The organism is Paenibacillus sp. J31R30, from assembly GCF_059692115.1.
Genome location: NZ_JCAUAV010000002.1, coordinates 748,470 through 806,140, shown reverse-complemented (window position 1 = coordinate 806,140; position 57,671 = coordinate 748,470). Strand labels below are relative to the sequence as shown.

The 57,671-nt window shown below is 41.2% G+C and carries 32 protein-coding genes (2 of these 32 cut by a window edge); 4 read left to right on the top strand and 28 right to left on the bottom strand.

Annotated elements, in window-relative coordinates:
* From AC58QO_RS09460 to AC58QO_RS09435, 6 genes are all read right to left on the bottom strand, one after another.
* A protein-coding gene (locus AC58QO_RS09460; protein WP_497265041.1) for an S-layer homology domain-containing protein crosses the window boundary here: on the bottom strand, positions 1 to 7,093 show its 5' portion. It extends 143 nt beyond the left edge of the window; the window shows 7,093 of its 7,236 coding nt (coding positions 1–7,093); the start codon lies at positions 7,091 to 7,093; its stop codon lies off the left edge, out of view.
* Between the two features lie 214 nt (positions 7,094 to 7,307).
* Complete coding sequence (locus AC58QO_RS09455) at positions 7,308 to 8,837, bottom strand: ABC transporter substrate-binding protein (protein WP_497265040.1); 1,530 nt, start codon at positions 8,835 to 8,837, stop codon at positions 7,308 to 7,310.
* 56 nt (positions 8,838 to 8,893) lie between these two features.
* Positions 8,894 to 9,787: a carbohydrate ABC transporter permease gene (locus AC58QO_RS09450; RefSeq protein WP_497265039.1), complete on the bottom strand. Its 894-nt coding sequence runs from the start codon at positions 9,785 to 9,787 to the stop codon at positions 8,894 to 8,896.
* A 15-nt stretch (positions 9,788 to 9,802) separates the two neighbouring features.
* Positions 9,803 to 10,762: an ABC transporter permease subunit gene (locus tag AC58QO_RS09445; RefSeq protein WP_497265038.1), complete on the bottom strand. Its 960-nt coding sequence runs from the start codon at positions 10,760 to 10,762 to the stop codon at positions 9,803 to 9,805.
* A 168-nt stretch (positions 10,763 to 10,930) separates the two neighbouring features.
* Positions 10,931 to 13,222, bottom strand: a complete 2,292-nt coding sequence (locus tag AC58QO_RS09440; protein ID WP_497265037.1) for a helix-turn-helix domain-containing protein — start codon at positions 13,220 to 13,222, stop codon at positions 10,931 to 10,933.
* Positions 13,223 to 13,672: 450 nt separating this feature from the next.
* The gene (locus AC58QO_RS09435; protein ID WP_497265036.1) at positions 13,673 to 16,264 is read right to left on the bottom strand and encodes a glycoside hydrolase family 38 N-terminal domain-containing protein; all 2,592 of its coding nucleotides are present in this window, start codon (positions 16,262 to 16,264) and stop codon (positions 13,673 to 13,675) included.
* A 163-nt stretch (positions 16,265 to 16,427) separates the two neighbouring features.
* Between AC58QO_RS09435 and AC58QO_RS09430 the strand changes: the two genes are divergently transcribed.
* Positions 16,428 to 17,327: a helix-turn-helix domain-containing protein gene (locus AC58QO_RS09430; protein ID WP_497265035.1), complete on the top strand. Its 900-nt coding sequence runs from the start codon at positions 16,428 to 16,430 to the stop codon at positions 17,325 to 17,327.
* Positions 17,328 to 17,959: 632 nt separating this feature from the next.
* Here the strand turns inward: AC58QO_RS09430 and AC58QO_RS09425 are convergent.
* The 6 genes from AC58QO_RS09425 to AC58QO_RS09400 all read right to left on the bottom strand — a co-directional run bounded on the left by AC58QO_RS09425 (position 17,960) and on the right by AC58QO_RS09400 (position 33,335).
* A complete protein-coding gene (locus tag AC58QO_RS09425; RefSeq protein WP_497265034.1) occupies positions 17,960 to 19,330 on the bottom strand; it encodes an SGNH/GDSL hydrolase family protein in 1,371 nt (456 codons plus the stop codon).
* A 615-nt stretch (positions 19,331 to 19,945) separates the two neighbouring features.
* Positions 19,946 to 23,377, bottom strand: coding sequence for a heparinase II/III domain-containing protein (locus AC58QO_RS09420; RefSeq protein ID WP_497265033.1), 3,432 nt, complete (start codon positions 23,375 to 23,377; stop codon positions 19,946 to 19,948).
* A 68-nt stretch (positions 23,378 to 23,445) separates the two neighbouring features.
* Complete coding sequence (locus AC58QO_RS09415) at positions 23,446 to 24,930, bottom strand: ABC transporter substrate-binding protein (RefSeq protein WP_497265032.1); 1,485 nt, start codon at positions 24,928 to 24,930, stop codon at positions 23,446 to 23,448.
* 74 nt (positions 24,931 to 25,004) lie between these two features.
* A complete protein-coding gene (locus AC58QO_RS09410) occupies positions 25,005 to 25,898 on the bottom strand; it encodes a carbohydrate ABC transporter permease (RefSeq protein ID WP_497265031.1) in 894 nt (297 codons plus the stop codon).
* A 24-nt stretch (positions 25,899 to 25,922) separates the two neighbouring features.
* Complete coding sequence (locus AC58QO_RS09405; protein WP_497249105.1) at positions 25,923 to 26,843, bottom strand: ABC transporter permease; 921 nt, start codon at positions 26,841 to 26,843, stop codon at positions 25,923 to 25,925.
* A 699-nt stretch (positions 26,844 to 27,542) separates the two neighbouring features.
* Positions 27,543 to 33,335 carry an OmpL47-type beta-barrel domain-containing protein gene (locus AC58QO_RS09400; protein ID WP_497265030.1) on the bottom strand — a complete coding sequence of 1,931 codons (5,793 nt, stop codon included), beginning with the start codon at positions 33,333 to 33,335 and terminating at the stop codon, positions 27,543 to 27,545.
* A 363-nt stretch (positions 33,336 to 33,698) separates the two neighbouring features.
* Between AC58QO_RS09400 and AC58QO_RS09395 the strand changes: the two genes are divergently transcribed.
* Positions 33,699 to 36,074, top strand: a complete 2,376-nt coding sequence (locus AC58QO_RS09395) for an AraC family transcriptional regulator (protein ID WP_497265029.1) — start codon at positions 33,699 to 33,701, stop codon at positions 36,072 to 36,074.
* A 123-nt stretch (positions 36,075 to 36,197) separates the two neighbouring features.
* On the opposite strand, the gene AC58QO_RS09390 is transcribed toward AC58QO_RS09395, so the two are convergent.
* Both AC58QO_RS09390 and AC58QO_RS09385 read right to left on the bottom strand, forming a co-directional pair.
* Complete coding sequence (locus AC58QO_RS09390; protein ID WP_497265028.1) at positions 36,198 to 37,721, bottom strand: hypothetical protein; 1,524 nt, start codon at positions 37,719 to 37,721, stop codon at positions 36,198 to 36,200.
* A complete protein-coding gene (locus tag AC58QO_RS09385) occupies positions 37,721 to 38,857 on the bottom strand; it encodes a glycoside hydrolase family 88 protein (protein ID WP_497265026.1) in 1,137 nt (378 codons plus the stop codon). The genes AC58QO_RS09390 and AC58QO_RS09385 overlap by 1 nt, the downstream gene beginning before the upstream one ends.
* Positions 38,858 to 38,988: 131 nt before the next feature.
* On the opposite strand from AC58QO_RS09385, the gene AC58QO_RS09380 reads away from it, so the two are divergent.
* The gene (locus tag AC58QO_RS09380; protein ID WP_497265464.1) at positions 38,989 to 39,843 is read left to right on the top strand and encodes a helix-turn-helix domain-containing protein; all 855 of its coding nucleotides are present in this window, start codon (positions 38,989 to 38,991) and stop codon (positions 39,841 to 39,843) included.
* A 150-nt stretch (positions 39,844 to 39,993) separates the two neighbouring features.
* Here AC58QO_RS09380 and AC58QO_RS09375 read toward each other — a convergent pair whose 3' ends face one another.
* Both AC58QO_RS09375 and AC58QO_RS09370 read right to left on the bottom strand, forming a co-directional pair.
* The gene (locus tag AC58QO_RS09375; RefSeq protein ID WP_497265025.1) at positions 39,994 to 40,317 is read right to left on the bottom strand and encodes an L-rhamnose mutarotase; all 324 of its coding nucleotides are present in this window, start codon (positions 40,315 to 40,317) and stop codon (positions 39,994 to 39,996) included.
* Between the two features lie 44 nt (positions 40,318 to 40,361).
* A complete protein-coding gene (locus tag AC58QO_RS09370; protein ID WP_497265024.1) occupies positions 40,362 to 41,645 on the bottom strand; it encodes an alpha-L-fucosidase in 1,284 nt (427 codons plus the stop codon).
* A gap of 214 nt (positions 41,646 to 41,859) precedes the next feature.
* Here AC58QO_RS09370 and AC58QO_RS09365 point away from each other — a divergent pair, with 214 nt between their 5' ends.
* Positions 41,860 to 42,729, top strand: a complete 870-nt coding sequence (locus tag AC58QO_RS09365; RefSeq protein ID WP_497265462.1) for an AraC family transcriptional regulator — start codon at positions 41,860 to 41,862, stop codon at positions 42,727 to 42,729.
* Between the two features lie 151 nt (positions 42,730 to 42,880).
* Here the strand turns inward: AC58QO_RS09365 and AC58QO_RS09360 are convergent, their stop codons facing one another.
* The 12 genes from AC58QO_RS09360 to AC58QO_RS09305 form a co-directional block, all read right to left on the bottom strand.
* On the bottom strand, positions 42,881 to 43,231 hold the full coding sequence (locus AC58QO_RS09360) for a hypothetical protein (protein ID WP_497265023.1): 351 nt from the start codon (positions 43,229 to 43,231) through the stop codon (positions 42,881 to 42,883).
* A 208-nt stretch (positions 43,232 to 43,439) separates the two neighbouring features.
* The gene (locus AC58QO_RS09355) at positions 43,440 to 43,883 is read right to left on the bottom strand and encodes a hypothetical protein (protein WP_497265022.1); all 444 of its coding nucleotides are present in this window, start codon (positions 43,881 to 43,883) and stop codon (positions 43,440 to 43,442) included.
* Between the two features lie 82 nt (positions 43,884 to 43,965).
* Positions 43,966 to 45,342 carry an SGNH/GDSL hydrolase family protein gene (locus AC58QO_RS09350; protein ID WP_497265021.1) on the bottom strand — a complete coding sequence of 459 codons (1,377 nt, stop codon included), beginning with the start codon at positions 45,340 to 45,342 and terminating at the stop codon, positions 43,966 to 43,968.
* Complete coding sequence (locus AC58QO_RS09345) at positions 45,339 to 46,490, bottom strand: SGNH/GDSL hydrolase family protein (protein ID WP_497265020.1); 1,152 nt, start codon at positions 46,488 to 46,490, stop codon at positions 45,339 to 45,341. The genes AC58QO_RS09350 and AC58QO_RS09345 overlap by 4 nt, the downstream gene beginning before the upstream one ends.
* Before the next feature lie 33 nt (positions 46,491 to 46,523).
* A complete protein-coding gene (locus AC58QO_RS09340; protein ID WP_497265019.1) occupies positions 46,524 to 47,930 on the bottom strand; it encodes an alpha-L-fucosidase in 1,407 nt (468 codons plus the stop codon).
* Positions 47,931 to 48,033: 103 nt separating this feature from the next.
* A complete protein-coding gene (locus tag AC58QO_RS09335; protein ID WP_497265018.1) occupies positions 48,034 to 48,912 on the bottom strand; it encodes a carbohydrate ABC transporter permease in 879 nt (292 codons plus the stop codon).
* A 13-nt stretch (positions 48,913 to 48,925) separates the two neighbouring features.
* Entirely contained in the window at positions 48,926 to 49,780 is an 855-nt protein-coding gene (locus tag AC58QO_RS09330; protein ID WP_497265460.1) for an ABC transporter permease, read from the bottom strand.
* Between the two features lie 176 nt (positions 49,781 to 49,956).
* Entirely contained in the window at positions 49,957 to 51,588 is a 1,632-nt protein-coding gene (locus AC58QO_RS09325; protein ID WP_497265017.1) for an extracellular solute-binding protein, read from the bottom strand.
* Positions 51,589 to 51,802: 214 nt separating this feature from the next.
* Positions 51,803 to 54,166 carry an AraC family transcriptional regulator gene (locus AC58QO_RS09320; protein WP_497265016.1) on the bottom strand — a complete coding sequence of 788 codons (2,364 nt, stop codon included), beginning with the start codon at positions 54,164 to 54,166 and terminating at the stop codon, positions 51,803 to 51,805.
* A 315-nt stretch (positions 54,167 to 54,481) separates the two neighbouring features.
* Positions 54,482 to 54,727: a Ger(x)C family spore germination C-terminal domain-containing protein gene (locus AC58QO_RS09315; protein WP_497265458.1), complete on the bottom strand. Its 246-nt coding sequence runs from the start codon at positions 54,725 to 54,727 to the stop codon at positions 54,482 to 54,484.
* Positions 54,728 to 55,501, bottom strand: coding sequence for a Ger(x)C family spore germination protein (locus AC58QO_RS09310; protein WP_497265456.1), 774 nt, complete (start codon positions 55,499 to 55,501; stop codon positions 54,728 to 54,730).
* 622 nt (positions 55,502 to 56,123) lie between these two features.
* On the bottom strand, positions 56,124 to 57,671 hold the 3' portion of the coding sequence (locus AC58QO_RS09305) for a DUF8034 domain-containing protein (protein WP_497265015.1). Its footprint extends 348 nt past the window's final position; only the last 1,548 of its 1,896 coding nucleotides appear in the window; its start codon lies off the right edge, out of view; its stop codon occupies positions 56,124 to 56,126.

Here is a 57,671-nt window from a genome sequence, read left to right as displayed (position 1 = left end):
TACTTGCATCCTTGAACGTTAGCGTTCCAGATGCAATTACTTTATCCGCATGCAGCATAGCGTAAGCACGCATCATCATCGTGACCAATTCTTCGCGGCTGATCGAACTGTTCGGATCGAATGTGTTCGCATCTTTACCAGTTACAATGCCTGCTTGTACTGCTTTGGAAACATCATCTGCATACCAAGCTTTGCTCGATACGTCAGCAAACGTCAATGCGCTTGTATCCTTCAGGTTCAACGCATTAACGAGCATCGCTGTGAACTCCGCACGAGTAATCTCACGGCCAGGTTCGAATGTTGTTTCCGATGTGCCGTTTACAATATGTTTGGACGCCATTTCTTGAATAGCACCGTAAGCCCAATGCGTGGAAGCAACGTCAGTGAACGTTTTCGTGAACTCGAGAACGGCGTATTTACTGAAATGATGAATCTCAGCAACAAACTCGCCATTTTCAAATTTTCCACCAATAAATTCAAGCTCTCCATTATCACCAATGTAGTAAATGCCGCTTAAATTCGGTTTAGCTGTAGGACTTACTTTTAAACGAATTGTAATCGGTTTGTTGAATTTGCTTAAGCTCGTTTCAGCCCCGTCTTGCGAGACAAGCAACAATTTCAAATCAAAAACTTGACCGCCAGTTTTCACTTGATCTTGCTTGGAAATCTTGCTTTTCGCAAGCAAATCTTGAGCCGCAGCATCATTTAATGGTTCAACTTTGACGACAATTTTATTGTTCTTCTTGTCATCATTTGTTGCCGAATCTACCAATTGCTTGAGCAGATCTGATGGAACATTCATCGTGAGATTATCCGAAGAAATCGAAAGTTGTTTCTGACCTAGCAATTCAGCTGTGTTGGACGGAAGTACAATTTCCTTCACATCTTTGGTAACCTCGATCACGACTTTTTTATCATCCGTGGATTTCTTCAAATCATCTAGCGGTACGATGACTTGTTTTGGATCTTTAGGTTTATCTTTCGGTTTGTCAGATGGATCTGGTGTTGGAATAGGAACAATCGGAATCTGTTTAAATGTAACATTGATCGTATGATTGCTTGTTACGTTAGAGAAAGTGTACGTATTGTTTGTTAACGTCGCATCCGTACCGTCAACTGTGAACGTGTCGATCATATAACCGTTGTTCGCCGTAATCGTGAACGTCTTAGCCGTTCCTTCTGTCACAGCAACGCTGCCGCTTTGGATAATCGAACCGTTGCTACCAGCTGTTGCCGTGATCGTGTAGATCGTCGGCGGTACTGGCGAGAAGGTTACATGAATCGTATGATTGCTGGTTACATTAGTAAATGTATACGTATTGCCTGTTACCGTTTCACTCACTCCATCTACAGTTAAGGTATTAATCAAATAACCGCTATCTGGTGTGAAGGTAAATGTTGCGTAAGTTCCTTGTGTTACAGTTACATCACCGCTAATCGAACCGCCAATGCTTGCAGTTGCCGTAATTGTATAAACATTTGGAGGCAGTGGCTTGAATGTAACTTGGATCGTATGATCACTCGTAATGTTATCAAACGTGTAGGTGTTGCTTGTTACTGTAAAATTCGTACCGTCTACGATCAACGTATCAATCATATATTCGTTGTCTGGCGTAAATGTGAACGTCTGATCTGTTCCTTCGTTCACCGCAACGCTGCCGCTTGGGCTAATCGAACCGTTACTGCCCGCTGTTGCCGTAATCGTGTGAACAATTGGCTTGAACGTGACATTGATCGTATGATCGCTAGTTACATTGGTGAACGTGTACGTATTGTTCGTTACTGTCGTATCCGTACCGTCTACCGTGAACGTGTCGATCTTATAACCGTTGTTCGGCGTGATCGCGAACGTCTGAGGTGTTCCTTCTGTCACCTTAAGGCTGCCGCTTGGGCTAATCGAACCGTTGATTCCAGCACTAGACGTGATCGTATAAACAGGTGTCCATTGAGCATAATAGTTGGTTCCATTTGTTGTTATTTTATTGGTAGTATTAACTTTTGTACCGCCAGAAGTTGCTGTATACCAACCATTAAACTTATATCCAGTACGTACTGGATCTGTTGGTATATTGAATACAGAAAGCGCTGTCCCATCTATTCCTCCAGATGTGTTGAAATTAGGTGAAACATAAACGGTATTTGCACCCGTATTTGTGCCACCGTTTGCATTGAAATTAACGGCAAGTCCCCATACTGCAAACATATTTGAATAAATTGGAAGCAATATTGAGCCTGCGTTCATTTGCAAGGAACCAGATGGAACACCAGCTTTTGTTATCCATGGACTCCACCCAAGGAATGTTACACCTGTTTTTGTTGGATTTGTTGTTGCATTCGATAGTATTATCGTACCAGAATCTGCTGTGTACGAGCCCATTGCTGTAGCATAAGTACCTGTTATATTAACTGGCATTGAAGTACCTTCAGCCGGTGCATTAGATTTGTATTGGTAGAAATTAACCGTAACATTAGTCCATTGAGCATAAATTGCAGTATCTGATGTAATCACTTTTGTTGCGTTAACTGGATTTCCGCCCACTGCTTTATCATACCAACCCTTAAAGGTTGCATTTGATACTGTTGGATTAGTTGGCAAAGTTGCGCCAATTTGCGAACCGTTAGCAACTTTGGTTAAAATATTAGCATTTGAATTTTGTAAAACATACTGAACAGTCCATTGTCTAACTGCTGGAATGAGTGTTAATGCAGCAAAAGTTCTGTTAATCTCTGAAGTTTTAAAGTCAACAGTTGTTTGGTTAACATTGGGGTCACCGATTACTGCGTTTGCGAGAGCCAATGCTGTCTGATACTCTCCCCAGCTATATGGTGTATAACCTGTATTAGTTGTTGTGCCAGAACTGATTGCAGCAGACAATGCTGTTTTGCTTACTGTTTGATTTACTAATGCTGTTTTAGCATTAGTAACTGCGGTTGTAGCTGCAGTTACGCCTGACTGCAATACATAAGGGTCACTTTGCACTGCCCGAGCACTTTGTACAGCAGAAGCATAAGTTGCCCATGTTGCAGGTGTGTAATTGCTTGCTGTTAATGAGTCAAATGTTGTGATTGCTGTGTTAAGAGCTGTTTTGTCGATTCCTACAAGTTGAGTTCTTGCTTTTGCGTATTTTGCAGCTGCATGATCTGCATTTGTTTGGTCAAATGATGCATTTACGGCAGTTAGTTCATTTACAGCATTTTGGAATACTGACCAACTTTGACCTGTGTAATTATTCTGAATATAGTTTGAAGAAAGAGCAATTAAACCGCTAATATATGCTTGTGTATTAACATTTGCTACAAGGTTTCTTTCTGTTGCTTTAAGGTTTTGAATATCAAGATCTGCAGTAGCTTGTGTCAAACTTCCATTATTTAAGTCAGTAGTTGCAGTATCAAGCGCCGTTTGATATGGTGTGAAACTTACTGGTGTAAAATCACTTGCAGTATACTTTGATGTATAAGAATTAACAGCGTTTGTAAATGCAGTCATATCAGCACTTCCAGTAGGCGCTGTTGCTGCAACAAGTGCAGTCTGTGCAGTTGTTAAAGTATTTTTTGCATCTCTAACATCTTGTGCGGTTGAACTTGGATTGTAATCAACAAGCATAGCATTATCAAGAGCTGCTTGGAATGTATTAAAACTGTCTACCGTAAAACCATCTGGATTTTTAGTTTTAGCAGTTGTTATTGCTGTTTTAAGGGTTGTTTGTGTTGGTGCAGTACCTGATGCAATTAGCGCAGCAATAGAACTATTTAAATTTGCAAGGTCACTATCAATAATAGATTGTGTAACAGGATTTCTCCCCGCAGTTAGGCTACTATTGCTCATATCATTTACAATAGCTGTAAACTGACCACTAACTGTTGCCCAATTCGTATAGTCAGTAGATTTAAGCGTGTTGTTTGCGTAATTAAGTCTGTTTAGTAATGCAGCTCTGTTAACAGAAGTAGGCGCAGCCGCATCAGTACGTAATGTCATATTTCTTATTAGATACGACTGAGCACCCGTATTTGCATTATTTGTTACTATTGTTTGCAAAGTTGTAATAACATCACCAATATTAGACATTCTATTGGTAATTCCAGCCTGAAGGAGTTTTCCATTATAATAATAGTCAAAAGTCCCTGTTTGTGTATTAATAACAGCTTTTAGGTTATGCCATGTATTTGCTAAGTATTTTTGACTTAACTTAGTTAAAGCATTAGTACCAACATTTGAAGAGTAATAGGCAACATTTCCAGCTTGTTCATCCAAGTGGACAAATTGATTAAGAGCTGTGCCAGTAGTATAGTTCTGCGCAACAAGTAAATAATTAGTGGTGCTAGTGTTTGGTTGTTTAATATCTGCACTTACTTCAATAATATTGCTTCCAGCAGCATCAACAGGAAAGTTCAAACCCACATTTCCAGGACTACTAGCTGCTTTGTAGATTTGAATAGCTCTACCAGTGCCATCATTTACCACAGAAATAGAACCATTGGCGGAAGTTATAGTAACTAAGCTACCATCTGGATTATTGGAATATTGTGTTATTGCACCAAGCTGATATTTGCTCAAATCCAACTTAAAAATTGTATTTAAAGCATAATATGTCCATGGTGCTGAAACAATCACTGTTCCAGATGCGTTTTGCCACCCAACTGTAAAGGTATTAGCAGTTGTAGTTGTACTCATTACATTAATAAAGTTTGTATATACTGACGCACCATAAGTTGTTTGAATATTCGGAAAACTACCGACTGTCACAGCAGGAAACACTGCGTTACCACTAGCATTTGCTATAGCAGTTAAAGTTTGTCCGCCAATTATTACAGAAATTGTTTTATTAGCGAGAGAAGCACTGTTAATGTACAACTTTACTGAATCGCTGTTTGTTACACCTGCTAAAGATGAAGTAATGCCAACTGGATAAGATGGAGTAATATTTGTATCAGATGGGTCTTGTGTTACTGTTACAGAGCTTGTAGTTAATGCTTGAGGTTGATTAGAAATAACTGGGCTAGTAGTGCCAGATGTCACATATTGAGCTTGTACACCTGCCATTTGCTCAATTGCTATTGCCTCTGGTGGAAATTGTGATTCAGGAAGGCTATCAAAATTATTTGTTAATGTTGCAACACCTGATTCATAAATGCTCGCACTGTTGCTACCAGCAGCTTGAGTTGAATAGTTGTTATGAATTTTATTTTGAACATGCTTAGCCATATAAGAAGAAAAAACATTTACCATAACATTATTATATACATTATAGTAATCAGCAGCGTCATCTAAATATAGTGATGCAAACTCTTGTGCTTGATTTCTTATATAGTTATCACTAATAATGGTTTGTGCGTCCCAACCGCTGGTTCCGCTTGTTGCAGCTTGAGGACCATTTGCGTAAATGGCTCCACCGTCCATAGTGACTTGCATAACTTCATGAATATAGTTGTATTGAATGGTATTATTGCCAAATGGCGAAGCTTTGCCTGGATATGAAGTGGTACCATACCCAATGTGAAAACCAGAATATGGAAGATTGTATAATTCATTATGTGAGAAATCACTACTTTGAATAATTGCCGCACCGACTGCTGATGCGCCAAAATACTGTAATCCTATATCATGTATCGTGTTATTTTGAACTTTAATATCATGTTGTAAATATCTATAATCCCATGAAGTTTGGTCATAATAGCCTGGTACACCAACATTTCCTGTGCTATTGCCTACGATATTACTATTAAACTGTGGCAACATAAAGTTATGTGGGTCCGTATAATCTACGTCACCAATTTGAATGGCTTCTGAGGCTAAATTGTAAAAATGGTTGCCAATTATTTTGTTATATGAGTTTCCTTGGTATAAATACAGGGCAACATTACCGAAGTTATAAAATTTACATGACATAAAATTAACATCATTTGTTAATGTTAGTACGATATTACCGCCTGTTGCCTTGTCTGTCCATGCTGCATTTGGTAAATTACGAAGATAGTTATTCTGTCCGTCAGAGTGTCCGCCAGCTTGATTTGGACCTAACCATGTAGCATCACTAAAGTCAATACCTTGGAAAGTAATCCCAGTAACAGGAGTGTCAGGGTTACTACTTTGAATATTAACGAGCTTTTCTACTGTTGGTACAACTACATTAGCTGTCGACATATCTTCGCCAGCTTTTGGCGTATAATAAAATGTGTATGCACCTGGATGACTAGTTGTTCCGTATGTTGAGCCAACTGCGCCTGTTTTATCTAAGTACCACTCACCAGGATCGTCAAGTAATTCATAAGCATTTTCAACCCAAAGTGGAGCTGCAGCAACAGAAGTTGCGCCTTTGTTTGTTGCAAAAAACCACATTGGTTGTTGCATATTGATTTTTGCGTTAGGAGTACCTGTTGTAATACTACTAACACCTACACGTGGTCTAGTCCAGTTACTGCCTCTAAAAACCATTTCTATGTTATTTTGATTTACCCAACTTGCCATTGCACTAGGTCCAGTTATACCAACTGTTGTATCTGATTGTGAAGTTGGTTTAGTGAAAGTAAAACCAGCTAGTGCTGTTGTAGTAGCTGTTGAAGTAACTTGTGTTCGAGCGCGAATTGCAGAAGCACCGTTAACATATAGTTCACGAGTGTCCACAGGAGAACTAAAAGACGCTGAATAAATTGTATTTCCATTTACTGTTGCAAATGGAGTCCAACCTGTAAGTTTTTTTCCGCCACTAATGTTAACTGGACCATTATAGGATTGGTAAACAATGTGGTATCCATTTGTAGCTGAATCCGTTTGTGTAAAATTTAAAGCTTGTGACTGAACATATGTACCAGATGCTATATATACATGAATATCACCAGTCATGTTTGAGTTCATTGTTGCCACCATATTACGTGCAGCTTCAATCGTTTTAAGTGGTTGTGATACTGTGCCAGGATTAGCATCATTACCATTTGTCGAAACGTAGATTGAAGCCACTGGCGCAGCGTTGACAGTCTTTAATAAAACAGTTCCTGCAGGAACACCCCCAACAGCAAGGCAAAATGCTACCACAAGTGCTATGCATTTTGTAACAACATGATTCCGAGTCTTCCTTCCATTAAATACCATACTCATTCATTCTCCTCATACATAAAATTAATAATTTAAACAAATGTAAACGATTACAAAATGGTATGCTGACTCCAGTTGTATATCAATCCTACTTTATGGCGTTGATGCCAAAGTAATGGGGTCATATTCGTGGGTATCAAAGTCATTTTTTAAGCGGCCTCTGCCCATGGAACCCAGGACAAAGGCCGCTTAATTTATTATTATTTAAACTGCTCGCTTACTTCTTATTTGCCGCTGCCCAAGCATCTAATTGCTTCTGCTTCTCAGCAAGGATTTTATCCATACCTGCCGCTTTCAGCTCTTTATTCATAGTAGCCAGCGTAGTATCTACATCCATCATGCCGTAAGCCAAGCCGAGGAGATATTTATCAGTAACGGTTTTAGCCTGTGCAAGCTCTGCTTTGACTGGCTCTGCATCGAAGGAGAAGCCCATAATTTTGGAAGACTTCGCGCTTTTGTTTAGTTGATCTGTCTTCTGTGGAATATCCGCAGCAACCCCTGGCAGCAGGTAAGCGTTCAATTGGTCCCCAAGCATCCAGGCAACGTTCGTTGCGTATCCGGAATCCGGAATCAATTCGATTGAATTATCTCCCGTTTTCTTGTAGTTCTTGCCTTCAAGTCCATAAAGAACCATGTTGTACAACTGCTTGTCGGTGTTCATCAACTCCAGGAACATCATAGCCCGGTCCGGATTTTTGGACGTGCGGCTGATCGCTTGCATTGTGCCAGTTACGGAACCTGTGCTAACTAAAGGATCCGTCATAGTCGTAAACGCAGGGTCGTAATTATAGCGAGCTTTCGTTTCGGCTTCTACACCAGGCTTGTAAGTTGAAAGCCCGCTGCTAAGAATTTTGCCGCTTTTGGTAAGCTCAGTTGGGTCTTTCACCAAAGCCAGATCTTTATTGATATAGCCTTTCTCCGACCAGCTTTTCATCAATTTCACGTAGTTCACGAACGCCGGATGTTCGAATTGGTTGATGACTTTATAGTCGGAGCCTGCTGCTTCAATCGCTCCAGGTGATCCGTCTGAACCTAACGTTTCCAATTTCATATAATTCATTGTATCAATAACGGTGAGAGAATTCCCAGGGTTAAAAATGAATTTGTCTGCGCCTTCGCCAGCTTTCATTTTGGCTAAAGCTGGTTCCAGATCTTCCATCTTCTTAATCGCGTTGACGTCGATGCCATATTTATCGACCATATCTTTCCTGAAACTAGTGACGGACTGACGAGCTGCGATTTGGTAGTTAGGGAATCCGTACACTTTATTGTTGACTTTCATCGCGTTCCAGAAGCTAGGTGGAATTTGGGCATACGCTTTCGGCGCATATTTCGTCAGCAAGTCGTCCATCGGTAGGAAGGCGCCTTTGGCAACGTTGTCATAAAACTGGTAGCCTGCGGCAGTGAACATGATATCGAAGTCCTCGCCCGAAGCAATCATCAGCTTCGTCTTCTCCACATAAGCTGCAGCCTCAATAAACTGAATATCTAGCGTAGCATTAATTTTTTCTTTCAAAATTTTGTTAACCTCGGTCAATACCGCTTCTCCCTCTTTTTGAGCCGGAATACGGAGCACCCACTTGAGCTTAACCGGCGCTAGCGCTGCTGCAGTTGGCGTCGCTGCGACTTTAGTAGACGAAGACGGCGTAGTCGTCGCTTCATTCTTACTATCCTTCGCACAACCCACCAAGCTAGTAGCCGCTACCATTACTACTGTCATCATCGTCAGTGTTTTAAACATTTTCATTCAGAACAACTCCCCTGTTTTTTATGATATTGACATGCAAGATCAAGCCGTTGATATTACCCTTTGACTGCTCCGGCTGTAATGCCTCTGACAAAATATTTTTGAAAAAAAGGAAATACGAACATCATCGGACCCGCTGCAATGACGGCCATCGCCATTTTCGCACTGTCGGAAGGGAATTCCTGAGACCCGAGGCTTAACCCATTTTGTGCGTCTTTCATCATGATTTCGGCATTTTGCAAAATTTTATACAGCAAGAACTGCAACATAAATTTGCTCTCCGTGTCAATGTAGATCATCGAACGGGTCCACTCGTTCCAGTAGCCAAGCGTCATCATCAGGCCAATTGTTGCAAGCGCCGGCTTGGACATCGGGAGAACGATTTGCCAGAAAATGCGCATTTCACTGCATCCGTCGATACTCGCCGACTCCAGCACTTCCTGTGGCAAATCGAAGAAAAATGTGCGCAGTAGGATGATATTCCACGCGGAGATCAGACCCGGAAGAATGAGTATCCAGTAGGTGTCCTTAAGAAAATAATATTTAGTATAAACAATATAACTTGGAATCAGTCCCGCATTGAACAGCATCGAGAAGAATACCAGAAAGCCGATTACGCCAGCAAGTTTATACTCCTTACGGGAAAGTGCATAAGCGATCATCGCCGTTAGCAGCAATCCTACAACAGTTCCGACAACCGTGACGAACAACGTTGTACCATAGGAGGTAAGAATAAGCTTAGGCGATTGGAAAATAAATCGAAACGCGGCTGAACTCCAGATGCTTGGGAACAGACTGTACCCACGTTCCACGATACTTTTTGCATCGCTGACGGATATCACCACCACCAGCAGCATCGGGATAATGCAACTTAACGCCAATAGTGTAAATACGATGTGTGTAATCCAGTTGTTTAGGCGTAGTCCACGCTTTTTTACTGCTGTTTCCATTCTCTTTTCCCCTTTCTAGAACATGGCCCTGTCCCGGCCATATCTGTACCGGATGAAAAAGTTGGCGCCTAATACTAGTGCGAATCCGGCGATCGATTGAAATAAACCTGCTGCAGCGCCCATTCCTAAATCTGCTGCCCCGCGCAAAGCGCTGTATACATACGTATCCAGAACTGACGAGACATTCAGCAGCGACGGTGATTCCAAAGGTACCAGGAAGAACTGCCCGAAATCCGCATTGAAAATTCGACCCAACGCACCTAGGAAATTGATCAGTATAATGGGCCGCAAAGCTGGAATTGTAATTTTCATCGCCATCTGAAACCTACTCGCTCCGTCGATGGAAGCCGCTTCATAATACGCGGGATCTATCGATAAGATGTAAGCGTAATTGAGCAGCACTGCATAGCCCATCGTTTTCCAGAAGTGTAAAATAACATGAATCCAGAACCAGTATTGCGGCTCGAAATACCATTCCACGCCAGAAAATCCCAACTCATGCAAAATGATGTTCACGAGCCCTTTGCTGTTATCCAGCAGGGCAACCACAATATAAGTAACAATCGTCCAAGAAAGAAAATACGGCAAAAATATGGCGGTTTGATACACTTTCAATATTTTCCTGCTAACAACTTCATTTAACAGTATCGCCAGTAGGACACTTCCGCCAATTCCCGTAATAATAAAAACGGCGTTGTAGACAAGCGTGTTTTTGAGTGCTAACACGGCATCGGACGTTGAAAAAATAAACGTAAAGTTTTTAAGTCCGATCCAGGGGCTGCCAAAAATACCGTCGACAAAATTGTAGTTTTTAAAGGCAAGTACAGCGCCAGGCATCGGTATAAAATTAAATACAAGAAGAAGTACCAATGCCGGAAGCGCCAACAACGTAAAGTCTACATTTTTTCGCAGGGCACTCTTGCGAGACACCTTCTTCACGTTCGGCACCGTTTTGGATATTGCGGTCGTTTTCATTTGTTACACCTCCTCCTCGTCTTCTATGCTGTAGTTCTGCAAATTGATTATCTCGTCATGCGCTCAATCCTACTACTGTTCAATTCCATATTGTTGTTTTTACGACTGTACGATTTCAAGAAAACTGTCTATTCCCACAAAAAAAAGAAAAACAACACCTTTTGAGTGTCATTTCTCCAGTTTGTTCATGATTTCTATGTCTACGCGATAGGCTTTAGGCGTGGTGCCGAACCTGCGTTTAAACAGTTTATAGAAGCTGCTTTCATTGTTGAAGCCGGTTCTTTCCATAATCTCGGTGATACTGAGCTCCGTCGCAAGCAGCAACTCTGCTGACTTGTCCAGCCGGACATTATGAATAAAGTCCATGACAGACCAACCGACCGATTCCTTAAAGATCGTTCCCAGATATCCTTGGGAAAGCTTGAATTCTAACGCGATGCCTTTCAAGCTCAGATCTTCCGTAAAATGGTCCTGAACGTAGCGTTTAATCGATTCAACCAAGGCATCGTGCCGCGTCTCTACAAGCGGCTTCTGGTCCGCAATTTTCATAATATCCTCATAAAAATTGCTCTTGAGATCATCGATGGATTCAAAGTTAGCCATCCGAATGTAAAAATCTTTCATGGAGATTGGAATTTTCTCAATTCTCGTTTTATTTAGAATATCGAACGCCTTGCCCAGCGCTAAGGAAAAGCGGGTCATGGACAGCATGAAGCTTTCGATGTCTCCTTTGGACGACACTTCAATGAACTGATCGAACAGTGATTTGGCTTCATCCCCGTCTCCTGCGCGAATCGACTCCAAGATTCGTTCTTCCAGCTTCTCGTCATAGGTAACCGACATTTGCTCATGTAGATCCAACACAGCAGGATCAAGAATCGCTTCGCGGCTGTAAATCACGCTATATTTCACCAAAAGCGACGCCGTACGGTACGAATGAATGAGTGCTTCAACACCTTGCACATACCCACCGAGGAAGGCGGAGAGCGTAATGCCTGTAAACCCTTTAATTGTATGTTGAAGCAACTTAATTTTCTCTTCCCAGGAGATAGCTGGCTTTCCATCTGGTAGGAAGACAAGCAAGATAAACTGCCCTTCTCCAATATAGATGGCCTTTGCCGTTTGGCCAGAATCAAGAACCTCCTCGGCTACATTCATCATAATAAACCGATAAGCCTTTTTCCGGTCGGCGCCCATGGTCTCGAACTGCTCCCGCCGATCAATCTTCAGCAGAATTAGCATCATTTTGCGATCAAGCATATTGCCGAATACAGAAGAAAATTCGCCAGTCAGCTGATTAGCAATGGAGTTATTCTCCATCAACACCGCTTTAATGTAGTTTTCCAGCAAAATCGTGTCCGCTGACTGTTTATAGCTGTTATAGTCGTTCAGCAAGCCTTTATTTTTTTGAAACACATCCGAAAGAAGCTTGACCTCGTCGATGAGCGCTCCCTTATTCTCATCTTTCCCCCTAGGCCCGATGACTTCGCGAAACACTCGACCGAAGGGGAGGTAGATGCGATAAGCGATAAAGCCTGCGGCGGCGAGGGCAAAAAGCGCTATGGCCAGCGTAATCTGCAGCACGACTTTACGCACGAATTGCAGCGACTGGTACAGAAACTCATTGGATTCTTCTACCACAAGCACCCAGTTGGTTTCAGGCATCCAGAGATAGGTAATGATTTTTTGATCCTTCTGCGCTCCCGTCTCAAAACTGCCCGCTTCTTGATTCGTCTCCATAATTTTGTGAACCAGTTCGGTGTTAAGCACATCCAGATTGCGAATTTGCTGGGAATCGTCAATAAATGTTCGGCTCGTTTTATCAATAATGTAAGCTTTATTATTCTGCCCCTTAAGCTTGCTTAACGTGTCGCATAACCAAGCCGCGTCAATATTCACGCCCAATGCTCTGGATAATTTGTTGTCACTGTCAGTTTGAAAATAAAAATACGTAAAAACCGTGGCGCTAGTGTTATAAGCCTCCTGAGGAAGCACTCTGGGTATCGGTGTCAAGACTGCCGTGGTCCTGTAGTTTTGAATCGCATTCACAAAGAAAGAATCCTTCTGTACCATTGAACTAAGCGTTGAATAGTAATTTCCCGTGGTTCCGCTATAGAGTGTATCCGAATGAAAGATAGGATTGATTTCAAACGATTTTCTGATTAACTCCATGTACCCGAACATTTCGAAATACTCGAGATTCTTCTTCTCAAATAATGCTGCAAGAGCAGGATCGTCTAGCTGGCGGAACGTGAACGCTTTCACATCCTCATTCATTCGCTTGATGGTATTACTGATAATGTGTAGCTCCTTGCTATTCTCTTCATAGGTCCGCTTCGTAACGATGCCCTCAAAACTTTTGAATGCAGTAATGGAGAACCCCCCAAGCACGACTAGGAGCAGCAGTGAAAGCAAAACCACGATGTTAACGAACGTGCGACTGATACTCCACTTAAACATGTGATGCATCCTCCCCTTAACCCTTATGTACTAGCTTGCCAGCATGCTGGGCAGAATTGTCGAGTTTATTATACAATCATGGAATTGCACATGGCTATAAAATTCTCATAAACTCGGTCAGCATCAAAATCGTCAGCGCCTGACCGTAATGGGACATATTTCTGTCTTTAGCTGCAAACACATTACGTCAATTATTTGACGTTCTCCACTGTCCGGCTTCTGCCGACAATTTTGTCAGGAGTAATTTATTATAAAATAAAAAAAAAGATATCATTGATAAAATGATTATACATTTGAAATAATATTAGTGTTTACATCAGACATGTACGCCTATTACCTCCAAATCAATTTGATTTGACTGACTAAGGTGCAGGATAAATAAACGCAAATGGAACCGATAATAGCTATCAGTTCCTCTGCGTTCACAATGATGTTGTAACCCTTATTTTTTCACTTCATAACACGAATGTGGAACCACTGTCTTGCACCGATCGTTACATTCAGCTCACCGTTAGTAATTGCAAGATCTTGTTCATTTTCTTCCAAAATATTAGTCTTAAATGACCGAGCAAGCTCAAATCCTGGAATTTTCACTTTAGCTTCGGATGGAACGTCTTTCAAGTTTCTCAAACGAATAATGAATCCGTCATCATCCATTGCCGGTTTGATATACGTTGGTACAACGCCGTTGCCCGTTACTTCCAAAAGTTGACCTTCTTTTTCAGCGGAGCCATGCATGACCGGGAAAATTTGCACCGGTTGGGACGCTTCTACCCCTTTTTTCATCACTTCTTCAGCTTCAAATTTATGAAATGTCGATAACACGTATCTCACTTCGATGAGACCAGGCTGACTCGCTCTAAAGTTAGTATCCCAGTAATTGTTGAGCGGCCATGCTAATAGAATTGGATTCTCAATCCGCTGGATCGATTTCTGTTCTTTACCAAAATGGAAATCACCAATCTGCACTAATGGCGCATCCGGACAAGCCAATGTGATGCCATGCTTGTCATCATATATGGAAACGGTTTGATCAACGGTTACCCACTCTTTACAAACCGTTGGAAGCTGATCTTCGTCTAAGGCTGCGAAGGTGCCCGCACTGTCAAATACCGATTTCCAGTTCTCCTTTAATTGAAGAGGGAACGCAAAATAGATGGATTCAGGCTCACGGATATCAAGCTTATCAATGGCAGCGGACAATTCAATATCCGGACGGTTGGCAAAGAAAGTCATCCTTTGCTCTAAACGCTTAACTCCAGGCGCTGTCCACTCCATTGTTAAGGTAACGCCGGAGGAATGTCTTTCAACTTGGAAAGAAATTAATTTATCGGCTCCTCTTCGCACCGCTTTCCATTCATTATTCCAACAGCTAATATTGTTATTGCAATCATCCAGCACTCGGTCGTGAATGGTTGTTCGATCCAGCTTATTTCTCAATGGATCAGGAGACTCATGAACGAATTGGAACAATGTCCATTCACTGCTCTGATCGATCAGTTGCCAGCCGGTTGATTTGTCTATCAACTCGTGGATTCTGCCGATTTCTTTGTCAAACGTAATGCGATAATAAGGCGTATCAATTGAGTTATCCGTTATGTCGATATTGCTTGCAGTCTCTTCCACAGTAATTGGTGCGGGCAGCGGAAGCACCTTATAGCTAAATGGAGGCATCTTAATCAAACCATACGAAGGTGTCTTCCAATCGATATCGTAATTATTCTGGATAAAAGAGAATCTTGCGGCAGAAGTATGTCTGTCTCCGTGTAGATAATAATCTGGAATATGCAGGTCGCATACCTGCTCGACGTGTGTCGGATTCACTAACATGACTCCCTGAGGCGGTCCAGACTGGAGCGGATTGCCTGCAAGCTCTTCCAACTGCTGATTTAGCACGTAACCTGACAGACTATTTGCCTTATAAGCAAAATGCGCCTTGTGCATCCATTGAATTTTCGTAAACATTTCGTCAGGATGCGTAGTGGAAATGTTGGCTCCCCAGGTATGCTCATCATACAGTTGCGCTTGATCCCATGCCTCTTGAAAGAGGTGACGATTGCCTGAGAAGTTGTTATGTTGGACAGCCGAAAGGAACTCAGCATTCTTCAAGCTAACTTTGCTTCGACGATTTAATCTGGTTTCTTCCGCGGAACTTGCGGCTCCAAAATTCCAGAAATCCGTCCAATCCCCCCGATAGGTTAGAATCGTTTCCGCCGGCTGCTCTTTTAACCTTTGCAGCAGCATTTCAGGCGTCACCATTCTCATTCGCTGCTCATGTCCTTCCGCATTCCATTTGCGAATCATGGCGAGCAAAGTTTGGTCCGGAGGCGTATTATCGTAATGCGGTACATTCGTTGCCGATAAATAGATGAAATCATAAGGGTAACCCTCGCGCTCAATCCGAGTCATATAACGATCAAGTCCCTTTTTCATGAGCTCGGTGCTTTCCTCTTCCAATTGGCACCATTGCGTAAACAGTGAGTAATGCTCGCCATTGAATGTAAGTAATTCTCGGCCGTCAGGCGCAACCCACTTGAATGCTCTTGGCCTCTCTAATGGAAGACCGCCTAAATGGATGTTAATTCCTGTTGTATACAGTTCGACCCCCGCATCCAGCATGGCCTGTGCGATCGTCCAAGGCTGACCGTTAATATCATGATTAATCGCAGTACGGATCGGTACATGAAATTTGTCTCGCAGCTCTTTAACTGGATAAAGCAATCGCGCCAATTGCTCCGCGTTACATAACGGACTTGTGTGCATGCTTAAAGCCGAGATACAAATTTGACCATTGTTTAGGAACTTGCTGAATCGTTCCACTTGGCTGCTGCTAGTTGTTTCCAACCATCTCATCACTGGCAAGGTAGCTTCGCAAGTCCAGTAGAATCTGTTTTCTTCTGCATCGTGCTGGGTTTGCTCACAAAGATCAAGAACCTGATCGATATATGTGTTTTGCAGCTCCAAAAGCATAGGCTGTGTATGGGTATAGCCAATATCCAAATGACTGTGGTGATATACGAGAATTTCTTTAATCTTTGACATTTCCTTCTCCTCCGATTACTTGTTATGTTCTCACATGCCAATTCGAAAGACATCGCTTTCATATTTATAATCATAAGATTCAGAACACCAAATGTATTTGCAATAAGCTGACTATTTTTTTATAATTTAAGGACATTATTTCAATTAGGGTGATTTGAGAAAGATGACGATACCACAGTCTATTTACATCGATGGAACAGTCAATTTAAATTTGATGGCGCATACATTGCAAAGTAAAGACGCCGTTTTTCGCGTCCATTACTGGGGAGGGATTCGCGATCATGTCCATCCACCCATGCATCAACATTCGTTCTTTGAAATCTGTTATGTACTTGATGGCAATGCGACTTATACGGAATCTGGCGCCGACTATACGCTACAAAAAAACAGTATGTTCTTAACTAGGCCTTATACAAAACACAACATTCATACTGCCAGCTCATTTTTCTTTATTTTTGTCGCATTTGAAATCGTAGCCAATGAGTCATCCTCCGCGGCAGTGGAGATGTTCAGTCGACTGAGCAAAACAAACAACTTCTTCATTACTGATGGCTCTAACCTACCTGCCATCCGCATTTGGGAAGCTCTGCTGCAGCAATCCTTTCAAGAAGGCCCGCTTTTTCAAGAGAGTGTACTAGCACTTTCCTGCGCATTGTTAACCTCTTTTACTCACATTTTCACTGACAACAACGAACAACAAGATGCAAAGAAACAAAAGAGAGAGAAGCTTGGAGCTAAAATGCTCATTTCCCAATCCAAATTGTATATACACGATAACATTGCAAACCCAAGCTTATCATTAGTCGAAGTAGCCAATTTTTTGCACCTATCAGGACGCCATTTTTCACGTGTATTTAAAGAAGAGCTAGGACAATCTTTTACGGATTATGTTCGAAAGGAACGTGTAAGACAAGCTACCCTCCTGCTTACTTCGACGAAAAAATCGATTAAACAAATCTCGGAGGAAACAGGTTTTGAAAACGTTCATTATTTTACGAGAGTCTTTTCCGAGATTATGGAAATAACACCAAGAAGATTTATAGATAAATTCAACAAGAAGTAAGTGTCAGAGCTCGTTGTCATATTTTATAATTTTCTGCCATAACTCCGTTTAGTTATAGAATCTTAGACGTAAATTCGTTTTCCAGGTAATATCAGGACGATGTTATAATCTCCTCCTTGCACTCGAGATTTACTTTTGTACAAATACGCGAGCAAGAGCATGAATATTGGAGTTGGTTGCTCGTTGACTTACTTCGGAATCTGACTCGGGAATAAGGCCCTGCAATCAGAGAAGTAGGTAGATGCAATCGTGCTAATTGATCGGCCCAGATACGCTCCTCGCATTTCATTTACGATACACAAACAGAAGCAGTAAATAAAACAAGAGAAGGATCACGGCTGCATAGCAGTCGTGATCCTTCGGCAAACGTTTCGAAATTCCATTTTTTATGTCGTACGATACGCAACAGTTCCTGTGTTTATGGAATGGCAAATCTGGATAGGGCGTTCAGGCATTTCGAAATTCTCACCAAGCTGAATGAAATACCGGAATTCATAAAAGCCACCTAAGGTTGCTTTAAAATTCGTCTCCCAATAGTTAGAAAGCGGCCATGAATAGAGCGGTTCCTTGATTTTTCTATCCTTTTAATGCTCCCACCAACCAGATCAATGGTATGGTCGTCCATTTGTTCACTATCTAATCTTCTGAACTACTGCTATAAGTGCATCTCCCATTTGTTTATGTCCCACGGTAGTATTCGGATGAACCCAATTGTTAAAACGGGTCACTTGCACGGTTGAATAAATGTTCGCGTTTTCAATTGTGTAATCGAACCCATATACAGTATCTAAGCATTGCCCCATTGGACAAATATAAATATGTTTCGAAATTGCCGTATCGGTATCAAACTCGGACAGTAGCCTCTGTGCTTCCAGCTTCATATTTCGGTCATAATTTTCTTGGATTGCACCTGATCCTAATTGAATACCCCAAGCATCTTGACCTGCTCCAAGCGTTGGTAAATTAATAATCACTTTGATTTCACTATTATAAGCATGGATCGAATTTATTAACGTGTTCAAATTAGAAATAAATACATCGATATCAGTTACACCTGTTGTTAATTGGAAGTCATTGGCTCCGAGTAAAATAGAGACATGAGTAGGCGTACCATCAGGGAAAGCAGCAGAAAATCTTTGGATGTATTTCGAAAAATCGACTCCAAATGTACTAGGTTGCGGGTTCATTACCGCCCACTGGCTTCCATTCCATTGAACCCATTGCTGTCCTTCTGATTTCGAAGGGTCAACCATAACATCACCAACACTAGGCTCTGTATAATAACCATTTGCATCGTAGAGGTAACTCGAACCGTTCCAACCTCTTGCGATCTTTTGGAATCCTTGATAATCGTAATCGTTAGAATTTGTATAACAAACTTTCATCCAAAAATCCGTGTTACCCTTGTAGGCACTTCCACTAACCGTAGTAGGGAAAACAAATGGACTATCACCTGCTGTCGTTCCGATGTTAGACATATAATTCCTTAGTGTCCAACCACCCCGTCCTTCGCGATTAACAGGATCATCCATAGTATCATAAGTCCTTGTACCTTGAGTACTAATATTACTTAATTTTAAGAATTGCCTCAAATAGGAGCCATCCCTTGTAATGCTGTCACCGATTGCTAATAGACGTACCGCTGTAGAATTAGATTTATCAACTAACTCCACCGTGCAGGCTTTTGTAAATACGGTCTTTAAGGCTCTATCCATAACATTTATGATTAAAGTAAACGGAGTGCTTGGCACTGAGTACCCTGATGCTGAACTATCTGATTCCATTCTCCAAAATCCGTCATACTGTCTCCCATAGCTCCCGATTACGTCAATGATTATATTTTTATAATCATAAGACGAGTTTGCTAAGATTAAATTTTTGAAAAACAGATTCAATTGTTCCTTATTAAGGGTATCACCTTTAAGAATGTATATTTTTCTTGGTAAAATAACATCTAATCCATTAACCTTAATGCCTTGGATACCACGTTGCCTCTTTATCATTGTCATAGCTCTCCATTCACAAGCAGCTTCTGCATACCATAAATCCTGATCAAACCGGGAATTATCCCATTCCCGGGTTCTTAGCCACCACTTCTCCGCAGCATTGTAGCAGCCGTCAAACCACCAACCGTCAAGTAACGTACCGAACTTGTTAGCATACTCCTAAATAAATTTCATGTATCTTTGCATGAATTCGCTTTTATCGGAGAGATGTATGTCCCAACCTAAGGCTTCCCGAACTCTCTCATTTGAGTCCACCTCAGTAGGGAGATACATGATGAACTTCTTATCCGCTTCTTTCACACGAACGGCGAGTTCTAAAGTGAGATCTCGCCTCGAACAACAGCCTGGTACAAGACTTTCAAGATAACGATTATATGAGCAGTAATATCCCGTGTTCTGCCCTGGTGTAAAAAAGCCAATCGGCACCTGTATGTTTGAGTTGATTCATCGAATGTTTCGACGTCGAATCAATCAATTATGCGGTTAAAATCTTTTTCTTTATTGCCTGCTTTAGGCTGGGTATTGCTTAAAAAGTGCACCATGATGCCAAATGCTTCGCTTCATTCATCCACTTCGCGTTTCCGCTCATCACTTTATCTCTCCGTACTCATCTTAAAGTTCAACCCAATCACCACTTGTAAAACTGATCTCCGAACGAATAGAAGGCATTGTCATGATCGCATCGACATCCGTTCTTACCCAGATCTTCTTCTCATTGCCTTTTTCTCTAATCCTCATATTGACTTCAATCGGAAATACAACCTCTGCTCTTCCTGTTAGGAACTTATACGGAAAGCATACTTCCTTAAGCATTTGAGCGATTTCATCAAATGTAAAGCCCGGATGCCGGGAGATGTAGAGCTTGTACGTTCCTCCATCGCCTTTCATTAATCGATCGAACGGCAGATAGCGATTGCGATGTCCTTCTTGTTTTACAATGAAATGTTTCCCCTTATGCGGTTGTATGTCAGGCTCTCCTGGGTACAAAGATAAATCTCCTTCTATTCTTAGATAATATCCGGTCTCATCTTCACCTGTTCCAACTAGAACGGTATCCGTCCAACTTTTAAGTTCCAGCTTTAATTTATCCATGGAAAAGCTCGTTCCCGAATAAAAATCAACATTCGTTTCTTTTTCCGTTTCGGAAATTGTCTTTTCATTCACGATTAAAAACGAGCCATCCATCGTTATATCGCCGAATACAATTGGATCACGATTTTCTTTTTTACGATAAATCACCTGAATGTCGTTACCTTCCGTCTTGATCCTCACACCTGTACCACGATCGTTAGCGATGTCGTTGATTCTATCACATGATTGTACAAATGCTTCATTTTGAAACGGCTCCCACAATGCGATAAATGTGCTGTCTACTTCGGTACCATCCTTGCGGACAATGATTTTCGGCATCACATTTTCATTCCAATTCGCCATTGCATCTTGAAGGTTCGATAGCTCCTTGTTATATCGATGTCTTGGCGCCTCACACAACATGACTTCCCCATGAGCAGGCGCTACCCAATGCAGACGAAGGTTAGGTTTGGGCTCGACAGATACCGCCCTACCTCCTGCTCCTGGAAATTGTTCACCTTCTGGGAATGCTGCGGACATTGTCACCTGCCATGGACGATCATCTCGATACACGTTTACATTTCTAAATGCACCATAGTAATGACTTTTACTGTAAGGTGCGTCCATAGGTAACTGATGTTCCAAATTTGAACCTGCCGCCGAATGATTTCCAATTTCAGGTATTAACGGAATTCCGTTCTCATCGAGGTTATCCAAATGCTTATACGGTGTTAACGTCATATCTGCATGCTGAGTGTAATCAGCGCAGCCGTTCGCCATCCATTCATGACGATTACCTCCTGACACTTCGAATATATCGAGAAATAGGTTTTTCCCGTTAGTGATTGGAATCCCAACCACGGCACGTCGATATTTCGTGGTATCAGGATAAGCGATTTCGGGTGCTTCCGCCTGCATAACCATTGTGCTTCCCTTAGGCACATGCCAATTTAAGAGATTTCCTACTTTTTTACTGGCACTTTGATTTTTCCCATCCACGATAACCAAATTATGAGCGGTTGCTGTATAGATATAGCCACCCATATGAGAATAGCCAATATCCGATACCAACTCATCACCGTATGCCCATAAGGTAAAATTTAGCATATCCTCATGCGAGTGATTATATCGCCCCGAAAAATGAAGGTGTGCCTCGGCACAATCACCATCTGCTCCCGCCCCAACTATCGCATGTCCAAATTCAGGCAGAAGAAAAGGTTCAGAACAGTTCGGGCTATAAACCTTATCTATAGGTGCCGTTCCGCCTTGATGACCGACGTGATGATATTGGCTTACCTGACTTTCGGCCCAAGTATCATGTATGGTCATAACAGACCCGTCAGGATAAAGCATTCTGTGATTACACAGAAACATAATATTCTTGTAATTAGGAATTACATTTTCGGGATGAAAGGATTCGATACGAGTATGATCAAGATCAGACAAATAACCTTCTGGATCGGAATAGCCTTGAATGCGACTCATAGCCTCATCCATATCTCCTGCGACATCATGCAAATACGACACACTCTCTGGAAACATACCGTCCGCCATAAATAAGTAACCAAATGCAGCCTTTGCTTTTTCAATGACGAAATGAATAATTTCTGGACAGCCGATGGACAAACCAGCTGTAATAAATCCATCAAATTGCAACCCTATGGTATTATGGAAGAAGCGCCAAATATCGGTTCGATAGTACGCATCAAACTTTAACGATGTACGAATAATATGCATAATCCCACTGGTCACATGTTCTCTGGCATTTTCAAATCCTAGGTCGGAGAGCTTGTTCCAGATATGGGGGTTTTTCAAATTTTCAAATAGGGTAATGATTTTATTTAGATGCCCCCCCGTAGACACAGTGTACCATTCGTAATCATCAGCGATCCATGCAAACCACCGATCATAATCATCAGGTGGGAAAAAGCCTTTAATATAATTATAATTCCAGTCTGGTTTACCATAGAGCGGCCAATGCGGAATGCTTTGTGCAATTTTAAGCAGAATCACAGCGGCTCTTATTCCAGCTTCTATATCGCCTGTTGTACGATAATATTCGGATAAAATCAATGCAGCTTCTTGGAAGCACTCCATTCTGGTGCTTACCATGAATTTATCCAAATAGATTTTTTCGAATTCAGGATCGTAATACGTATTCAAATCATTTTCATCTGGTCCTGGGTAGATGGGAACAAAGTGGAATATTTCCTCGAGCGTTCTAGCGCATGGTCGTTTGTGATATGGATATACCCATTTTTTTCCGGATGGGGCAATAACCTCTTCAAAACCTGAAATCGGGTAATCATCGTGAAAATGGACTTGCTCCCCTGTAGTTCGATCTGTAAGTACATTAGGTTTCAGCGGATCCCATGCCAATTGGTCACTATACTTCCCAATCCCCCTACGATCTGGTACAAGTTCATAAATTGTATCCGGTGACACTTCCAAATAGGGTAGGATATGGGTTGGCAATTCTTTTCTTTCTGACTTGAGTTCGGTAATTTCACGTTCGAATTTCGGGTTTGCTTGTATACCGTTAATCCACTGCAAGTAAGGCGCCCCATGAACCATTGGGTGATTCGGGAACCCTCCCTTTTGTATGCGAATATTTCGGATACATACTTCGCCGCTTCCAATTAACTTCAATATATATTCGAATCTGACCGCATTAGCTTTAACAAAAGCCTCTACATGCATGGTTTGCCAATTTTCATTCACTATGACTCTGAATATATCTTGATCATATAGCATTTCATACTGCATATTTCTGACTTTAACTGTTTGAAATAAATGGTCATGATCCTTGTATACCCGGAAACCTTCCGGATGAACCATAATTCCAGGGGCCCCCTTGAGCTCAAAGCTGACTCCCAAAATGTCTTCATTCCATGAATCAAGCTCAAATGAAGGTAAAGTCCAATCCATTTCTTTATCGATAAGCAACCGTATAATATTCGTATTCGTATTCATAAGTCACCCCTCTATCATTTAGAGGAGGGGATCGCATTTAGCGATCCCCTCCGTTAATAACCCTTATTTTATTTCTGTTGCGTCTTGCGCCATTCGTCAACTTGTCTTTGCGCTTCAGCAATGACTTTGTCTTCTCCAGCTGCTTTCCGCTTATCCGTCGTCATTTTCATCATTTTGTCGACATCATCCATACCATTGGTAAGAATTGGGTTAATTTCATTGTAAATCGCGTTCAGCTGTGCAACTTCATTCTCTACGCTCTTTTTATCAAAGGTAAAGCCCATAGTCGGATCAACAGTTGCTGTATTGTTTAACTTCTTCGTTTGTTCCCACACATCATCTGGTTGACCAGGGATTAAGTAACTGTTAAATTCATTGCCAATCATCCAGCCAGGCATGCTATAACCGCCTTGTTTCGGTTCGATTCGATTCGCAGACACCTTTGTATAATCCTGTCCTTCAATACCGAATTTCAGCAGGTTAAACAAATCTTTATTCGTATCAATCAGGTTGATCAGCATCATCGCACGATCCGCATTTTTGGAAGTTGTGCTAATGGCATTCAAGGTGCTTTGGCCAGCTGCTTTCGGTAGAGTTACTGGACCAGTGGCAGCTTGCACCAAATCAAAACCATAGGTTGCACCGAATTCCGCTTCACCACCAGGCTTGATTGTTTGGAATCTGCTAAAAATTTGCCCCGCTTTAATGACCGATAATTCGTCTTTCATCGTAGCAACGTCTTGCGGGAAGTAACCTTTCTGGTTCCAGTCCCTCATAAGTTTATAACGATCCGTTAATGTGTACGGCTGGTAATAGACCTTCCACGTTTTCGGATCAATCTTCAATCCTTGTACGCCATCTACAACCGGAGCAAAGTCCAAGTAAGCATCTGGGAGTCCTGTGCGAAGTGGAGAAACTTTAGGTTCACCTGCTTTGATCGTTTGGTAAGCAGCCGTCCAATCATCCAAAGACTTAAATTTGGATGGATCAATTTTGTACTTATCCAAGAGATCCTTTTTAAACCATAGCCCTGGTGCTGAACCCATGATTTGGTTATTGGGGATACCATAGATTTTCCCGTTGACTTTAACCCCGTCCCATATTTCCTTCCTCATACTGTTCTTCAAATCAGGGTATTTGGCAAGCAAGTCATCTACAGGTATAAACGCCCCTTTTGTTACATTATCAAGGTAGTTATTCGCCCAGTTCGCTGTCCACGCGATATCATATGGTTCTCCCGATGCCATAATGAGTTGCATCTTGTTGTTATAATCACCTGGGTTAATAAACTTGAAGTCCACGGTAGCATTGATTTTGCTTTGAATGATTTCGTTGGCTTTCTGAATCACCGCTGCTGCATTCTTAGGCTCCGAGAGCCGCAGGTACCACACTAAATTTACCTGCTTTAATGCCTCAGGCTTTGCAGTCTGACTGCTTGAAATGCTGCTTGGACTACTGCTAGGGGTTACAGATTCCTTCGAACAGCCTACAAGCATTACTCCCCCTACAGTACAAAGCAGCAATACCGTCATTGAGCGATTTAACATTTTCATTTCTAAAACCCTCCTTGAATTATGTTTATTTATCTATTAAAATTCGAAAATCCGATCTTTAAACGATCCAGGAATTAACCTTTTACGGATCCAACTGTCAACCCTTTGGCAAAATACTTTTGAAAAAACGGAAATATAAACAGCATGGGACCAATTGCCAGTAAACACATTGCCATTCTTGTGCTTTCGGTCGGCATTTCAGCTAACTGACTGGCGTCTACTTGTATGCCGTTCTGCATATTCTTGAGTATTTCCTGAATGTTGCTCATCATAACCTGGAGCAAATACTGCAGCGGGTACATCGATTTATCGTTAATAAATAACAGTGCATGAAACCAGGAATTCCAGTATGCAAGTAACTGAAACAGTCCAACCGTCGCCAATACAGGCGTCGAAAGCGGAATGATCATTGTCCAATAAATGCGCGCTTCCCCTGCTCCATCGATTGTAGCAGATTCTATAAGGGAGTCTGGCAGCTGTTGGAAAAACGTGCGCATCAAGAACATATACCAAACGCTTCCGAGCAGTGGAATAATAAGCGATGCGTACGTGTTTTGCAAATGTAAAATATTCGTCATCAAAATGTAGAAGGGAACCAGTCCCCCGCTGAATAACATGGTGAAGAACAAATAAAATGTGATGATTCTTCGGAATTTGAAATCGTTCCTGGATAAGGCATATGCACACATGGAAATCATCAACACGGATAGTATTGTACCAATACACGAAATGATAATCGTGACTTTATACGCATTCAAGATGGTAAGTGGATTCTCAAGAATGAAGCGATAGGCCTTCAAATCCCAATGGGCTGGAATTAAGCGATATCCTATCGTCGCGATATCCGTTTCCTTTGACAGCGAGATCGAGATAATCGACCATATCGGTATGATGAACGAGATTGACATGGCGATGAAAAATAAGTGTAACGCAAATCGAGACAAGCTGAACTTAGCACCTCGCACCATGCAACTCTCCTCCTTTCTTCGGAATTAATATAAAGAATTCTCTGGGTTCACTTTCTTTACGATCGCATTTGTGGTAACGATAAGTACAAATCCCAAAACGGATTTCGTTAAGTCAGCCGCGCTGGACATGCCGAAATTGCCGCTGTTGACTAATGCTCTGTATACATAAGTGTCAATTACGTCAGTGGTTGGGAATATAGTAGGCGAATTCATCGGAAGCTGATAGAACAAACCGAAGTCAGCGCTGAAAATATGCCCGATGGCGAGAATAGTCAAGATTGTCATTAACGGATAAAGGAATGGCAATGATATCTTCGTGATAATCTGCCACTTGCTCGCACCGTCGATCTTCGCCGCCTCGTAGTAGGTAGGGTCAATGCCTAGCAATGCAGCGTAATACATAATCGCTCCCATGCCGACCGCTTTCCACAGATTAGCAATCGGGAAGAGGTAAATCCAAGCAGTTGCGTTATTGTACCAATCTATTACATCTACGCCTAGGTCTGTTAATAAGTGATTTAACATACCCGATCTCGGATTGAGAAAAGCGTAGGCCATATAGGCTACCACAACCCAGGATAAAAAGTGAGGAATAAACATGATGGTTTGATACGCCTTCAACAGTTTTCTGCTTGTCAATTCATACAGCATTAACGCTACGGCCACCGATGCAACAACAGAGCTAATGATGAACACCGCATTATAACCGAGAGTATTGCGTACGATTCTAATAAGGTCAGGAGAGGTAAGTAGAAATTTAAAATTAGAGAATCCTATCCAATCGCTACCCCATATGCCTTTATTAAACTGGTACCGTTTAAAGGCAACAATTGCACCGAACATCGGTATATAGTTGATAATGAAAACATATATCACCAAGGGCAATGTCAAAGCCAGCAGAAATTTATTTTTCTGAAAATCCTTAATTAGCTTTTTACTTTTCAATTTTTCCACCTCCTTACAAGCTGTGTTGTCAAGCTGCCGTTTCTGATTTCAGCCTAACAGGATCACAATGGTTGCAAAAGAGTTAAAAACTGCGAAAAAGTTCAAAAACGAGGTTTAAAATATGCAAATAAGTTCAAGTAGAGCGGATATCCGTTAAATAAACAGTCAGTATCGTCCGAATTATCTACTTTCGTCCCAGATATAGTCCCATTTAAACTCATGCGTGTCTCACAAGTTGCTGTATCCATTTATCATTAGTGCCTGAAACTGTCGGAGTCACGGCCTCGTACTCAAGACTTACGACTGTTCTGCCCTTCCGCTTATCGCTGTCGCTATTCGCGTACTATGGCGTCTGCTGACTTCTCACAGCAAGCTTTACTCCGTCTTTCGGATTTTTTTCCTACCCCACGTCTGTGAGATCTCCCCAGGTAAGAGCGATAACTTTCCCCTCATCTATCTGCCACATCTACTGCCAAGCCTGTAGCGGACTTTCACCGCCTAGTTATCGCCCATGCCAGGCGCACAACAAAAACACGATCAGAAGCCTCAGCCTCTGACCGTGTTTTCTTTCGTTACGACAGCCGTCTACAATCAACGCATCAATCATATATTCTTGTCTGGCGTACCCATCATCATCAGTCACAATCTAGCCGTTTAGTTATTCTTTGTTAAGATTACCTAATTACTGTAATAAACGCTTTAAAATTTGGACCAAGCTGCGATTAGTGCATTTGCATCTGCAATCAAGCCTTGCTTCGCATACGGAGAAATATCGCCCTGCTTCGCATTCTTAATATCCTTTAGAACATCCTGCATATGTTTAATCGCTTGATCCTTATGTCCCTTGTTTAATTGATCAATAGACTGATTAAATTTGTTCGTGATTTGATTCACCAACGATCCTCTTATTTCACCCGATGCAGTAAACCTTTCAATAAGCTGCTGCATTGGTTCTAGCTTGAATGTAACACTGATAGTATGATCGCCTGTTACGTTAGTAAACGTGTACGTATTGCCTGTTACCGTTATACTAGCTCCGTCAACCTTCAACTCATCGATCATATAACCGTTATCTGGTGTGATCGTGTAAGTTGCATTTGTTCCTTCGTTTACAGAAGTAATGCCTCTAGGGCTAATCGTACCGTTACTTCCCGCAGTAGCCGTGATTTGTTTCGAAGTAACAGTTACCGTGATTGATTTCTTGGATTCTACATTATCCGCGTTATCCCTCGAGCGATAATTGACCGTGTACTCTCCTGCTTGACTAAAATTGACTGGTGTTACATATGGCAGCCAAGTCGCTGAGGTATCCAACTTATACTCCGATTGAGCTACCCCAGATACATTGTCCTGGGCTGTAAGAGTTAACGTTGAATTGGTTAAAGAAGTTGTCGTTACAGGTGCTTGACTATCGATATTGATATCGATTGTCTTCGCAGCCTCTTGGTTCCCCTCAAAGTCCCAAGAATAATATTTAACATTGTTCATTCCGTCTAGATTAAAAGTGACTGGTGTTGAATACTTCTTCCATGACGATCCACCGTCCACACTGTACACCGACCTAGACACTCCACTCAGATCATCTGTAGCTGCTAAACTTAATGTAGCTGGCTGCGTATACCAGCCATTCTGGCTTGTAGGTGTAACAGAAACGGAAGTTGTCGGTGCTTGCTTATCACTCGTTTTTCCATCCGGTTTAATTATTAATGGATTCGCTTTACTCGAAAACATTCCAAAGAATCCATCGTCCGAAATGTAGCCATCTGAATCCACATAGTCATATATCGTTTGTCCGTCAATTTTTACAATGAGGCGGACGCCGCCGTTAACATCCAGCGCTCCAAACTGAATCCAATGCTCCTGGCCGGATGCCACAATGTCGTTAGGTACGATGATTGAGCCTCCTGGAAAATTGCCTGTAGGTCCGAATCGTGCCAATTCAAATTGGTTACTCTTTAGAATTAACATGTAGTCTGCCGCATTCCATGGAATTCCCGTTGCAGCTTTACCACGAATCGTAAAGCCTTGGTATGCATTACCTGTAAAATCGAATGTAGCTTTGAAACTCCAGATCGGGTAATTTGGAACTTTCAAATTATAGCCTGCAGAATTATTTGAACTACCGGTTGGCGGAGCAAATGTCAACGCATTATTGCTTGTAAATGAAAGATAGTTAGCGTTGGCAGCTACCCAACTGGATTTGTTACTTAATAATTGCCCTAAATCAACTATGCCCTGAATCTGTTTTTTCTTAAAGTCTTTGATGCTTTGAATGAGGGTATTCAATGCGGAATTGATCTCGCCCTGAGTGATCGCGCTGTTGGAAACCTGAGTTGCCGCATCAATCGCCTGCTTAAACGTCGTTATTGCTTCAGACGGAAACTGACCTGGATCGGAGCCTATGACTGAACTCGCATCAATGGTTTGCGCTTCAGCGATTTTATTTTGGAGCTCGTACTTATCGACAATTTCGTTAACAGCCGTCGTAAAGCTAGCTACAGCCGTAGATTTGCTGTCCGGATATAGACCTGACTCACTAATAGCCTCAACTTTCCAATAATAAGTCTTGCCGCCATATTCGAGATTGAGCTGCAAGTAATTGGTTGGCACCGAACCCTGATAGACGACATCAGTTAGCGCACTGTCTCTTGCAACCGTGACCTGATAGTGGTTCGCTCCAATTGCAGGCTCCCAAGTTAATGGCAAACGGTAAGCAGGGATTTCAACAGCATTGCTTTGTGGATTAAGAAGCTTAAAATCCGAGACCTTAGGAAAAGTAGTTCGGTATGGATTCAACTTCAGCCCTATATTACTGTAAACAGGAGGCACAAATCCTGTTAGGCCGACATCTTTAACCAGCTCGAAATTATTATGCGCTGCATCCTTAAACAGACTTGCATCGGTAACGGTTATATTATTCGCGAATGTCCCTGAAGGCAAGGCCGTATTCGTCACGCCAACGTTTTTCGTATTATAGAGGACATTGTTTGTAATGGTATCATATTTCGGTTTCGTAGGCTCGTCAGAAAGTACATTGGCTAGCGTAGGGAACCGAGATTTCCAAAGATCGCTTGTTGCCGCAGGCACCGCCATATAAGTTGTATATAAAGTTCCGTTTGGTGGTGTCAGCCAATCAAATGTTGTTGGTAAACTAGGGTCTATCAAATCAATCGAACTTGTGGAATTGGCCACTATATTGCTGTCGACAATCATATCTCTTCCGCCATGAAGGAATACAGCAGAGTCGACATTATAGAAAATGTTACTCGTGATTCGTACGCCGCTTGCCGAATCATCGATATAAACAGCATGTGTTCCTAGACCACCTTCTGAACTTTTGATATCGTGTATCAAGTTATTTCGGATCTCATTCCCTTGGACAGTGAAATCTCGCCCCGTACCAATGGTGTTAGCGTCTGAGGTTTCTTTGTCAGTGGCATAAATTTCATTGTTTTCGATCACATTGTCATTCGCGGCTTGAAAATTTATTGCACTGTAGGTCCCTTCGTTAATCACATTGTTTTGTACAAAATTGCCAACCCCGCCAATAGAGACGGCTTGGGCACCCGTTCTGGTTACAATGCCGTATCTTGTAAAAACATTATTTCGAATTCGGATATTACCCGGAGCAAGTGTCGGACGATTTCCAATATTCGTTGTATAGACTCCTCCCTTTCCCAGATTATTAAAATCAGAATCCAACACATCAACATTAACTGAGTTATCGATTGTAATGGCATTGGCTCCGATATTATTGAAATTAGAACCCTGGATTTTGATCGAATCGGATCCTTTAATGACGGCCGCTCGGTAATTCGAATCCTCAAACTTTATCCCTACAATATTGATATTGCTGGAATTCGAAATGCTAAGTAAAGACGTATTTAGTGTCGATAGTTTGATATCACTCTGCGAAATGTCATACGGAGCATATAAATAAAGGATGCCCGTTTTTCGGTCAAGGAACCATTCGCTTGGTAGATCAATTTCTTCAAGCAGATTGTACGCATAATACCTTTTGTCTGTTGCAACCCCATATGCCGTTGGCGTGCTTGTACTTACGGAAATTGTTTTAGCAGTAGTATCTACTTTGGTAACTTGCAAATCATCGCTGAACCAGTCCCAGAACCAATATCCTTCCATCCACATTTGGTCTGCTGTGGCCCATAAATCCTGCTCATGTTCACTGTACTGAAACACAGCCCCCGGTGAGGTTTTATCACCCGTCTTTGAGACTGAACCGGTTTTTACGAAATCTGCATTTGGCCATCTTGCAATGGTTTGCTTTTTACCATCAATAATAAGTGCCGCATTGTCCGGACTGTCTAGCGTATTCCAATTATTTTGATGAATGGAACCCCAATCGGCGGAAGTGAATCCCAAAGCTCCCAAATTCACTTGTTTAATCTTGTCTGCAAAGCCGGTCTTCAATCTGCTAATGATTGTTGGATCTGTCACCGATGAAAATTGGGAGTAAGGAATGCTCTTCGCTCCCGAAAGACTCACGGTTTGCCCTGGAAAAGCCCTGTAGGTAATAGGCGCTTTAGCTCTTGCGGAATCAGTTGCATCGAGTGTAAACGTGCTGTTTCTAGCATATTGTCCGCCCATCGCATAAACCGTGATGCCCCCGATCGGGATACCCGTACCACTTTTCTTCGTTCTCAACACATTTCTAGCCGCCTCAAATGTTAGGTACGGCCTGTTATAGGTTCCGTTATTCGAATCGCTTCCTGAAGGTGATACGTAAACGCCGAATGTCTGCTCGAATCTGGTGATATCCGCTGTTGTAAACGAGTTAGCCGTATCGCTTACCGCAACAAGCGGGCCATTTTGGGGATCCGTCCAAAATATTTTGTGTTTCTCGGTAGCTACCGCCTGGATGGATACATAGTCGATTCCATTGTGCGGCGTAGACGGCACAGCAGATGTGCCCAGGTTATTGACAACGAAATCCTTCGGTAGAAGCACATCGCTTCCATTTATCCATGGAATGACCGTATCGTCATTGGCATTTAGCTTTATTCTGTACCCATTCACATATACGTCAGAAGAATACTTCGAAAAAAGTAATCCGTTAGGCAATTTTGCAGGCAGATCGGTTAAATAGTCCACTTTATTTTGCGTATTTTGAGTGAACATCTGCTGGAAAATGGGGAACGAGTTAACATTGGATTCCTCCATGATCAGGTCGTCCAAAGTAAATTTTCCTGCGAGATTAAACACTATTCCTTGAACAGAAGTTGATGGATTTGTAAAATTCAAACCCGTTACTATGGAATTATTGCCATCATCATCTCCGATATAAATATCCTGTTTGCCTGAAACCGTATCCATAACCATTCCAATGGTGTATTCATATCCATTTTTCAGAACCGCAATTGGAGTTGTTGCGTAAGTTGTGTTGGTAACTGTCAAATTTCCGGAACTGTCGAGCTTTAATTGAGAAACAGGACTCTGAGGATTGATTTCGTCTAACCCAGTAATGTTGATATTGCTTGTTCCCGTAAGGGAGTTGATTTTCAGCTTATAACTGAATTGAAACTTGCCAGTTGAAGATGAGGGTTTTGAATATGGACTTGAAAGCGTTTTCTGAACATAAAAGGAGCTTTGTCCGGTGTCCGGCGATTCCAAGTTCAACTTCTGATTCTGGACTTCCGCCTTATAGCCTACTCCCAAACTATCTGCGTTGGTTGCCCAGCCCTGGGAAGCCGGCATCTTCCAACCATTTGTATAAACAAAATGTTCTTCTAAACGGTTTAAATCCGGTTTGGGTTTCATTGGTACGTTAAACGTCCAATTGGGGAGTTCTCCGGCAAAGATGCTGCCACCAAGATCAGTACCCGAACTGTTTGACACTTTGAGGTCACCAACAGCCAGTGTAAGATTCGTAAGGTTGCCACCAGGGACATTATAATACCCTTGTGCGCCAACACCAATTTGTCCGCTAGTATATTTGGTATCCGTAACTGAAAATACAAGAACACCATCCACAGTTACAGTAATCAGTCCGTTCTTCACCTTAACTTGATAATGTCTAACTTTATTCAGAACGTCAATATAAGTCTCATTATTTAAGGCGTTGGTAGTACCTGTGATCGTGTTTGTGAGATTAGTTACTCCACCATTTATCACTTTGTTAACTCGAAATTGAGCGCCGCTCCCACCATGAACAAATACTTGATAATAATTGCTAGCATTCTGATATCCGAAATAAATCTCATGATGCGCCCAGTTTGGAAAACCTGGAGTTGTAACCGTATTCCAATCCATGTCCAGCACTAGATCTGACAATGAATAATTAGTAGGTGCAACTCCCGTAATATTCGTGTTCCCATAAGCGTGTAAATTTAACCAATCTTTACCGTTGGCATCGGTAGTTTTATACCATTCACTGGTCGGAGCAGCAGCTTGGACACTGTTAGGGAAAGGTATTGCAATTGATGTTATGATCATAACGAGAGCGATAAAGAAACTTAAATAACTTTTTCTCATTGTGTATTCGTCTCCTTTATTTTATTAAAAAGAACTATTCCGTACAGTAACCTGTCAAATAAAAAAGATTCGGGAAAAAGAGATAATCCTTTGGTAATGAGAAGCTATCGATGTAATTACTATAAAAAACAGTAAGTCACCCCCAAGTTGTTCAGTGTTAAGCTGTCATGCTACTATTTCTGATTTCAGCCTAACAGGAACTACAATGGTTGCAAAAGTGATAAAAACTGTGAAAAAGTTCAATAACGAGGTTTAAAATATGTAATTAAGTTCAAAAAGGGCTGATTCCGTTCCCTAGACAGGCTGTATCGTATATAATCATGAGACTAACAAGCAATTTTGAGCGGTAGGGGAGGATTCATCATGGGGCGTCTATTTACTTTCAAAAATCCGAATTATTTTAACAACCTACTAATCAAGATCACATTTTTCATTACACTCATCGTGCTGGTGCTGTCCTTTTTTCTGAACTACAACTTCAAGAACTATAGCATTGGCTTACTAAATATGGCGAATGAGAAACTAATGAATCAGATCTTTCAGAATGCTCTGACAACCAATAATTATGCAAAAAACATTACCTCCTCTATTTTCAGTGGTCCAGATGCAGCTAATTTGATGTATGGTCAAGATATTCCGGTCGTTGATGTTTTGAAAAGTATTCGGAATATTGACAATTACTTAGGAGGTATCCCCTTTTTACAGTCTGCTTACTTGTATAATGGTTATTCCAAAACCTACTATACAGTCGGCCCAAATACCGGCTATCGACAAAATAACTTTATTGATCAAGAAATCGTTCGAATGATTTCGGATTCCGACCCTATCAGTATTCTTACTCCCATCCCTAGAAGGATACCGGTATCCGAGTTAGATCCAGAAAAAAAGGAAGATGTATTTACCTATATCGTGCCGGAATACTTTCCTGGTACGAGAAAATTGAAAAATGCGCTAATCGTTAATGTCAGGATGTCTTGGATTTTTATTCCGTTATCTTCTTCTCAAGAAGCGAATTCTTTACAGGGAAGCAATATTCTCATCCTTGACCACAAGGGACGTGTTGTTACAAATTCTAATTCAGGGGAAGATTTGTTCGGGGAGGACTTAACCAACCAGCCATTTGTCTCCAACATATTAGCATCTAATCAAAAATCGGGAACTATGATTATGGACTACAAAGGCAAATCCTCTGTCATTACGTATGCAACTTATGATTCGAGTCCATGGATATTGGTTAACATTACTCCTTATTCGTACATATCGGAAAGTATCGGGAAAGTAAAGCGCATCTCATTATCAATCGGTTTTATCATGATTATTATTTGTTTAATTTCGGCTTTTTTGCTTACTAGAAATTTATATGCTCCCATACGCAATCTGCGATTTATGGTTCGTCAGATGGACCAATCGAAGAACGATAATCAAGATGACCGCAACGAGTTCGATTTTATTCTCAATTCGCTTCAATCTACTAGCCATAAACTAACTTCTCTTGAATCTTTTCATAAGTCAAACTTGGTTACGCTTAAGCAAAAGTATTTGAGGAATTTGATGTTTAGCAATCCATCGTTTGAAATAAATGAGGACTCTATAAAGGAACATGGAATTGCCATTGATCCGAAGAGCACGATTGTGGTCATTTTGTTTAAAATTGACCATTTTACGGCATTCCTATCACAGTACAGTATGAAGGATCAATCGTTATTGAAATACGCCCTGCAAAATATTATCAACGAGATTGTATATCCCTCCTTTCCTTGCGAAACATGGGATGACGGGGGGAATACGATTGTTACACTCCTCAATGTTGAGGTGAACGATGTTGAGATGCATCAATCGACCATGTATACCAATCAGTTAAATCACCTCATTCGAGAGATCCAGAACGTGTATGCCCATTACTGCAAAATAAGTGTTTCTGCATTTGTAAGTAATCCGGGAGAGAGTTTACTGGCAGGGAGGCATCTGTTCGAAGAAGTTGTCGAACTGTCCCATTATCGGATCAAGTTCGGTCACGCATGCGTTCTGTTTCAACACGAGATGGACTTCGCCTCCTTATCTGCATTTAATATCAACAATGCTTTGATCGAGCAATTCCTCGATATGTTGAAAAAAGGTCGTCTTGACGAAACAAGTACCTTACTCAAAAGCTTGTTCGAGACCTTATCAGATTGCAGCTACAACAACATCATGTTTGCCTTGTCATACTTGTCGACTAGCATTTTTAACACGATCAATCTAATGGAAAAAAACGGGACGATTTCATTTGCGCTTGATTATGTTTCCTTCGACAATAAAATAAAAAATCTGGAAACACTCATGCAAATTCATACGGAATTTTTGAGCATTATCGAGTTTATTGTACTAAGAATTAAGCAAAACAAGGATGAGAAATCGGAGATCGTCGTATCAAACGTCATCAAGTACATTGAAGCCCATTTTATGAACCATTCGCTCACTACCAATATGGTGGCTGACCAATTTAAGATGACTTCCTCGTATATTGGAAAACTGTTTCGTGAGCATTCTTCTCAATCCATCGCCGAATATATCTCTGAAGTCCGACTAGTCAAAGCGTCTGAGTTATTAAAAGAATCTTCCTATAATATTGATGAGGTCATCGACAAAATCGGCTGGGAAAACAAGAAATACTTCTTCACTTTGTTCAAAAAACGATTCGGCGCCACTCCGACTGAGTATCGATTGAAATCGAAAGTTAGTGAAATCCCAGAAGGCTGAACAATCTCGAACTTCTAAATGAGCGCACAAAGAATAGGAGCCAACTAAAGTTGGCTCCTTTCTCATATTCCGTCTCCCCTAGCGATGGCCGGTTGCCTGATTACTCATGACAAATCCCTTATTTCACATCAACACATCTGTCTCGGCAAAAGGCATTGGATTTCGACATATTTTCGGTTTCTTACCGCTCACTGTAGTGACATTTTGGCAAATTAGTTTCTCGCAAGATACGTATGGATACGGCGGGTTATCCATCTCTGATAATTTATCATGACTCTCATTGTCATGAGGATCAGCAAACAAAAACAAGCCTTCATAGTCTTCCGGCACGTTAGAATCATCTATATGCAGGTTGAGAATCTCCACATTTTGAGGCATGTAGCACACATAGCCGAAATCATGCGCGCCATTATTACTCATTGAAAAAAGTTCGGGAGTGCAGATATCTCCGACGGATGGAATCCATTTGGAGTTCCGGATGATAACATTACCTTCCCACGTGCTGCCGTAATCACTCCGAAATTGTACGAGTGAACTCCCATAAGATACAACATTATCTAATGTTAATAATCCTCTGCCAATGGCATTGATGCCATGCCATCCGATCATACTGTTTTTGATGGTATACGTACCAGAGACACCCGCATGCGCGTCCAGACGTGATAATACACAGTTCTCTACCACAATATTCTTGCAATAATTTGAGCCCATAACCCCCCAACGGGTTCGGTCTGTAATGTTGTTCATCCTGCAGTTCAACAGCTTAAAATCAATGACACTATTCGCCAAAAGATCATAAGTTCCCATCGTAACAGGCTCACCTGCCGAACCAATGGTTGTATAAATCTTATGACCACTCACAAAACAGTTCTGGATTGTTACATACGCACATCGCTTGACAGTTAAAAATCCGTTATAGGGGGATCCGTGTCCTACCTCACCTGTAACATAATGGATTACCCCGTCAATCACCGTATTAGAACGATTTATGCTTATCCCGCGATCATAATAATCATATTTGGACTCTCCGCGATTAGCTATTGTAGTAAAGATACCACCATTGATTCTTAATAAGGTCTTATCCATTGGCCATGCCTCAGCTTTGGTAATCTCCTCATAATTCCAATCAATCGGTGATGCAATGACCCCGTCTTTATTCAAAACAAAGCAGTCCGTCTGATCAGTTCCATTGTCCTGATTCAAGCCCCTACGAATAAACTTTTTCACGTTGGCGTTGGTTACAATAACGTAACAATTGTCCTCTAAAGAGATATCCAATTGTTTCTGATCTCTGATCAGAGACTGAATATTCAGCTCAAAGGGGTTATGCACCGACTTCACATGAAAACAAGGCATTTTATTATTCTCTACTGCCGTGTCGTCAATGGTAAATCTGGAAGTACTCCAATCTACATCCGTTTCGATTACGGCTGTCAAAGCCTTTGAACCAATATAATAGGTAGCATCCGGTTTCGTCTTAATCGGCAAACCATGCAAATTGGCATAGGCATGAGCTGCACAAATTGCTGACATGTCATCTGTCTCGCCATCTCCCATTGCACCGAAGTCTTCATAATTAACATAATTAACCATAAGATTCGTCACTGCTTCCGTCTTGCTTTCTCGCTTCTGACTGACATGATTCATTACCAGAACAACTCCTTTTGTCCCTTCAGCTTGGAAAGCGCCTCAACAAAGAAATAATCACCATAGATGACTGGAACATGTACGTCCCTATTTTCGGGATAGGAAACCGTACTTTTGACAATGAGTCCTTCTTCCTCCGTACCCCAAGCCCCATAGCTTTCGTAAAGTGCTAAAGTTATACGTTCTCCCCATGCCTGATAGTAATTCGCTTCCCCCTCATCAACCAAGTCAGCTAACTCCAGTAACCCACTAGCTGCGCAGGCTGCTGCAGACGTGTCCACAATATGGTCACTGTCTCGTCCCGCTCTGAAGTCCCATTTAGGGACATGATCCTCACGTAGATGGGCAATGAAATAATGCGCTACCCGAAGCGCCGTATCCAGATAAATCTTTTTCCCAGTATATTTGTAGCTTAGCGCAAAACCGTAAAGTGCCCAAGCTGCACCACGTGACCATGCTGATTCTGACGAGTAGCCCTGTCCGCCTCTAGCGCCAGTCCGTTCGCCGGTCTCCGGATTGAATGTTACGATGTGATGAACCGAGCCATCCGCACGAACGAATTCCTTCGCAGCCATATCTGCGTGTGCTTCAGCGATCCAGCGATAGCGTGGGTCTCCAGTCTCTTCACTCGCCCAATATAGCAGTGGTAGATTCATTAAACAATCTACGATTGCCCAGCCCTCGACACCAGGACCGTTCCATGCGCGAATGAATCCTCCTTTCACATTAAACCGTGCTGCCATATGACTAGCCGCTATCAGGCCCCGACGTCGCGATGCCTCCCCACCCAGTAGCTTGTACTGTGCTATAGCACTAAGACTCCACATAAATCCGACATCATGATGCAACGCTTCATACTGCTGCAAGGGCTCATCGAGTCTCGTTTCGCAACCCTGCGCATAGTGTTTGAAAACTTCCTCTCCTGACTCTCGATACAACAACCAGAGCAGCCCTGGATAAAAGCCTGCCGTCCACCAATCGGCCTCTCTATCATCATAACGTCCGTCCTTAGATACGTGAGGAAACCCTATACCAATCCTTGAACTAGTGACTAGTACTTTTTCAATACATTGCTGCCAAGCGGTAGCCACCCACTCCTGAACTGTAGATTCAAGCCGAATATCTTCCGTTATCATTACTTCATCTCTCCTCATGCACAATCTACCTCTATCGTAGCGGAAAATAACCCGTATTTTTGTCAGTATGTTGTGTTAAAATATCTCTATATTGATCACTATTACTTAAGGAGAAGATCCTTTTGAATCGAATGCTTATAATGGATTTCACTAGCCAGCCCTTAACCCTCAATATTCGTGCAATAGATCGTAAGCCGATAAAAGGCTACTATCACTACCACCAAGGGCTGGAATGTTTATATATTCATGAAGGCCGTGGAACGGTAATCGTTAATGAACGTATCTACGAAATGAAACCTGGTCAGTTATATTTCTTCACGCCTTACCAATTGCATAAGGTGTTTGCTCAAATTGATGAACAGCATCCTTACTGCCGCACAGTCATCAAGTTTGATCCGGTAGCCTTACATCCCTTTTTGCAGCCGTTTCCTGCTTTAATGCGGTTCTATGAGTATTTTCGGGATGGTCACATGGAAGCCACCTGCCTAACATCCGAAACTGTCCGTACACATTTCCTACTGCTAATAGAAACCCTGCAAGGTACCGTAGAATTCATGACGCCACAAGAGCGCATGTCACACTTTGCCGTTCGAATGCTACCATTACTGGATACCCTGCGCTTTTTGATTGAGCACTCTCGAACAATCCCCAACGAGCAAGGTGTGCAGAAACGCTATTCCCAACAAATTATGACTTGGCTGGAAGAGCGACTTCACGAGGAATTTCAATTAGATGCCATAGCAGACTTTCTTCATCTCTCTAAACACCATGTATCTCGCTTATTCAAAGCAGAAACTGGCAGTACCATTCAAGACTACCTAGCAGCAATACGTATAAGGCAGGCCTGCCTGTTGCTACATACCACCGAGTTATCAATTGAGCATCTAGCTCTTACCATTGGCTTTCGTAGTCCCTCATATTTCATTCAATTGTTCAAAAGTCAAATCGGATGCACGCCGTTGCAATATCGGAAGAAGCGGTTATGAAAACTAATGTGAGCAACTCTAGAAAGTGAGTTGCTCACATTAGTAAAGATTGATCGTTATACAAGTACAGTATATGTACATGTTGTCTTAGTGTAAGAAAAACAAAAGGAAGTGGCTTAATCGGCCCCTTCCTTTTGTTTCATCTCAGTATTAGTCGCTATGGAAGACTTCTTCCATAACAGCCCACCTTTCTCCCTCTTGGCAAGTTTCTAATGGTATCTGACACGGGTCAGTTAGCTTCCACCATTGCTGCGTTAAGGGATCTGTTGCCATTCTTGCCATATCCAGATCAATACTTTCCCCAATGTACTCGAAGTAACTGAATAAGAGCCCTTCTTTATAAAAAATGGAGTAATTTCGAATATTACATTCTTGGATCATCTTCAGAACATCTGGCCACACATTCGCATGCAACCTTCTATATTCTTCTAGTTTATCTTCTTTTACTCTAATTACACTTCCGAAGCGTTGCATTTCGCATCACACCTTCTATCTTGAGGCAAATTAATACCTAAATTTTACTTTATGGCTTTCTTCGGCCAAACAGGATTCGACTCAAATTCGACCGCCACAACGGTATTCCATTCATTACAAACCGCTACAGGAAGATCAATGGATATTCGACTTACTTTAAAATAATTATACGCAAGACCTCCGGCTAAACCATTCGTAACTTCCACCCGATAATTCAATGCTTGTCCCGTAGATACTAGTCTCACACTTTTTACATCGCCTCCGACGTCACGAAGCTCAACAGGGAAGCGTGGAATATCTCTGACATGCAAGTATACGGTGTTCTCTTTCATTGTAAGAGGTCCGTAAAAACTTGGCGGGTAGTGCTCGGGAACGCGCTTAGTTCCATAAATACTTTCTCCTGAATGTTTCAACCATTTGCCAATGGCTTTCAGTCGCTCAACAGCTTCTTCTGGCATTGTTCCGTCTGGGCGTGGTCCTACGTTCAAGAGCAGATTCCCGCCTTTTGATGTTACTTCCAGAATCGTATTCAATAATGTATTCGTGCTTTTATAAGCCTCGGGATCAGAATGGTACGCCCATTGATCATTCATGGTCATACAAGATTCCCACCATTCTTCTGGAGGATGTACAGGAACGAACTGTTCAGGTGTTTCGTAGTCGCCAACGTCCGGAAGCCGGTCATTCACAATCAAATGAGGCTGAAGATTTAGCATCATCTGTTTAACTTCGCTACTTCTCCATCGGTCAGCCTCAAAAGTAGGTACATCAAACCAGATCAAATCAATACGACCATAATTCGTTAGTAGTTCACGCAATTGTTCTACAAATCTTTTGTGGAAATCCCACCAACGGTTAGGCTCGTACACATTAGGCTTTGGAGATTGATGAGCAGTCAAGATAGGAATAGTTGCAAAATCCGGATCATGCCAATCAATCGTGGTAACGTACAATCCTACTTTTAAACCTTCTTCTCTTGCTGCCTCGACGAATGGGGCAAGTAAATCCCTTTTAGCTCCCCTTTGAACTGAATTGTAATCCGTAGTTTTCGTGTCGAAAAGACAAAAACCATCATGATGTTTCGCGGTGAAAACAATATATTTGGCCCCTGCTTCCTTCGCCGTACGCGCCCACTGCTTAGGATCGTATAGCTCCGGGTTAAATTCATCTGCCAGACTTTCATATTCATCCACATGTAAATGCTGATGGTGATAAGGCATCAGTGGCCAGGATGCTTCAATTTCGCGTAAAGAGTAAGGTCCCCAATGGATAAAAACTCCGAATCTTGCCTCGTCAAACCACTGTGCTTCAGGATGTTTTGCTTTCATGTCAGCCTCTCCTTTAAATCATAAATAATTTGTACAAATTACCGCAATACTACCCAATATCCAAATACAAAATTCTTTAAATCACTCCTTAATACTAGCATTTATTTGAACATTAATATTTAGATAATCATTCAGAAATTTATCAATTTATACGGTGATCAATCTGATATATAATAATCTTTGAATTGATTTGATTTGAAAGGGGAATGCCGGTATACAACTACTACAGAGTCCACTACTTACAATTCAGCCTTTTGTCCGAACTGCCCATTATTATCGATTTCCTACTAATAGAAATACAAATGAATTTAACCGTATCGGATATTGCTATGCCTTCCATCTAATCGATGGAGGCCTGGGATCTTTAACTCTGGGTGGCAGTAAGCTAGCCATAAAAAAAGGAGACCTGCTTTATATTCCCCCAATGCTTCAACACGGGTTTTATTCCGAACCGACAGCGCCGCTCTCCTCGTACAATATTTACTGCGATCTTTGGATGGATCAGCCTATACAAAGCGACCAACATATCGTTTGGAATCGCTTAGAATTCGCCTCTGAACTTATGACCATTGTTAAAAAGGGCACAGAATTGGATTCATTGCCTCATCTTCTGGAGCTGCAACATCGAATCACTTTGACTGAAATCTTCGCTGACCTCATCGAACATCATGAAAGCAATACACCATACTCCGCCGGGATTGTAAGCTGCTTGCTGAAAGCATTTATCTTACAATTAGTTCAAATTCATTCATTGAACCGAAACATCGATTACCGAATTAGACCTATTATGGAGAGAATCGAAAAAGAGGCCTCGACTGGTTTTTACTACGAGCGTTGGCTCAAGGAGACTGGACTTAGAAGGACTCAATTTCATTTTTTGTTTAAACAGGCCTCTGGCCTTTCGCCTAAAGCGTATTGGACCAAGTCCATCATGAAACAAGTTTCTGTAACCTTGCTCGAGAGTGATATCTCAATCACAGATTTAGCCGAGGATATGGGCTATTCATCGATTCACCATTTCACGAAACAATTCCGAGCTTATTACGGGGTTTCCCCTTCTGAATTCCGTAGACGAATTAGGTAAGTAGAAATTTAAATAGGTAGCCATTGTTGCTGGCTGACAGTTCGTCACTAACTTATAAGATTTCCCTTAAAGTCTGGCATGCATGATGCGGTCGAAGCTCGACCGTTATTTTCTCAAAATGATAATGATAGCGGTATGAACTCGGCCTACGCTAAAAACGTGGCGCAGCAACAGGACAAGCATACACAAGCGCCTTTCGAGCAATTGCTGCTGGCGGAACGCGAAGGACGACGACGAACCATGCTAGAGAAGTTTGTGCAACAGGCCGGCTTCCAATTGTCCGATGAAAATATAGTATTAGACTGGATGTGCTGATCCAGCGCTGATCGACGTGGTTGAAAATCGTCAGGTTCATAAAAAGAAGTATTTGACTGGATTGAAAATAGAAACAGCGGTAGCCTTGAACCGAAAAATAGATATAATGAACGAAACCGACATCCTCTTTTGCTTCGACGTAGGTTAATTCGGAAACAATGGATTTAGAGCAAGTTTCCATTGCCATCCCAATCAAAGCTACTAATTAAAAGGAGTCGGTTTCTACTATGAGTAATGTCACAAAATACATTGGCTTTGACGTGTCCAAATCAAAAATTGCCGTAGCTATCGCTGTAGAAGGAAGGCAAGATCCACGCTATTGGCGATATGTCGAAACCTTAGGATCAGAAGTTGTTTCGCTTGCCCAGAACAATAGCGGTAAATTCATCAGGCAATCAATAATGGCCCAACCTATACAGGCATCTCCATCCAAGCTCGAAGCGCCCCTCAGGGTTATATCTACCTGCTAAGTGACTCGCCGCCGTAAGGGCGTGTCTGCGAGACAACGGATTTCCTGTAATTTTATAATTGGCGACAGATGTCGGAATCCACATGAATCCGATGTCATGATGAAGAAGTTCGAATTCCTGTAAAGGGAGCTCTAATTTCTTCTCGCAGCTTTCAGCGAGCTCACGATCAATGGGATTTTTATTTTCCCGATATAACAGCCAAAGAATGCCTGGCCAAAACCCATTCGTCCACCAATCAAGCGCATTGTCATCATAAACGCCATTCACGGATACATGAGGAAATGTGTCCTTTATCCGTTTTTTTGTATGATCAACTTTATGTGTAATATCGGCCCATGCTACTTCCAACCAATCACAATTGGTAATCACTAATGAGACCTCCTCTACGAATAAAATCATTCCATCCATTTATTGCTCCCACCAACCAGATCAATGGTCGTCCAATTGTTCACTATCTAGTCTTCTGAACTACTGCTATAAGTGCATCTCCCATTTGTTTATGTCCTACGGTAGTATTGGGATGAACCCAATTATTAAAACGGGTCACTTGCACGGTTGAATAAATGTTCGCGTTTTCAATTGTGTAATCGAACCCATATACAGTATCTAAGCATTGCCCCATTGGACAAATATAAATATGGTTTGAAATTGCCGTATCGGTATCAAACTCGGACAGTAGCCTCTGTGCTTCCAGCTTCATATTTCGGTCATAATTTTCTTGAATTGCACCTGATCCTAATTGAATACCCCAAGCATCTTGACCTGCTCCAAGCGTTGGTAAATTAATAATCACTTTGATTTCACTATTATAAGCATGGATCGAATTTATTAACGTGTTCAAATTAGAAATAAATACATCGATATCAGTTACACCTATTGTTAATTGGAAGTCATTGGCCCCGAGTAAAATAGAGACATGAGTGGGCGTACCATCAGGGAAAGCAGCAGAAAATCTTTGGATATATTTCGAAAAATCAACCCCAAATGTACTAGGTTGCGGGGACATTACCGCCCACTGGCTTCCATTCCATTGAACCCATTGCTGTCCTTCTGATTTCGAAGGGTCAACCATAACATCACCAACACTAGGCTCTGTATAATAACCATTTGCATCGTAGACGTAACTCGAACGGTTCCAACCTCTTGCGATCTTTTGGAATCCTTGATAATCGTAATCGTTAGAATTTGTATAACAGACTTTCATCCAAAAATCCGTGTTACCCTTGTAGGCACTTCCACTAACCGTAGTAGGGAAAACAAATGGACTATCACCTGCTGTCGTTCCGATGTTAGACATATAATTCCTTAGTGTCCAACCACCCCGTCCTTCGCGATTAACAGGATCATCCATAGTATCATAAGTTCTTGTACCTTGCGTACTAATATTACTTAACTTTGAAAATTGCTTCAAATAGGAGCCATCCCTTGTAATGCTGTCACCGATTGCTAATAGACGTACCGCTGTAGAATTAGATTTATCAACTAACTCCACCGTGCAGGCTTTTGTAAATACGGTCTTTAAGGCTCTATCCATAACATTTATGATTAAAGTGAACGGAGTGCTTGGCACTGAGTACCCTGATGCTGAACTATCTGATTCCATTCTCCAAAATCCGTCATACTGTCTCCCATAGCTCCCGATTACGTCAATGATTATATTTTTATAATCATAAGACGAGTTAGCTAATATTAAATTTTTGAAAAACAGATTCAATTGTTCCTTATTAAGGGTTTCACCTTTAAGAATGTATATTTTTCTTGGTAAAATAACATCTAATCCATGAACCTTAATGCCTTGGATACCACGTTGCCTCTTGATCCTTGTCATAGCTCTCCATTCACAAGCAGCTTCAAAATTCTGACTGTGTGGCCTTCACTTTGTTCGTGCTTTTCTGTAGATATTCGAACTTTTACAATATGCTCCCCACTTTCAAGCTCATCGGCAAACGTAACGATCTTCGGTCTATAGAACATCGGACAGTATTTGTCAAATAGCGATATCTGACGAAATGATTCACCGTCAATTGAAACCTCGATATCTCCGGTGTCCATACCAGCCAGCATAGAAATGCCGACTGCAATTCCAGTGAAACGGAACATAAATTCAGAGCCAGGGGTCTCCGCCATGAAGATATCTGCTGGTGGCGTCCAATTGCAAGTTTTCTCGGTAGTCCATCTATCGATTATTTGCCAACCAGAGCTAATCTTGGTCGTAAGAGGATCTACTTGCTTGCCTGACTCGTAACAAAATGGATCCATCGGCAAAGGAAGCTCCATTTTATTAGTTGATTTCACTTTGTCTGTACAAATCGCCTCATCCAAAAAAACAACGAGTGACTGGGCATATATGGCGTGTCCGTAGTCGTTCGGATGTACAGTATCCGCACTGAAATCTTCCCATTTCAGATTTCCCGATTCGATTCTGCTATAGATGTCAGCTGCCATGTTTATGGAAGGAAGTTGGTAATATTCGGCAACCTCTTCGTGATTGTAAATATTCCCCTGAAATTTACCATTCGCCGAATAGCTCTCGGAGCCAGATTGATTGGCTGTATAAAGCAAACAAATATCCATATGGGGATTGAATCTTTTGGCATGGCGTACGATTCCCTCCATTGCCCGGATGGATTCGTTCCGGTTTCCAGCATCGTTTACCGCAAACTCTATAAATAAAAGATCGACAGCCCCAAGTTTGATGATATGGTCCTCGAACCGAAATGCACCGTAAGTAGAATCGGTTCCGCCAATTGCTGCATTGATGAACTTGAATGCTACATCGGGAAAGCGACGCTCAAAATATCGGTACGTCAGTGCCCGGTAACTTGTTTGCTCTTGTTCTGAAGATCTAGATCCTAACATCACAGATCCCCCAATGAAAGCGATGTTCGCTATACGACTGTTTTCTAGCTTATCCACTATCCTCTTTAAACCACTCCGAATGACATAATTAGGAAACCCTGCTTTGATAGGTTGCATGTTACAATCACCTCAAATATCGTAATTAATTCGTCACTTCATTATTCGAAATACATGTGCGATTGGTGCCTCTTCTGTGATTTCAGAGCTCGGAAGCCATACGCTCAAACCATCATCCGTTTCTTTGAAATTAAGCTTCTCATTGGTTCCAACTAACTCAATGTTCGATATTCGTTCCTTATAAGGAATACTAATCACGTCCTTAACCTGCGCGTCTTTCGAATCATACAAATAAGTACAATATACTGTCTCTGCTTTTACAGTAAATGCGCAGTTCTCCATATAATAAGGCGCGCATATTCTTGTGCCATAGATGGCCTCACCATATGTTTTCAGCCACGCGCCCAGCTCCTTCATCCGATGAACAGCATCCTCCGGTATTCTTCCATCAGGTTGAACCCCTACATTTAGAGCTAGATTTCCACCTTTGGCTACTATTTCAAGAAGCGTGTGGACAATCTGACGTGTGGACATGTAGTTCTTATGATCTCCAAATTGGTATCCCCATGATTTTCCCAGCGTTATGCAGCTTTCCCATGGAACATTCAGTGGTTTGTCAGGAGTTAATTGTTCAGGTGTTATAAAATTTTCATAGAGTCCGCCAACCGTTCGATCTGCAGCTAGCATCCATGGTTGATGCTCGCGCGCTTTTTCAATTGCCTCGCCGATACGAATATCTTGACCGTATTTTTTGGCACTAACCCAACCAGCATCTAGCCATAGGACATCGATTCTGCCGTAATTGGTCGTCAGTTCCTCAATCTGCTCATGCGTGAACTTGACAAACTTCTCCCATAACCATGGATACTGTTTCGGATCATAGGACGGTCCACGCCAAGTTGATCGACTACTTTCCATTCCAGGTGCCCAATAATAGGGGGAGTGCCAGTCCGCTTTGGAAAAGTAAGCTGAAATCGCCATACCCTTTTCGCGAAACGCATCGAATACATGCTTGACAATATTCGCATATCGATGAGTATGGAATGGGGTTTCCGAGCCTGTAATTCGATATTCTGTCGTCTTTGTATCCCACATGCAAAAGCCGTCATGATGCTTCGTAGTAAAAATTAGATATTTGAACCCGCTTTCGTGTGCCAATTCTGCCCATAACTCAGGTTGAAATCGTATCGGATTAAATGTTCGATTCAAATTAAAATACTGATCTCTAAACGAATCCTCGTTATCCTCCCAATCGATGTTCTCCCGGGACCACACCGCATCTTCATCGCTTAGAGACCAAGATGCATCAAGACCAAGTTGAGAGTAAGGACCCCAATGAATCATGAATCCAATCTTTTGATCCTTGAACCATTCTAGTTGTTCCAAAAGAAGCTGATTATCTGGTTTAATCCACTCGGATTCAGCTGTGTAGTCATGAATTCCTTGGTGTACCTCTTGCCTTTCATCTTGATTGTAAATTTGCTCATCAGTCTTACTCATTTCTTTTGCTCCTCTCCTATGACGAAGTGTTCACGGTAACAAAATTATATTGAAAATGGGATTGTTCATTTGACTGAACGAATCCCTATTCAGATTCCCGGCATTATCCTTTTAACGCTCCTACCATAGCGCCTTTAACAAAGTACTTCTGAATAGCTGGGTAGATCAGTAGAACAGGCAAAGTAGCAACCATAATTGTGGCATATTTAATTGTTTCCGCAATTTGAAGTCCCTCAGCCATATCGCTTCCGCTTGACATACCATCTGTCGAATTGGAAAGTAATATTTCACGTAATACTAATTGTAATGGGAATAATGCTCTGTTTTGTATAAAGATGGATGCATAAAACCAGCCGTTCCACCTTTCCACGGCATAATACAAGATCATCACAGCAATGACTGGCATGGATAACGGAATGATAATTCTGAACAAAATAATAAAATGATTCGCTCCGTCAATTTTGGCTGATTCCTCTAAACTTTCTGGTATCGCACTGAATGAAGTTCTCATAATTATTAAATTAAATGTATTAATCGCAAATGGAAGAGTGACCGCAAATAAAGAATTATAAAGTCCTACCCCTTTTACAATTAAATATAGGGGAATTAGACCACCAGTGAAAAACATAGTAAATAAAATAATAAAGATAAATACACGATTCCAAAATACGTTTTTCCGTGACAACACATAAGCGCCAAGTGAAGTGAGGAGTAGGCTCACAGATGTTCCACCAACTACAACAATGATTGTGTTCATATAACCGGTTAGAATATGATGATTTGTGAATACACGCTTATACGCATCAAGATTAAACCCTAACGATTTGTAAAGAAAACCATTATGTGTAATCAACTGGCTGGCATCACTAATAGAAGCTAATGCAACGTATACTAATGGGTATATTGTGATAGCAATAAACATCAACATAATAAGAACGAGAACGATATCAAATATTTTTTCTGACAAACTAGGCTTATGCATGTATGACACCTCTTTACCACAATCCGTTTTGACTAACTTTACGGCTGATTTGATTTGCAAGAATGAGTAAGATCAAGTTAATAACGGAATTGAAAAGGCCAACTGCTGTACTGAATCCCCAGTCAAATTCCAATAAACCGCTGCGATACACGAATGACGAAATGATATCCGCAGTGCTATACGTAATCGGAGTATACAGTAGAATCACTTTCTCAAATCCGACATTGAGCAAATTACCCATGCGTAAAATGAACATAATAGTAATAGTAGGAGCAAGGCCAGGCAAGGTAACGTAAAGTATCTGTTTCCAACGACTTGCCCCATCCATCCTTGCCGCCTCATACTGCTCCTGATCAATACCCATTAAAGCAGCTACATAAATAATGGACTCCCATCCTACCTTTTGCCATATCTCAGACAAGATGTAAATAGGACGGAATAACTCAGGCTTCTGCAGCATAGCTTGACCATCTCCGCCGAAATGAGTAACGATGGAGTTGATTACGCCGCCGCTATTTGTGAAATCTGTAATTATTCCGCAGATGACGACCATGGATATAAAGTACGGCATGTAGGAAACCGACTGTACAACTTTTCTAAACGTTTTATTTTTCAACTCATTAAGCAGTAGAGCAAGTAGAATGGGCGCCGGGAACTCAAAAAATATAGAATAAGCACTAATAATTACTGTGTTCTTGAGTATGCGCCAAAAATAAAATCCACTCAGAAAATTTTGAAAGTTTTGAAATCCTACCCACTCGCTATCCGCTATACCTTTTATAGGAATATAGTCCATAAAGGCAATAATTGCTCCATACATAGGCAAATAATGAAAAACCACATAAAAAGCAATAACTGGAAGCATCATGAGATAAAGCGATTTGTTTAGAAGAAAATCTTGAGCGAGTATATTTTTCAATGTTTTCTTTTTTATTTTGGGTTGCAAATAACTTTTGGAAAGTCCGTTTTCCATAGAATTCCCTGCTTTCAATTTGTTTGAAAAGAAATAGGGGAAACTAACGCCCCCCCTATTTTCTCGCATAACTATTTACGATTGTTATAACGTTCCAATGCAGCTTGTTGTATGGTAATTGCCCGATCAACATTCAACGACTTTAATTTTTCTAAGTATTTATCAAAGCTATCTATAGGATCCGCGCCTAAAATAATTTTGAGAGTTGTTTCATCCACCAAGGTATTGATTTGATTCATTATTTTAGCAAATTCCGAACTTTCTTCCGGTGTAGGCGAAACTAGAGGCATTTTATACTTCATGATGTCCGTATTTTGCCATGTCGATATCGCATCTTTTTGCTGTTTCAGTTGGTTGTATTGTTCCGCATAACCTTTATCTTGAACGAAAGGTCCACTTGAATTTCCTTTAATATTTAACAACATAGCTTGCGCGATAGTAAGTTTTTCAGGATTTTTCATAATCAAATCTGAATACGTTGGTTTTCCGTTAACCATCGTGTAGCTAACACCTTCGGTACCGAAGTTGAAGAAGTTATGACCAGCTTCACTGTAACCGTAATCAAGAAATTTCGCAGCAAGTTCCACATTTTTACTTTTTCCCGTAATAGCAACCATTCCACCATTCACGAATGGGAAGTCTTTTTGGCCGAACATTGGCTTATCGCCTTTTTTCAGAACTGGATACGGAGCACCAACTAAATCGAACTTCGCATCTTTGCCAGCTACAGCTCCAATCCATTTGCCGATTCCCCCACCTGCATTGCCGATAGTTGCCCCAGATTTGCCAGATGTAATATTCGTATCAAGCGCTTTTCCATCCACAGTTGATATATTTTTATCGAGCAAACCTTCTGCATACCATCTACGCATTGTTGTTAAGTAATCTTTATATGCAGGTTGAGCAGGTCCGTATTTCACTTTACCGTTGTCCACAAAGAAGGAGTTATTAATCCCGTAAGCACCAATAAATGCCCCTTCATTAACTCCGGCGAGCGGTCGAGGTGTACCAAGGAACGATAATGGCGCTTCTAGTCCTTTTTTCTCCTTCAATGTTTTCAGAACAGTGTACCACTCATCAATGGTAGTCGGCACTTGCAGGCCTAATTCATCCAAATAATCTTTTCTTAAGATGGGGCCTTGGTAAACAGCTAAGTATTCATCACCACGAACAAACGGAAAAGCAAAATAGGAGCCAGAATCTGTTTTTACCATTTTGTCGATTTCAGGGTGATCTTTCAAATATTTCTTTAAATTCGGAGCAAATTTATCGATAACATCATTCAATTTCAAAATGGCGCCATCTTTGATCGCCTTTTCAGGACCACCTGGATAGTCCAGCCAAGGATATTCGATCATATCTGGCAATTCACCTGATGCTAACATAACATTTAATTGTTCTTTTGTTTGATTAGCAGCAGGACCTTGGAAATTAATATTCAGTCCCGTTTTCTTTTGCCATTCTTGATAAAAAGGAATATCTTGTATGCTTGGCTTGAGTTGCAGCATTGGACTATACGCATCTGTCCAATAAGAAAGCTTTACATCCGATTTAAGTGGATAAGTCACTGCAGTTGATTGTGTTGAAGCAGAAGCGGATGGAGATGCTTCTTGCTTATCTTGTTGCTTTCCGCAAGCGATCAACGTCGTACTCAGCACAGCTATAGATACGATTGTTGAAACTAATTTCATTTTCTTTTTCATTTTTTAACCCTCCTGAATAATTGTTAATATTTCGCTTGTTTTCCCTGCTTGCATCTTCATTATGAATAAGCGGCTACGGAAAAAATATAAAAAGAACCTGCAAAAGCATCAACAAAAAATGAATCACCATCAACTTTTCGTGCAATTTCATCTACTATTTTCGCTATCCGTGGCAAAAATAAAGGGAGAAGGCCTTTATAACGACCTCTCCCTTTTATTTAACAGACGTTTCCCTGTATTTCCCAGGCGTTACGCCCTCATGCTTTTTAAATATTCGGATAAAATTGTTTATTTCATTAAATCCAACCATGCTAGAAATTTCATTCATGGTAAGCTTATGATTGGTTAATAATTCTTTAGCTTTCTCAATACGGACCTTATTAATAAAATCAAGTAGCCCCTCACCGGTCTGCTCTTTAAATAATTTAGATAAGTAGGTGGGTCTCATCTGAAATTGCTGACCGATCATTGTAATATTTAAGTTCACATTATCAAATTGATGCTGAATATAACTTATAATATCCTGCGACAACTCACTTAAGTCATTTTGTCTCGATTGAAGTTGATTTAATTTCCTTTTATCAAACGTAATGTCGCAAACGTCCTTCAACATTTGTGTCAACTGCAGATGTACATCTTGAATGGTCTCGCACTTTGTAAGCTTTTCGATCCCCTCTACACTCACTACATGTGAAACATCCAGCATGTCACCAATTTCATGTAGCGCTTTCACCATTGTGCTAACTAGGTCAAACATCAAGCAGCGAGTAAGCGACAAAGAAATCGGATTCATTTTTAAATTCCTTTCAATGATGTCATCCAAGGTTTCTTTGGCTTTATCATAATCTCCAACCTTCATGAAATTAATAAGATGCTGCTCAAGTTGAAGTGGATAATAGTAGCCGTGCTGGATTTCGGCAAGAGCTTCCTTTTGAATCTCATCGAAAGAAATAATATCCTTATCGCCAAGAATAAGCTTATATTCCATCACATCAACAGACTCTTTATATGCGCTCGTTATGCTGGCAAGCGAAGTATGCACATTGCTGATCGAAATCGTTAGATCTATTTTAAATTTATGTTTTAAAAACTGTTGCGCTTCACATGCAATCTCACGAAGTTCGGGAGATCCTTCTTCCATGCTTCTGAGATTGACGAGGCAGACTAACATGTCATCAATCTCCGTCATATAGCCAATATGCTTGGAATTTATCATTTCCTCGACAACGTTTGTCACAATAAACTGGAGCAACTTCAGCTTATCGGCACCGCCGTGTTCTCCTTTTATACTTTCAAAAAACAAATCATTGGCTTCTACATAAAACAAAAGGACCGCAAATTGTTCACTACCAAAGTGCATCTCGTAAGTTGTTAGTGAATCCTCAATCGATATCTGATTGTCTAACCTCCCCTTTAACAGCCTGGTCATAAAATTAGATCGTAATAAATAATTTTGCTGCGTAAGGCGAACCTTTACCTGTTCTTTTTCACTTAACGTATTCGAGATCATGTGTTGAATAAATTGAAACTCATTATGTCCAGTACCCAATCTACCATAAGATTCATCGGCAAAAGAATGTATTAGTTGTGAAACAGGCGTATAGTTTCTTCTCAAAAAGAAATACGCCAACAAACTCCCCCCGAGAATACTCAAAGCAATGCTGATAAATGTATAGTTTCTTATTTTATTTGCTTTTTGCAATACTAAATTGCTAGGCACAATTGTCACATATTTGAGGCCAGGGATAGTAGAGTTGATATGATAGATCTCAGAATCCTGACCGTTGTATGTCTCATGAAAAGAGCCGTACTCTTCTGTAAAAGCATGATTCTTAAAAGCTGGAAGTTGGCTGGTTTCCTTACTAGACAACAGAATCTGATTATCTTGATTCAGCAGCAGCACCTCACCACCGTTAAACAATTGCACGTTGTGAACAGCATCCAATAATTTCTTACTGTCTATATAGATGACAACCGTTCCTTCTGGCTTCGCATCTTCGCTAGAAGAAAGGTGACTCATATAGGCAATAGACGGATGAATACTTTCCGTTACGCCCCTATATGTCAATGGAATAAAAACAGCACGCTTATTTTGGGTTAACAAAGCCATCCAATCCTCGTAGCTAAGTTCAGGACTCTTATAGTTTTCTTCATACATGTCCTTGCTACTTCGTACAACCCCTGGCAATAGAACGACATCACCTGGTAAGTAATAGACATAGTAATTAGTAACTTGAGCATATGAAGTTCTGAACACTTTCAAATCCTGAACGATTTGAAACAGTGAGAATTGATAATCACTTTTAGTCAATTTATCCGTAAACATGAGATCTTGAATTTTGGTGTTCCAGGTGATCTCTGAATTTAATCTTGTAATATTAGCAAATTCCTTATCTATGTTTTCTCGAACCTGTTTCAACAACGCTTCATTGGCTCTGTGAATTTCACCTTCAAGGGCATTATTAGATTCTTGATATACAAATACGCTTATCAAGATCGGCAGTAACAAGACCGCCAAGTATGACAAGAGCCATGTTATGATGACACTTCTTCTCTTCTGCCAAATGCTCTTTATCATCTAATCACACACTCCTAATTTTGTAAGACTGTCTGACGATATTTACCGTCCTTTCTAAATTATATCTTATAATACGATTATTCTTGCTTACGCCTCTATGGGATAATGGGATTGTAGTTGACCATCTCTATGAACTTCTTCATTTACTCAAGCTTCGCAAATTGATTATCACGCCTTGCGCTTAATTACACCACTGTTCAATTCCATTTTCTTGTTTTAATGACTATTCGATTTAAAGAATACTATCCATTATTACAAAAAAAGAGAAACAACACTGTCTAAGTGTCATTTCTCCAGCTTGTTCATTTCCTTTCATCACTCAATCTCTGTATTCAAAATCTTAACTTCAAAATGTGACTCAATCACCAATCGAGGATAATCCTTTCTCCACTCCAATGTTTTCCATATATCTGGATGAAATGCTTTTAACTCCTTTCCGATGCCAAGAACGTCTGAATTCGCCTCTTGTATTTTATTTATCGTGTTGGTAGCCATTTCGTTTAAATGATTACTGAGTGCTTTTTCCATTTCATTGACGTATTCAGTCTTAAGACCAGTAATCTATTCTCCAAGTTCGGTTGCAGATATATTCATGCTTACCTTAATCGTAATAACCGAAAGTTCACTCACATTTTGACGTGCGATGATTTTGCTGCTTATTTTTTTGATAAAAAAAGCGTAATCCTTGTCATCCAAGCAGCCCGTCCTGGCAACCCGCCCATAATTGAATTTTGACGAAAATCCCTTTAATTTCTGCATCGCATTCCCGTTCCCTACGAGAAACATGATGCTTTGAACTTGTTCATTATTAAGCAGAATATCTGTGCTTGCGCTCTGACGAAATAATAAAGCCCCATGTAATTCCATCCGAGAATTGACATGTTTAATGACAGGTAATGCGAAATCATTTAATGGCTCTTCCTTAGATAAAAGAAAATCCATCATCGTAATGTCGGGAACAATACCATTTGTTTCCAAAGATTTCACGAAATCATTTAATTCTTTCGTTTTATCCGTTATTGTGCCTTTAAACTGTTTGAAAAATGGCGAATCTTGATCATTCAGAATGACTACCGGCGAATTAATTGTTGTAAATGGCGTATCGAGCAAAAAAGCAAGCTCTCGAACTGGTTGATGCGCTGCAAAACTTTCGCTGATTAAAAACAGTCTTGTATTAATCCCAATAAACGGACCTTGGTCTCGATATAGCCCCTGTCCAACCGCTTCGATTACACTTGAATCTGAAAGCTCTGTTGATTCCGAAACAGATACACCGCTCCCTTGCGCGGCTTTACTTAATTTGGTAACTACAAAGATTTGAACATTTACAGTTATTTACGAAAAATCACAAAAAAAAAAAAAAAAAAAAAAAAAAAAAAAAATGTGAATTGTAACTTCTTTTGTCGTTTTTTAAGCACTACTTTTGATGTTTTCGTATTTAAGTTTTGGCGCTTTCTGTATTATGATTTGACGTTTCGCATGATTATTGTAAGATGAATTGTCGCAAAATGATCGTTGCTGCACAAAAAAACACGATACCAAATTTGGCTCGTGTTTAAATTTCAATAATGTGACCCTAAGATGCCTTTAAATTGTATATTACACTTCTTCTTTTAATTGTTTCGTGATCTTCAAGCATAGGTTGAAATGGAACTGTACCTAAATACAAAACTTTAATATTAGTCTCGTATACAAGCCATGACATAAACTTGAAATGATTCATCATTAGCTTATATAAATTTAATAGATTTTGTGAATCATCAACTCCTAGATACTTACAACTCGATAATTCTCTCACTCGTTCCTCTCCGGGATATCACGATGAGCTGCTCATATTGTTCGAATTGATCCGGATGAATCTTAGCTACCTTTATCTCAGTCAATTTTGCGATTTCATGAAAATCTCTTTTCAATTTAGTTCAGCTTTTTCTCGCCCACTAATCAACATTTGCTTATTCTATTCTGGCCAAGGCATCCCATATGTTGGCTCATTGACATACCGTTCCATCGACGCATGTAACGTAATACCTGTACCCGCAGGAAGTGAAATATGAAGCCATTTTCCATCAACACCTATTGTTTCGGTCACATCACCGTTTTGATTCATAATTTCCACCTGTAAAAACCGATGTTCTCCAAATACACCAGCTTGAACAATCACTTCCCGATCATCGAATAAGCTAGTGTTGACCAGATGAATCGTAACTGAATCGTACGTTAGCTTCTCCACCAATGCGGATATACCGGTCGGCAATCCAGGACGTTTCGATTCAACATCAAAATATCGAACGCGACCATGCTGCATCCCGCCATGTGAAAGGTGCATGGGACCACCTAGCGTCAACTGCACGAGTCCCTCAAAATAGAGTGGGCACATTTCTTGCCAAGCATGTATGCTGGAGAAGTCACCCTCGCTGTACCGCTGTGTCCAGTTGTATGGATCTCCTTCTGGTGAGCGCATTTTGGCTAGCTGTTTGCCTATAAGTTCATAGTTCGCCGATAAAATCTGTTCTGGATAATCAGGATTCCGCCCGCGAATATATTGATACCATGGTTGCGTATTGCCAATGTAATGCTTCGTATTTCGTCCAGTTTTCTTGTCGCCGCCTGAAACCGTAGGCACGATAACCTCATTCCAATCGTGATCTTTCGGAATGCGTTCAATTCGTTCTAAGTCTTCGGTCGCCATTGACATCGTCCAAAGGTACACAGGATATTGGGGTGATGCTTTACGGAAATCCGTCCAACCGCTATCGAAATGTTTGTGTGGAACGACCCACTTGCCATCTAGCATTTGACGCAGCTCCCAATTTCGGTCAATCTGCTGTCTAGCCAGTTGCAAATTGTTCAAGTCACCTGTAAGCATGGCTGCATTCATACATGCATTCGTCAAAGGCTCGATAATGGTAAGTAAACCATGCGGCCAACGCCAGCCATAATACCCTCCCCACCACTTACCATCGTTGTATTCACCGATTTCGCCAGATAACCCAATATTGTCCGGAATGATTCCGCCATTTAATCGCGTCCTCTCTTCCCAAGCGCTTACATACTCAACAATCCAATTCCGAAACCGATCATCTCCCGTATGAAGAAAGGCATGTGTAAGCAGCCCTGTGGCATTCAAATTCAGCGGCACGTCACCTCGGTTCATCCGCTCATTCATCCTCTGAAGAATCTGACTATAGATCTCATCATTTGACCATGGACACTTACCGCTTGCAAAATCGACACCCGGAATATCTTCGTATGGTGCCAAGTAATCATCCAAAATTCCCCGATGTGTACTCCAGTCTTCTTCGGTGACTTGAAACCTGGGACCACGACTGCCCGTTAAAGGCGAGCGGATCAGCTTATTCTCTTTATCGTAATTTGGTGCTTCTAGATCGTCCCCTGTGTACATATTTGCAAAACGGACGGCACGTTGGCGATCTTTGGGTGTTGCAGGTCCAGCCAAACCAAGAAAATATAAGTATAAATAGCCTTCACCGTGATGCATCCAATC

What these genes read in the sequence shown, in the direction of transcription:
- AC58QO_RS09325 (WP_497265017.1), bottom strand. Translation starts at nt 51,588, where the DNA reads ATGAAAAAGAAAATGAAATTAGTTTCAACAATCGTATCTATAGCTGTG.
- AC58QO_RS09370 (WP_497265024.1), bottom strand. Translation starts at nt 41,645, where the DNA reads ATGAAAGCAAAACATCCTGAAGCACAGTGGTTTGACGAGGCAAGATTC.
- AC58QO_RS09385 (WP_497265026.1), bottom strand. Translation starts at nt 38,857, where the DNA reads ATGATAACGGAAGATATTCGGCTTGAATCTACAGTTCAGGAGTGGGTG.
- AC58QO_RS09345 (WP_497265020.1), bottom strand. Translation starts at nt 46,490, where the DNA reads ATGCAACCTATCAAAGCAGGGTTTCCTAATTATGTCATTCGGAGTGGT.
- AC58QO_RS09420 (WP_497265033.1), bottom strand. Translation starts at nt 23,377, where the DNA reads ATGAATACGAATACGAATATTATACGGTTGCTTATCGATAAAGAAATG.
- AC58QO_RS09440 (WP_497265037.1), bottom strand. Translation starts at nt 13,222, where the DNA reads ATGTTTAAGTGGAGTATCAGTCGCACGTTCGTTAACATCGTGGTTTTG.
- AC58QO_RS09400 (WP_497265030.1), bottom strand. Translation starts at nt 33,335, where the DNA reads ATGAGAAAAAGTTATTTAAGTTTCTTTATCGCTCTCGTTATGATCATA.
- AC58QO_RS09415 (WP_497265032.1), bottom strand. Translation starts at nt 24,930, where the DNA reads ATGAAAATGTTAAATCGCTCAATGACGGTATTGCTGCTTTGTACTGTA.
- AC58QO_RS09380 (WP_497265464.1), top strand. Translation starts at nt 38,989, where the DNA reads ATGCTTATAATGGATTTCACTAGCCAGCCCTTAACCCTCAATATTCGT.
- AC58QO_RS09390 (WP_497265028.1), bottom strand. Translation starts at nt 37,721, where the DNA reads ATGAATCATGTCAGTCAGAAGCGAGAAAGCAAGACGGAAGCAGTGACG.
- AC58QO_RS09425 (WP_497265034.1), bottom strand. Translation starts at nt 19,330, where the DNA reads ATGATAAAGAGGCAACGTGGTATCCAAGGCATTAAGGTTAATGGATTA.
- AC58QO_RS09335 (WP_497265018.1), bottom strand. Translation starts at nt 48,912, where the DNA reads ATGCATAAGCCTAGTTTGTCAGAAAAAATATTTGATATCGTTCTCGTT.
- AC58QO_RS09445 (WP_497265038.1), bottom strand. Translation starts at nt 10,762, where the DNA reads ATGAAAACGACCGCAATATCCAAAACGGTGCCGAACGTGAAGAAGGTG.
- AC58QO_RS09395 (WP_497265029.1), top strand. Translation starts at nt 33,699, where the DNA reads ATGGGGCGTCTATTTACTTTCAAAAATCCGAATTATTTTAACAACCTA.
- AC58QO_RS09435 (WP_497265036.1), bottom strand. Translation starts at nt 16,264, where the DNA reads ATGTCAAAGATTAAAGAAATTCTCGTATATCACCACAGTCATTTGGAT.
- AC58QO_RS09320 (WP_497265016.1), bottom strand. Translation starts at nt 54,166, where the DNA reads ATGATAAAGAGCATTTGGCAGAAGAGAAGAAGTGTCATCATAACATGG.
- AC58QO_RS09330 (WP_497265460.1), bottom strand. Translation starts at nt 49,780, where the DNA reads ATGATGCTTCCAGTTATTGCTTTTTATGTGGTTTTTCATTATTTGCCT.
- AC58QO_RS09455 (WP_497265040.1), bottom strand. Translation starts at nt 8,837, where the DNA reads ATGAAAATGTTTAAAACACTGACGATGATGACAGTAGTAATGGTAGCG.
- AC58QO_RS09350 (WP_497265021.1), bottom strand. Translation starts at nt 45,342, where the DNA reads ATGACAAGGATCAAGAGGCAACGTGGTATCCAAGGCATTAAGGTTCAT.
- AC58QO_RS09340 (WP_497265019.1), bottom strand. Translation starts at nt 47,930, where the DNA reads ATGAGTAAGACTGATGAGCAAATTTACAATCAAGATGAAAGGCAAGAG.
- AC58QO_RS09430 (WP_497265035.1), top strand. Translation starts at nt 16,428, where the DNA reads ATGACGATACCACAGTCTATTTACATCGATGGAACAGTCAATTTAAAT.
- AC58QO_RS09360 (WP_497265023.1), bottom strand. Translation starts at nt 43,231, where the DNA reads ATGGCAATGGAAACTTGCTCTAAATCCATTGTTTCCGAATTAACCTAC.
- AC58QO_RS09410 (WP_497265031.1), bottom strand. Translation starts at nt 25,898, where the DNA reads ATGGTGCGAGGTGCTAAGTTCAGCTTGTCTCGATTTGCGTTACACTTA.
- AC58QO_RS09450 (WP_497265039.1), bottom strand. Translation starts at nt 9,787, where the DNA reads ATGGAAACAGCAGTAAAAAAGCGTGGACTACGCCTAAACAACTGGATT.
- AC58QO_RS09375 (WP_497265025.1), bottom strand. Translation starts at nt 40,317, where the DNA reads ATGCAACGCTTCGGAAGTGTAATTAGAGTAAAAGAAGATAAACTAGAA.